The 55,693-nt window shown below is 70.5% G+C and carries 56 protein-coding genes and 1 other RNA gene (2 of these 57 running past the window's edge); 23 read left to right on the forward strand and 34 right to left on the reverse strand.

Features of this window, described 5'->3' with window-relative positions; all coding sequences use genetic code 11:
* Window positions 1-194, forward strand: the 3' portion of a protein-coding gene (locus G8346_RS13910) for a DciA family protein (protein ID WP_166052344.1). It extends 79 nt beyond the left edge of the window; only the last 194 of its 273 coding nucleotides appear in the window; the start codon falls outside the window, past its left edge; it ends in the stop codon at window positions 192-194.
* A 120-nt stretch (window positions 195-314) separates the two neighbouring features.
* On the opposite strand, the gene G8346_RS13915 is transcribed toward G8346_RS13910, so the two are convergent.
* A complete protein-coding gene (locus tag G8346_RS13915; RefSeq protein ID WP_166052346.1) occupies window positions 315-671 on the reverse strand; it encodes a type II toxin-antitoxin system HicB family antitoxin in 357 nt (118 codons plus the stop codon).
* On the reverse strand, window positions 671-910 hold the full coding sequence (locus G8346_RS13920; RefSeq protein ID WP_166052348.1) for a type II toxin-antitoxin system HicA family toxin: 240 nt from the start codon (window positions 908-910) through the stop codon (window positions 671-673). Before G8346_RS13920 ends, G8346_RS13915 begins: the two co-directional genes overlap by 1 nt.
* A gap of 264 nt (window positions 911-1,174) precedes the next feature.
* Between G8346_RS13920 and G8346_RS13925 the strand changes: the two genes are divergently transcribed.
* Window positions 1,175-2,599 carry a Fic family protein gene (locus G8346_RS13925; protein WP_166052351.1) on the forward strand — a complete coding sequence of 475 codons (1,425 nt, stop codon included), beginning with the start codon at window positions 1,175-1,177 and terminating at the stop codon, window positions 2,597-2,599.
* A gap of 186 nt (window positions 2,600-2,785) precedes the next feature.
* Here the strand turns inward: G8346_RS13925 and lpxC are convergent, their stop codons facing one another.
* The 19 genes from lpxC to rsmI form a co-directional block, all read right to left on the reverse strand.
* Window positions 2,786-3,691 carry a UDP-3-O-acyl-N-acetylglucosamine deacetylase gene (gene lpxC, locus G8346_RS13930; RefSeq protein WP_166052354.1) on the reverse strand — a complete coding sequence of 302 codons (906 nt, stop codon included), beginning with the start codon at window positions 3,689-3,691 and terminating at the stop codon, window positions 2,786-2,788.
* A gap of 141 nt (window positions 3,692-3,832) precedes the next feature.
* Window positions 3,833-5,050 carry a cell division protein FtsZ gene (gene ftsZ / locus G8346_RS13935; RefSeq protein WP_166052356.1) on the reverse strand — a complete coding sequence of 406 codons (1,218 nt, stop codon included), beginning with the start codon at window positions 5,048-5,050 and terminating at the stop codon, window positions 3,833-3,835.
* Window positions 5,051-5,087: 37 nt separating this feature from the next.
* Entirely contained in the window at window positions 5,088-6,323 is a 1,236-nt protein-coding gene (gene ftsA, locus G8346_RS13940) for a cell division protein FtsA (protein ID WP_166052358.1), read from the reverse strand.
* Entirely contained in the window at window positions 6,310-7,167 is an 858-nt protein-coding gene (locus G8346_RS13945) for a cell division protein FtsQ/DivIB (protein ID WP_166052360.1), read from the reverse strand. Before G8346_RS13945 ends, ftsA begins: the two co-directional genes overlap by 14 nt.
* On the reverse strand, window positions 7,151-8,149 hold the full coding sequence (locus G8346_RS13950) for a D-alanine--D-alanine ligase (RefSeq protein ID WP_166052362.1): 999 nt from the start codon (window positions 8,147-8,149) through the stop codon (window positions 7,151-7,153). Before G8346_RS13950 ends, G8346_RS13945 begins: the two co-directional genes overlap by 17 nt.
* Window positions 8,146-9,087, reverse strand: a complete 942-nt coding sequence (gene murB / locus G8346_RS13955) for a UDP-N-acetylmuramate dehydrogenase (protein ID WP_166052641.1) — start codon at window positions 9,085-9,087, stop codon at window positions 8,146-8,148. The genes G8346_RS13950 and murB overlap by 4 nt, the downstream gene beginning before the upstream one ends.
* On the reverse strand, window positions 9,087-10,508 hold the full coding sequence (gene murC / locus G8346_RS13960; RefSeq protein ID WP_166052364.1) for a UDP-N-acetylmuramate--L-alanine ligase: 1,422 nt from the start codon (window positions 10,506-10,508) through the stop codon (window positions 9,087-9,089). The genes murB and murC overlap by 1 nt, the downstream gene beginning before the upstream one ends.
* Entirely contained in the window at window positions 10,505-11,602 is a 1,098-nt protein-coding gene (gene murG, locus G8346_RS13965) for an undecaprenyldiphospho-muramoylpentapeptide beta-N-acetylglucosaminyltransferase (protein WP_166052366.1), read from the reverse strand. The genes murC and murG overlap by 4 nt, the downstream gene beginning before the upstream one ends.
* Window positions 11,599-12,792: a putative lipid II flippase FtsW gene (gene ftsW, locus G8346_RS13970; protein ID WP_166052368.1), complete on the reverse strand. Its 1,194-nt coding sequence runs from the start codon at window positions 12,790-12,792 to the stop codon at window positions 11,599-11,601. The genes murG and ftsW overlap by 4 nt, the downstream gene beginning before the upstream one ends.
* On the reverse strand, window positions 12,789-14,153 hold the full coding sequence (gene murD / locus G8346_RS13975; protein ID WP_166052370.1) for a UDP-N-acetylmuramoyl-L-alanine--D-glutamate ligase: 1,365 nt from the start codon (window positions 14,151-14,153) through the stop codon (window positions 12,789-12,791). Before murD ends, ftsW begins: the two co-directional genes overlap by 4 nt.
* Window positions 14,150-15,238, reverse strand: a complete 1,089-nt coding sequence (gene mraY, locus G8346_RS13980; RefSeq protein WP_166052372.1) for a phospho-N-acetylmuramoyl-pentapeptide-transferase — start codon at window positions 15,236-15,238, stop codon at window positions 14,150-14,152. Before mraY ends, murD begins: the two co-directional genes overlap by 4 nt.
* Before the next feature lies 1 nt (window position 15,239).
* Complete coding sequence (gene murF / locus G8346_RS13985) at window positions 15,240-16,601, reverse strand: UDP-N-acetylmuramoyl-tripeptide--D-alanyl-D-alanine ligase (protein WP_166052375.1); 1,362 nt, start codon at window positions 16,599-16,601, stop codon at window positions 15,240-15,242.
* Window positions 16,598-18,112 (reverse strand): UDP-N-acetylmuramoyl-L-alanyl-D-glutamate--2,6-diaminopimelate ligase, encoded by a 1,515-nt coding sequence (locus tag G8346_RS13990; RefSeq protein ID WP_166052378.1) that lies wholly within the window; start codon window positions 18,110-18,112, stop codon window positions 16,598-16,600. Before G8346_RS13990 ends, murF begins: the two co-directional genes overlap by 4 nt.
* The gene (locus G8346_RS13995) at window positions 18,109-19,839 is read right to left on the reverse strand and encodes a penicillin-binding protein 2 (RefSeq protein ID WP_166052380.1); all 1,731 of its coding nucleotides are present in this window, start codon (window positions 19,837-19,839) and stop codon (window positions 18,109-18,111) included. Before G8346_RS13995 ends, G8346_RS13990 begins: the two co-directional genes overlap by 4 nt.
* Window positions 19,836-20,114, reverse strand: a complete 279-nt coding sequence (gene ftsL / locus G8346_RS14000) for a cell division protein FtsL (protein ID WP_370520663.1) — start codon at window positions 20,112-20,114, stop codon at window positions 19,836-19,838. Before ftsL ends, G8346_RS13995 begins: the two co-directional genes overlap by 4 nt.
* A complete protein-coding gene (gene rsmH / locus G8346_RS14005; RefSeq protein ID WP_370520664.1) occupies window positions 20,111-21,055 on the reverse strand; it encodes a 16S rRNA (cytosine(1402)-N(4))-methyltransferase RsmH in 945 nt (314 codons plus the stop codon). Before rsmH ends, ftsL begins: the two co-directional genes overlap by 4 nt.
* Entirely contained in the window at window positions 21,055-21,510 is a 456-nt protein-coding gene (gene mraZ, locus G8346_RS14010) for a division/cell wall cluster transcriptional repressor MraZ (RefSeq protein WP_166052382.1), read from the reverse strand. The genes rsmH and mraZ overlap by 1 nt, the downstream gene beginning before the upstream one ends.
* Window positions 21,511-21,751: 241 nt before the next feature.
* An RNA gene (rnpB, locus tag G8346_RS14015) (RNase P RNA component class A) lies at window positions 21,752-22,114 on the reverse strand.
* Window positions 22,115-22,123: 9 nt separating this feature from the next.
* The gene (gene rsmI / locus G8346_RS14020) at window positions 22,124-22,984 is read right to left on the reverse strand and encodes a 16S rRNA (cytidine(1402)-2'-O)-methyltransferase (RefSeq protein ID WP_370520665.1); all 861 of its coding nucleotides are present in this window, start codon (window positions 22,982-22,984) and stop codon (window positions 22,124-22,126) included.
* Between the two features lie 46 nt (window positions 22,985-23,030).
* Between rsmI and G8346_RS14025 the strand changes: the two genes are divergently transcribed.
* From G8346_RS14025 to G8346_RS14035, 3 genes are read left to right on the forward strand one after another with little or no spacing between them, the layout of a single operon-like run.
* Window positions 23,031-24,776, forward strand: a complete 1,746-nt coding sequence (locus G8346_RS14025) for a penicillin-binding protein activator (RefSeq protein WP_166052386.1) — start codon at window positions 23,031-23,033, stop codon at window positions 24,774-24,776.
* Window positions 24,773-25,135: a YraN family protein gene (locus G8346_RS14030; RefSeq protein WP_166052388.1), complete on the forward strand. Its 363-nt coding sequence runs from the start codon at window positions 24,773-24,775 to the stop codon at window positions 25,133-25,135. Before G8346_RS14025 ends, G8346_RS14030 begins: the two co-directional genes overlap by 4 nt.
* A gap of 9 nt (window positions 25,136-25,144) precedes the next feature.
* A complete protein-coding gene (locus tag G8346_RS14035; protein ID WP_166052390.1) occupies window positions 25,145-26,530 on the forward strand; it encodes an FAD-binding oxidoreductase in 1,386 nt (461 codons plus the stop codon).
* A gap of 403 nt (window positions 26,531-26,933) precedes the next feature.
* Here G8346_RS14035 and G8346_RS14040 read toward each other — a convergent pair whose 3' ends face one another.
* Genes G8346_RS14040 through petA form a run of 5 tightly spaced genes read right to left on the reverse strand, consistent with a single transcriptional unit; the run spans window position 26,934 to window position 30,575 of the window.
* Window positions 26,934-27,353: a ClpXP protease specificity-enhancing factor gene (locus tag G8346_RS14040; RefSeq protein ID WP_255454034.1), complete on the reverse strand. Its 420-nt coding sequence runs from the start codon at window positions 27,351-27,353 to the stop codon at window positions 26,934-26,936.
* Window positions 27,350-27,949: a glutathione S-transferase N-terminal domain-containing protein gene (locus G8346_RS14045; RefSeq protein WP_166052394.1), complete on the reverse strand. Its 600-nt coding sequence runs from the start codon at window positions 27,947-27,949 to the stop codon at window positions 27,350-27,352. Before G8346_RS14045 ends, G8346_RS14040 begins: the two co-directional genes overlap by 4 nt.
* Window positions 27,950-27,986: 37 nt before the next feature.
* A complete protein-coding gene (locus G8346_RS14050) occupies window positions 27,987-28,742 on the reverse strand; it encodes a cytochrome c1 (RefSeq protein WP_240901516.1) in 756 nt (251 codons plus the stop codon).
* Window positions 28,735-29,985, reverse strand: a complete 1,251-nt coding sequence (locus G8346_RS14055) for a cytochrome bc complex cytochrome b subunit (RefSeq protein ID WP_166052396.1) — start codon at window positions 29,983-29,985, stop codon at window positions 28,735-28,737. The genes G8346_RS14050 and G8346_RS14055 overlap by 8 nt, the downstream gene beginning before the upstream one ends.
* Window positions 29,985-30,575, reverse strand: coding sequence for a ubiquinol-cytochrome c reductase iron-sulfur subunit (gene petA, locus G8346_RS14060; RefSeq protein ID WP_166052398.1), 591 nt, complete (start codon window positions 30,573-30,575; stop codon window positions 29,985-29,987). Before petA ends, G8346_RS14055 begins: the two co-directional genes overlap by 1 nt.
* 218 nt (window positions 30,576-30,793) lie before the next feature.
* On the opposite strand from petA, the gene G8346_RS14065 reads away from it, so the two are divergent.
* Entirely contained in the window at window positions 30,794-31,858 is a 1,065-nt protein-coding gene (locus G8346_RS14065) for a S1C family serine protease (RefSeq protein WP_166052400.1), read from the forward strand.
* Between the two features lie 404 nt (window positions 31,859-32,262).
* Here the strand turns inward: G8346_RS14065 and murA are convergent, their stop codons facing one another.
* Window positions 32,263-33,531, reverse strand: coding sequence for a UDP-N-acetylglucosamine 1-carboxyvinyltransferase (gene murA / locus G8346_RS14070; RefSeq protein ID WP_166052403.1), 1,269 nt, complete (start codon window positions 33,529-33,531; stop codon window positions 32,263-32,265).
* A 10-nt stretch (window positions 33,532-33,541) separates the two neighbouring features.
* Window positions 33,542-33,781, reverse strand: coding sequence for a BolA family protein (locus G8346_RS14075; RefSeq protein ID WP_166052405.1), 240 nt, complete (start codon window positions 33,779-33,781; stop codon window positions 33,542-33,544).
* A 179-nt stretch (window positions 33,782-33,960) separates the two neighbouring features.
* Here G8346_RS14075 and G8346_RS14080 point away from each other — a divergent pair, with 179 nt between their 5' ends.
* The 12 genes from G8346_RS14080 to G8346_RS14135 all read left to right on the forward strand — a co-directional run bounded on the left by G8346_RS14080 (window position 33,961) and on the right by G8346_RS14135 (window position 44,043).
* Window positions 33,961-34,920 carry a calcium/sodium antiporter gene (locus tag G8346_RS14080; RefSeq protein WP_166052407.1) on the forward strand — a complete coding sequence of 320 codons (960 nt, stop codon included), beginning with the start codon at window positions 33,961-33,963 and terminating at the stop codon, window positions 34,918-34,920.
* 3 nt (window positions 34,921-34,923) lie between these two features.
* Entirely contained in the window at window positions 34,924-35,913 is a 990-nt protein-coding gene (locus G8346_RS14085) for a KpsF/GutQ family sugar-phosphate isomerase (RefSeq protein ID WP_166052409.1), read from the forward strand.
* Window positions 35,913-36,401, forward strand: coding sequence for an HAD family hydrolase (locus tag G8346_RS14090; RefSeq protein ID WP_166052650.1), 489 nt, complete (start codon window positions 35,913-35,915; stop codon window positions 36,399-36,401). The genes G8346_RS14085 and G8346_RS14090 overlap by 1 nt, the downstream gene beginning before the upstream one ends.
* Window positions 36,402-36,953, forward strand: a complete 552-nt coding sequence (lptC, locus tag G8346_RS14095; protein ID WP_166052411.1) for an LPS export ABC transporter periplasmic protein LptC — start codon at window positions 36,402-36,404, stop codon at window positions 36,951-36,953.
* Window positions 36,934-37,617 (forward strand): lipopolysaccharide transport periplasmic protein LptA, encoded by a 684-nt coding sequence (gene lptA, locus G8346_RS14100; protein ID WP_166052413.1) that lies wholly within the window; start codon window positions 36,934-36,936, stop codon window positions 37,615-37,617. Before lptC ends, lptA begins: the two co-directional genes overlap by 20 nt.
* Complete coding sequence (gene lptB, locus G8346_RS14105) at window positions 37,614-38,339, forward strand: LPS export ABC transporter ATP-binding protein (RefSeq protein WP_166052415.1); 726 nt, start codon at window positions 37,614-37,616, stop codon at window positions 38,337-38,339. Before lptA ends, lptB begins: the two co-directional genes overlap by 4 nt.
* A gap of 9 nt (window positions 38,340-38,348) precedes the next feature.
* Window positions 38,349-39,794, forward strand: a complete 1,446-nt coding sequence (locus tag G8346_RS14110) for an RNA polymerase factor sigma-54 (protein WP_166052417.1) — start codon at window positions 38,349-38,351, stop codon at window positions 39,792-39,794.
* A gap of 123 nt (window positions 39,795-39,917) precedes the next feature.
* A complete protein-coding gene (hpf, locus tag G8346_RS14115; protein WP_166052419.1) occupies window positions 39,918-40,235 on the forward strand; it encodes a ribosome hibernation-promoting factor, HPF/YfiA family in 318 nt (105 codons plus the stop codon).
* A 29-nt stretch (window positions 40,236-40,264) separates the two neighbouring features.
* A complete protein-coding gene (locus G8346_RS14120) occupies window positions 40,265-40,741 on the forward strand; it encodes a PTS sugar transporter subunit IIA (protein WP_166052421.1) in 477 nt (158 codons plus the stop codon).
* A 19-nt stretch (window positions 40,742-40,760) separates the two neighbouring features.
* On the forward strand, window positions 40,761-41,645 hold the full coding sequence (gene rapZ / locus G8346_RS14125) for an RNase adapter RapZ (protein ID WP_166052423.1): 885 nt from the start codon (window positions 40,761-40,763) through the stop codon (window positions 41,643-41,645).
* A gap of 74 nt (window positions 41,646-41,719) precedes the next feature.
* Complete coding sequence (locus G8346_RS14130) at window positions 41,720-42,256, forward strand: peroxiredoxin (RefSeq protein WP_166052425.1); 537 nt, start codon at window positions 41,720-41,722, stop codon at window positions 42,254-42,256.
* Window positions 42,257-42,324: 68 nt separating this feature from the next.
* Window positions 42,325-44,043, forward strand: a complete 1,719-nt coding sequence (locus G8346_RS14135; protein WP_166052427.1) for a sulfate permease — start codon at window positions 42,325-42,327, stop codon at window positions 44,041-44,043.
* 14 nt (window positions 44,044-44,057) lie between these two features.
* Here the strand turns inward: G8346_RS14135 and pyk are convergent, their stop codons facing one another.
* The 5 genes from pyk to G8346_RS14160 all read right to left on the reverse strand — a co-directional run bounded on the left by pyk (window position 44,058) and on the right by G8346_RS14160 (window position 50,432).
* On the reverse strand, window positions 44,058-45,479 hold the full coding sequence (gene pyk, locus G8346_RS14140) for a pyruvate kinase (protein ID WP_166052652.1): 1,422 nt from the start codon (window positions 45,477-45,479) through the stop codon (window positions 44,058-44,060).
* Window positions 45,480-45,492: 13 nt separating this feature from the next.
* Complete coding sequence (locus G8346_RS14145) at window positions 45,493-46,671, reverse strand: phosphoglycerate kinase (RefSeq protein ID WP_166052429.1); 1,179 nt, start codon at window positions 46,669-46,671, stop codon at window positions 45,493-45,495.
* A 7-nt stretch (window positions 46,672-46,678) separates the two neighbouring features.
* Window positions 46,679-47,692, reverse strand: a complete 1,014-nt coding sequence (gene gap, locus G8346_RS14150) for a type I glyceraldehyde-3-phosphate dehydrogenase (protein WP_166052431.1) — start codon at window positions 47,690-47,692, stop codon at window positions 46,679-46,681.
* A gap of 71 nt (window positions 47,693-47,763) precedes the next feature.
* The gene (gene tkt, locus G8346_RS14155; protein ID WP_166052434.1) at window positions 47,764-49,758 is read right to left on the reverse strand and encodes a transketolase; all 1,995 of its coding nucleotides are present in this window, start codon (window positions 49,756-49,758) and stop codon (window positions 47,764-47,766) included.
* Between the two features lie 119 nt (window positions 49,759-49,877).
* Window positions 49,878-50,432 (reverse strand): thioredoxin family protein, encoded by a 555-nt coding sequence (locus G8346_RS14160; protein ID WP_166052436.1) that lies wholly within the window; start codon window positions 50,430-50,432, stop codon window positions 49,878-49,880.
* A 101-nt stretch (window positions 50,433-50,533) separates the two neighbouring features.
* On the opposite strand from G8346_RS14160, the gene metK reads away from it, so the two are divergent.
* Entirely contained in the window at window positions 50,534-51,688 is a 1,155-nt protein-coding gene (metK, locus tag G8346_RS14165) for a methionine adenosyltransferase (protein WP_166052438.1), read from the forward strand.
* Between the two features lie 97 nt (window positions 51,689-51,785).
* Window positions 51,786-53,198 (forward strand): adenosylhomocysteinase, encoded by a 1,413-nt coding sequence (ahcY, locus tag G8346_RS14170; RefSeq protein ID WP_240901517.1) that lies wholly within the window; start codon window positions 51,786-51,788, stop codon window positions 53,196-53,198.
* 222 nt (window positions 53,199-53,420) lie between these two features.
* Here ahcY and G8346_RS14175 read toward each other — a convergent pair whose 3' ends face one another.
* Window positions 53,421-54,083: a class I SAM-dependent methyltransferase gene (locus G8346_RS14175; protein WP_166052442.1), complete on the reverse strand. Its 663-nt coding sequence runs from the start codon at window positions 54,081-54,083 to the stop codon at window positions 53,421-53,423.
* Window positions 54,084-54,155: 72 nt separating this feature from the next.
* On the opposite strand from G8346_RS14175, the gene G8346_RS14180 reads away from it, so the two are divergent.
* The 3 genes in view from G8346_RS14180 to G8346_RS14190 are tightly spaced (at most 5 nt apart) and all read left to right on the forward strand, a layout consistent with a single transcriptional unit that may run on beyond the window.
* Window positions 54,156-54,938 carry a metallophosphoesterase gene (locus tag G8346_RS14180; protein WP_166052444.1) on the forward strand — a complete coding sequence of 261 codons (783 nt, stop codon included), beginning with the start codon at window positions 54,156-54,158 and terminating at the stop codon, window positions 54,936-54,938.
* Entirely contained in the window at window positions 54,935-55,510 is a 576-nt protein-coding gene (locus tag G8346_RS14185) for a class II aldolase/adducin family protein (protein ID WP_206202780.1), read from the forward strand. The genes G8346_RS14180 and G8346_RS14185 overlap by 4 nt, the downstream gene beginning before the upstream one ends.
* 5 nt (window positions 55,511-55,515) lie before the next feature.
* Window positions 55,516-55,693, forward strand: the beginning of a protein-coding gene (locus G8346_RS14190; protein ID WP_166052446.1) for a TraB/GumN family protein. 695 nt of this gene lie beyond the right edge of the window; the window shows 178 of its 873 coding nt (coding positions 1-178); the start codon lies at window positions 55,516-55,518; the stop codon falls past the right edge of the window.

Consider the following 55,693-nt stretch of genomic DNA (forward strand, 5'->3'; position numbering starts at 1 on the left):
TGCTCCCCGAAGGCCTCGGCGCCCACGTCACCGGGGCCGCTTTTCACCAGGCCGACGGCGAGGTCGTGGTGCTGGTCGACAGCGCCGCCTGGGCCAGCCGCATCCGCTTCCACGCCCCCGAGCTGGTGGCGCAGCTGGCGCCGAGATACGACGGGGCGGTGACGCGGGTGCGGGTCAAGGTGCGGCCGGCCTGAGCTTCCCGGCGGGCTGAACCGTCACATGCCCGTCCCGCTCGGGAAATCTTTATCTCGCGTGCCGGGCATGTGACGTTCCAGCCTGGCCAACAAGCCGCGCACGCGTCGATTTTCGGGGTATCACCGCTTCATGCCCTCGCGGCGGCCGAGGCTCTCAGCCAGGAATGAAGACACAAGCGCATTCATGCTGACTCCCTCCTGCCTGGCGCGCGCGCTCAGCCGGGCATGCAGGCTGCGGGGAACCCTCGCGATAAATTTTCCACTCGGCAGATCGCCAGGGCTTGGAATATCCCGCCCGGCCTCTGCCGCGGCCTTGAGCCAGGCATCAAGTGCATCCTTGCCGTTGGCCATGGCCTCTTCGGGCGTTTCCCCATCGGACATGCATCCGGGCAGATCCGGATAGGTCACCAGCCAGCCACCCCCTTCTTTATCTGAAAGTGGACGCAATTCAAGGGGATAGTCGATGTGCTTTTTCATCAATCAGCTCCAATCTCATCCAGCAGCGCAAGGAACTGGATTACGTACACGGGCTTGATCGGGCGTTTGAACGGAATCGTCACGGCAATCTCTGCCTCGGCGTGAAGGAATACGAAATGACTGCCACCTGTCTTCCGCACTTCGATGCCGTATCTCTTCGCTACCGCTTCGCGCTCTTCGATGCGCCAATCTCGCGGGTTGACCCGCATCTTTGCGAGTAGCTTGTCAGCCTTGCCCATAAGGCATGACGATACTTCATGCGATATCACTCGACAACACCTCCCTTAACAAACCCGAAATTAGACGCGTTGCCAGCTGACGTGCAGCGGAGGGACTCGTCATGGGCGAATTCTGCTTTTCCAGGGAAGCCAGGAGCGAAAGCGACGCTTACCAGCCACAGTTTTGCGACATATAAGACAAATTAACGTCATAAAAACAGATCTAGCGACATTTAAACTGTTTTGATGTCGCATAAATGCTTTTCGCGACATATAATCCACGGCATGCCGAAGAGAATCCCTGCCCACCAGCTCGACGACCTCGTCGCCATCGTGACGACCCGCCCGGAGGGCGCGTCGGTCGGGCTCATCCGCGAGGCGCTGCCTTACGAGCTGCCGCCGCGGACGTTGCAGCGTCGTCTGGCCCTGCTGACCGCACAGGGACGGCTGGTTGCGGAAGGGCATGGCAGAGGCCTGCGCTATCGGGCGCCGGTCGAAGGTCCGAGCGCACCCGCCATGCAGGACATCCGGGGCGCCGGGGACCTGGCAGCGGGCCCAGGCACGCTCGAAGGGCGCGGCGAGCCTTACATTCCGGTCTCGGCTGAAGGGGAAGCCATCAGGCGCGCTGTCCGCGCACCGCTGCATCATCGACGGCCCGTCGGCTACCAACGCAGCTTTCTTGACGCTTACCGGCCCAACGTCACCTTTTACCTGCCCGCAGACACGCGGCGACGGCTGCTCGAGGCGGGACGCCCGCCCGACGGCGCCCGTCCGGCAGGCACCTATGCCCGCACGATTTACCGCCGCCTGCTGATCGACCTCTCATGGAACTCCAGCCGCCTGGAAGGCAACACCTACTCGCTGCTGGAAACTGAGCGCCTGCTGGAACTGGGCGAAGCGGCCGAGGGCAAGGACGCGCTGGAAGCGCAGATGATCCTGAACCACAAGGCCGCCATCGACCTGCTCGTCGAGCAGGCCGACGAGATCGGCTTTGATCGCTACACCATCCTCAACCTGCATGGCTTGCTGGCGGACAACCTGCTGGCCGATCCTCAGGCGGCTGGTCGGCTGCGGCGCATCCCCGTTGGGATCGCAGGCACCACCTACCATCCGCTGGAGGTGCCGCAGCTGATCGAGGAATGTTTCCAGCAAGTATTGGATACCGCTTCCGCCATTTCCGACCCCTTCGAACAGGCCTTCTTTGCGCTCGTGCACCTCGCCTACCTGCAGGGCTTCGAAGACGTCAACAAGCGCGTTGCCCGGCTCGCGGCAAACATCCCGCTGATCCGCAACAATCTCTGCCCCGTGTCGTTCGTGGACGTTCCGGAACGCACGTACATCGAGGGCGTGCTAGGGGTCTACGAGCTTAATCGCATCGAGTTGCTGCGCGATGTCTTCGTCTGGGCCTGTCAGAGATCGAGCGCGCGCTACTCGACCGTGCGCCAGTCACTGGGCGAGCCGGACCCCTTCCGCTTGCGTTACCGCGCCCTGATCGCCGCGGCCGTCGCAGCCGTGGTGCGCGGACGGTTGGACAAGCAAGCCGCCACCGCACTCGCCCGGCAATACGCGGCGGACCAGGTCCCGCTCGTGGACCGCACACGCTTCATCGAGGTCGTGGAAACCGAGCTGATGAGCCTCCACGAGGGCAACATCGCGCGCTACCGCCTGCGCCCTGCCGACTACGAGACCTGGCGCCAAAGCTGGCGCTGATCGGCCACGCCAACCCAGCCAAGGAGCAGCGGCCCCGAACCGTCATGGGTCCGCGGAGCGGCGATCGAACCCCAAGAGCAGCGGCCCCGGGACGTCATGGGTCCGCGGAGCGGCATAAGAATTCCAAGCGCAGCGGACCCATGACGGTCCGGGGCCGCGGTCAAGAGAAAGGGGTTGGAGCTGCGGTCAGGCCGCCGCGGGCACGAACGTCAGCGGCGCGTCCCGCTCGTCCTCGAAGGTCACCTCTTCCCACGCCGACTCGTTGCGCACCAGCTCGCGCAGCAGCTGGTTGTTCAGGCCGTGGCCCGACTTGTAGCCGCTGAAGGCGCCGATGACGGAGTGGCCGAGCAGGTAGAGGTCGCCGATGGCGTCGAGGATCTTGTGGCGCACGAACTCGTTCTCGTAGCGCAGGCCGTCCTCGTTGAGGATGCGGTATTCGTCCAGCACGATGGCGTTGTCGAGGCTGCCGCCGCGGCCCAGGTTCATGGAGCGCAGGAATTCCATGTCGCGCATGAAACCGAAGGTGCGGGCGCGGCTGATCTCGCGCAGGAAGGAGGTGGTGGCGAAATCGATCACGGCACGCTGGTGGTGGCGCTTGAACACCGGGTGGTCGAACTCGATCTCGAAGTCGATCTTGAAGCCGTCGTAGGGCTCGAAGCGCGCCCACTTGTCGCCGTCGCGCACTTCCACCGGGCGGCGGATGCGGATGAAGCGCTTGGCCGCGGACTGCTCGGCGATGCCGGCCGACTGCATGAGGAACACGAAGGGGCCCGCGCTGCCGTCCATGATCGGCACCTCGGTGGCGGACAGCTCGACCACGGCGTTGTCGATGCCGAGGCCGGCGAAGGCCGACATCAGGTGCTCCACGGTGGCGACGCGCACGTCGTCCTGCATCAGGGTGGTGCCGAGCGTGGTCTCGCGCACCAGCATGCCGTCGGCACGCACCTCGGGTGCGCCTGCCAGGTCGGTGCGACGGAACACGATGCCGCTGTTCACGGGCGCCGGGCCGAGGGTCATGAGGACCTTCTCGCCGGTGTGCAGGCCGACGCCGGTGGCGCGGATGGTGTTCTTCAGTGTGCGCTGTCTGAACATGTAGGTTTCACGCAGCCGAAATAAATTTGTCAAACAGTCGGGCAAATTAACACATTTTGCACCTGCAACAAAAGGCGAGCGCTCCCCGGGGAGGAAGAGCGGGGCTCCCCCGGAAGCGCTCGCCCATGCCCGCCGGGCCGGTCAGTCGGCCTGGCGCCGCAGGAAGGCCGGGATGTCCAGCATCTCGGTGTCCGCGGGATAGTCGAAGCTCTGGCCCACGGCCCGTTTCGGCGCCTCGAGGTGCTCGTCCTCGCTGGCGCGGCGGCGCGCCACCGGCGGCGACTCGAGGTCGTTGTAGTTCACGGGCCTGGCCGGATCCGCCACGACGCGCACGCGCGGGGCGCGGGCGTGCGGCTCGGACTCCTGGCGTGCCGCCTGTCGCGTCGGCTTGCGCTGGTGAATGGCGCCGCCGAGGCCGGTGGCCACCACGGTGACGCGCACCTCGCCTTCCATCGCCGGGTCAATCACCGTGCCGATGACCACCGTGGCGTCGTCGGAGGCGCGGTCCTTGACCACCATGCCGACGTCGTCGAACTCGCCGATGGCGAGATCCATGCCGGCGGTGATGTTGACGAGGATGCCGTTGGCGCCCTCGAGGTTGATGTCCTCCAGCAGCGGGCTGGAGATGGCGGCCTCGGCGGCGTCGCGCGCGCGGTCTTCGCCGGTGCCGCGACCGGTGCCCATCATGGCCATGCCCATCTCGGACATCACGGTGCGCACGTCGGCGAAGTCGACGTTGATCAGGCCCGGACGGGTGATCAGCTCGGCGATGCCCTGCACCGCGCCCTGCAGCACCTCGTTGGCGGAGCGGAAGGCGTCCAGCAGCGTGGTGGTCTTGCCGAGCACGGTCAGCAGCTTCTGGTTGGGAATGGTGATCAGCGAGTCGACGTGCTTGGCCAGCTCGGTGATGCCCTGGTCGGCGATGTCGGCGCGCTTGCGGCCTTCCATGCCGAAGGGCTTGGTCACCACGGCGACCGTGAGGATGCCGAGCTCCTTGGCCACCTGCGCCACGATCGGCGCCGCGCCGGTGCCGGTGCCGCCGCCCATGCCGGCGGTGATGAACAGCATGTCGCTGCCCTCGATGGCCTCGCGCAGCCGGTCGCGGTCTTCCATCGCCGCCTGCCGGCCGAGATCCGGGTTGGCGCCCGCGCCCAGGCCCTTGGTGATGTTGCAGCCGATCTGGATCGCAGTCTTCACGCGCGAGTTCTTCAGCGCCTGCGAGTCCGTGTTGGCGCAGATGAACTCCACGCCGTCGATGCCGCAATCCATCATGTGAGACACGGCGTTGCCGCCGCCCCCGCCCACGCCGATCACCTTGATGACCGCGTTTGAGTTGTATCCGTCTACCAGTTCGAACATTTTCGCTCTCCTCGGGATTGCCCCGCCCCTTGTGTGTCTAGAAATTGCCCTGGAACCACGCCTTCATGCGGGCCCAGACGTCCTTGATGCCGCCGCCCATGGGCGACTCGCCTTGCCGCTGCTGCATCTCGTGCAATGCGTACAGCAGCAGGCCCACCCCCGTTGCATGGATCGGGTTGCGCACGACGTCGGCCAGGCCGGTGACGCCGTGCGGCACCCCGAGCCGCACCGGGAGGTGGAAAACTTCTTCCGCCAGCTCGATGGCGCCCTCCATCTTCGAGCTGCCGCCGGTGAGCACCACGCCGGCCGCGATCATGTCGTCGAAGCCGGAACGCGCGACCTCGTTGCGGATCAGCGTGAACAGCTCCTCGTAGCGCGGCTCGACGATCTCGGCCAGGGTCTGGCGCGCCAGGCGCCGCGATGGGCGATCGCCCACGCTCGGCACCTCGATGGTCTCGTCCGGGTTGGCGAGCTGCGACAGCGCGCAGGCGTAGCGGATCTTGATCTCTTCCGCGTACTGCGTCGGCGTGCGCATGGACACCGCGATGTCGTTGGTGACCTGGTCGCCGGCGATGGGAATCACCGCGGTGTGGCGGATGGCGCCGCCGGAGAACACGGCGATGTCGGTGGTGCCGCCGCCGATGTCCACCAGGCACACGCCCAGGTCCTTCTCGTCGTCCGACAGCACCGCATGGCTGGAGGCGATCTGCTCCAGCACGATGTCCTCGACCGTGAGCCCGCAGCGCTGCACGCACTTGATGATGTTCTGCGCCGCGCTCTCGGCGCCGGTGACCATGTGCACCTTGGCCTCGAGGCGCACGCCCGACATGCCGATAGGCTCGCGGATGCCTTCCTGGTAATCGATCAGGAACTCCTGCGGGATGATGTGCAGGATCTTCTGGTCGGCCGGGATGGCCACCGCGCGCGCCGCGTCGATGACGCGCTCGACGTCGCCCGGCGTCACCTCGCGCTCGCGGATGGCGACGATGCCGTGCGAGTTCAGGCTGCGCACGTGACTGCCGGCGATGCCGGCGTAGACGTTGGAGATCTCGCAGCCGGCCATCAGCTCGGCTTCCTCCACCGCGCGCTGGATGGAGGCCACCGTGGACTCGATGTTCACCACCACGCCCTTCTTCAGCCCGCGCGAGGGATGGCTGCCGATGCCGATGACCTCGATGCCGCCCTCGCCGGTGAGTTCGCCGACGATGGCGACCACCTTGGAGGTGCCGATGTCCAGCCCGACGATGGTGTCCCTGGCGTTACGCTTGACCATGAATCCTGTCCCTCTGCGCCTGCGCGCCTCCTGTCGTCTGGGTGTCCTTCGCGCCCGCCGGCTCCGTCGCGTCCTTTTCCTTGCGCCATCCCACCGCGAAGCCGCGGCTGTAGCGCAGGTCCACGTACTCCACCGTGGCCGCCTGCGGCGTCAGCAGCGGCGCCGCTATGCGCGCGAAGCGCTCCAGCCGCCGCTCGAAAGACTCGCGCCCGAGGCGCACCTCGAAGCCGTTGCTCAGCTCCATGCGCCAGGCGCCGCGCGCGTCCAGCTCCAGCACCCTGACGCCCATGCCGACCGCGGCGAGCATGGAGCGGGCATCCAGGTAACGTCGCGCCACCAGCTGCTCGCTGCCCTCCGGGCCCGACAGCTGCGGCAGCTCGGGCGGGACGTGGCGCGTGTCGCGCACGAACAGCTCGCCGCGCGTGTTCAACAGGCCGCTCTCCCCCCAGCGCGCGGCCGGCACCTGCTCGATGACCGTGATCTCGATCTCCGCCGGCCAGCGGCGGCGCACCACCGCGTCGTCCACCCAGTCGACGGCGACGATGCGCGCGCGCACGCTGTCCAGCTGCACGCCGAGGAAGCCCTGCTCGCGCAGGTCGCCCAGCGCGGCCTCGACCTGCAGCACGCTGACGCGCTCGAACGGCCCGTGCACGATCACCTGGCGGATCGGCCGGTCCAGCGCCTGCGCGGCGCCCCAGCCGGCCGCGCCCAGCACGCCCAGCGCCAGCGCCGCCGCGCCGGCCTCCTTCCACGGCAGCGCCGGCAACTGCGGCAGCCGCCAGCGGAAACGCGGCTCGGGCTCGCGCCGCCCGCCGCGGCGGCGGGATTCAGCCGGACGCGCCATGGCGCACCCCCGCGTCGTCATACGCCTCGTCGTCCGCGTCACCCGAGCGCGGCGCAAGGCTGGTCTCCAGCACGCGCCAGGCGAGCTCGGGAAAATCGATGCCGGCCTGGCGCGCGCCCATGGGCACCAGGCTGTGGCTGGTCATGCCGGGGATGGTGTTCACCTCGAGGAAGCGCGGCATGCCGTCCTCCGGCAGCAGGAAATCCACCCGCCCCCAGCCGCTCGCCGCCACCGCGGCGAAGGCGGTGCGCACCAGCCGGGCGAAACCGGCCTCGACGGCGGGCTCCAGCCCGCAGGGGCAGTGGTAGCGCGTCTCGTCGGAGAAATACTTGGCCTCGTAGTCGTAGAAGGCACGCGGCGTCTCGATGCGCACCGCGGGCAGCACCTCGCCCTGCAGCACGCCCACCGAGTACTCGCCGCCCGTGACCCACTCCTCCGCCAGTACCGGCCCGGCCCAGCGCGCCGCCTCGGCGAAGGCCGCCGGCAGCTCGTCCGCGCGCGTCACCTTGCTCATGCCGACGCTGGACCCCTCGCCGGCCGGCTTCACGATCAGCGGCAGGCCGAGCTCGGCGACCACCGCCTCGGCCTCCGCGGCCAGGCGCATCACGCGCCAGCGCGGCGTGGCCAGCCCGTGGGCCACGAACAGCTGCTTGCTGCGCAGCTTGTCCATGGACAGCGCCGAGCCCAGCACCCCGCTGCCGGTGTAGGGGATGCCGAGCGTCTCCAGCGCGCCCTGCATGAGGCCGTCCTCGCCGCCGCGCCCGTGCAGCGCGATCCAGGCGCGGTCGAAACCCGGCCGCGCCAGCAGCGGCTCCAGGCCCTCCGCCGGGTCGACCCGGTGCGCGTCCACGCCGCGACTGCGCAAGGCCGCCAGCACCGCCTCGCCGGTGAGCAGCGAGATCTCGCGCTCGGCCGAATCGCCGCCCATCAGCACGGCCACGCGGCCGAACTCGGCCGGGTCTTTCACGTGCACGCGGCTCATGACCCCGCCTCCGGGGCGCCAGGCGCCGGGCGCCGGGTCGCCGGGTCGCCGACGATGCGCACCTCGGTCTCGAGGCGCACGCCGTGCACCCGCTCGACTTCTGCGGCGACATGGCGCAGCAGGGTCTCGATGTCGGCCGCGGTGGCGGCGCCGGTGTTGATGATGAAGTTGGCGTGCTTGGGCGAGACCTCGGCACCGCCGATGCGGCAACCCTTCAGGCCGGCGCTCTCGATGAGGCGCGCGGCATGGTCGCCCGGCGGGTTGGTGAACACCGAGCCGCAGCTCGGCAGCCCGATGGGCTGGGTCGCCTTGCGCTTCACCAGCAGCTCGCGGATGGAGGCCTGCGTGGTCGGGCGCCCGGCCGGGAACGCCAGCTCGGCGGCGACGAACCACTCGCCTTCCGGCCCGCGCACGCTGCGATAGCCGGTCTGGTACTCCGCCGCCGCGCGGCGGCGGCGCACCCCGGCGCGATCCAGCGTTTCCACCGCGCGCACGTAGTCCCAGGTCTCGCCGCCGAAGGCGCCGGCGTTCATCGCCAGCGCACCGCCCAGCGTGCCCGGGATGCCGGCGAAGAACTCGCCCGCGCCCAGGCCCCAGCGGGCGCAGCTGCGCGCGATCTTGGCGCAGGGCACGCCGGCCTCGGCGCGGATGCCCTGCGCGCCGAGCCGTTCCATGTGCGACAGGGCGTTGTGCGTGCTCACCACGGCGCCGCGCAGGCCGCCGTCGCGGACCAGCAGGTTGCTGCCCAGCCCGACCCAGTACACCGGCAGCTCCGGCGGCAGCGCGGCGAGGAAGCCCGCCAGGTCCTCGCGATCCGCGGGGCGGTACCAGGTGTCCACCGGGCCGCCCACGCGCCACGAGGTGTGCCGCGCCATCGGCTCGTCGCGGCGCAGCTCGCCGCGCGGCGTCCAGGCCGGGAAGTACTGCATCGCCGCCATCACGACGCGCCTCCCGCCTGGTTCGGGGGCAGCGCCGCCGGCAGGCCGGCCGCCACCGCGCCGATGCTGCCGGCGCCGAAAGTGACCACCAGGTCGCCCGGCTGCAGTACCGCGGCCAGCGCCTCGGGCAGCGTCTCGACCTGCTCCACGAACACCGGCTCCACCTTGCCGCGCGAGCGGATGGCCCGCGCCAGCGCACGGCCGTCGGCGCCCGGAATGGGCGCCTCGCCGGCGGCGTAGACCTCGCACAGCAGCAGCGCGTCGGCGCCGGACAGCACGCGCGCGAAATCGTCCATCAGGTCGCGCGTGCGGCTGTAGCGGTGCGGCTGGAACGCCACCACCACGCGCCGCTCAGGCCAGGCGCCGCGGATCGCTTCGATCGTGCGTTCCAGCTCGGTGGGGTGGTGGCCGTAGTCGTCCACCAGCAGCGCCCGGCCGTCGCCCGCCGCCAGCTCGCCGAGTTCCTGCATGCGACGGTCGATGCCGCCGAAACCCTGCAGCGCGCGCAGCAAGGCCGCGTCCGGCACCTCCAGCTCGAGGGCCACGGCGATGGCCGCCAGCGCGTTCTGCACGTTGTGCCGCCCGGCGAGGTTCAGCGCCACCTCGAGCGGCGCATGCCCGCCCGGGCGGGTCACGGTGAAGCGCGACACGCGACCGTCCTGCACGAAATCGGTGGCGCGCACGTCGGCGCGCGGGTCGAAGCCGTAGGTCAGCACCGAGCGCGCGATGCGCTCCAGCAGCCCGGCGGCGCCCGGGTCGTCGATGCACACGATGGCCAGGCCGTAGAACGGCAGGTTGTGCAGGAAGTCGACGAAGGCCTGCTTCAGCCGCTCGGTGTCGCCGCCGTAGGTGCCCATGTGGTCGGGCTCGACGTTGGTGACCACCGCCAGCATGGGCTGCAGGTGCATGAAGGAGGCGTCGCTCTCGTCGGCCTCGGCCACCAGGAAACGCCCGGTGCCGAGCCGCGCATGGGTGTTGGCGCTGTTCAGCCGCCCGCCGATGACGAAGGTGGGATCCATGCCCGCCTCGCCGAGCACGCTGGCGACCAGGCTGGTGGTGGTGGTCTTGCCGTGCGTGCCGGCCACCGCGATGCCGTAGCGGAAGCGCATCAGCTCGGCGAGCATTTCGGCGCGCTTCACCACGGGGATGCGCCGGCGTTGCGCCTCCATCACTTCCGGGTTGTCCGCCGGCACGGCGCTGGAAACCACCACCACGTCCGCGCCCGCGAGGTTGGCCGCGGCGTGGCCGAGCATGACGCGCGCGCCGAGCGACTCCAGCCGCTGCACCACGGCGCCGCTGCGCAAGTCCGAGCCCTGCACCTCGTAGCCCAGGTTGAGCAGCACCTCGGCGATGCCGCCCATGCCGGAGCCGCCGATGCCGACGAAGTGGATGCGATGGACGCGGCGCATGCGGTTCTTCATGCCGCGTCCTCCATGGGCAGGTGCCCTGCTTCCAGCAGCACGCGCTCGATCGCGGCCAGCGCTTGCGGCCGCGCCGCGCCGCGCGCACGGCGCGCCATGTCCTGCAGGCGGCCGCGGTCGGCGAGCAGGCCGGCGAGGACCCGGCCGAGGCGCTCGTGGCCGAGCTGCCGCTCGGGCACCAGCACCGCGGCGCCGGCGGCCACCAGGTAGCCGCCGTTGAGCGTCTGGTGGTTGTCCACGGCCGCCGGGAACGGCACCAGCACCGCGGGCAGGCCCGCCGCGGCGAGCTCGGACACGGTGAGCGCGCCGGCGCGGCAGATGGCGAGATCGGCCCAGCCGTAGGCCTCGGCCATGTCGTCGATGAACTCCGTGACCTCGGCCTCGACGCCGTGCTGGGCGTAGGTGGCGCGGGCAATGTCCAGGGTGTTGCGCCCGGCCTGGTGGCGCACTTCCGGGCGCAGCGGCTCCGGCAGGTGTGCCAGCGCCGCGGGCACGGCCTCGTTCAGCGCCAGCGCGCCCTGGCTGCCGCCCAGCACCAGCAACCGGATGCGGCCGCTGCGCTCCGCCAGGCGCCGGTCCGGGTGCGGCAGGGCGGCGATCGCAGGCCGCACCGGGTTACCGACCACCTCGGCGTCCACGCCGTCCGGGAAGGCGCCGGGGAAGGCCGCCAGCACGCGCCGCGCGAGGCGCGCGAGCAGGCGGTTGGTGGTGCCGGCGACGGCGTTCTGCTCGTGGATCACCAGCGGCCGGCGCGTGAGCCAGGCGGCCACGCCGCCGGGCCCGGCGGCGTAACCGCCCATGCCCAGCACCACCGCGGGACGCAGCCGCAACATGATGCGCAGCGCCTGCGCGATCGCCAGGCCGATCTTGAACGGGGCCGCCAGCCGGGTGGCCAGCGCCTTGCCGCGCAGGCCGCCGATGGTGATCCATTCGACCTCGATGCCGGCGGCCGGCACCACGCGCGCCTCCAGCCCCAGGCGCGTCCCCATCCACACCACTTCCAGGCCGCGCGCGCGCAGGGCTTCCGCCACCGCGAGGGCCGGGAAGACGTGGCCGCCGGTGCCGCCGGCCATGACCAGCACGCGCGCGCTCACGACCGCCTCCCGGCGCGCGCGGTGGATGTCGCACGCGCCGGGCGGGCCGGCCGCGCCAGGCCGTCCGCCATGAGCTCGTAATGGATGCGCAGCAACAGCCCGATGGCGGCGCCGGTGATGAGCAGGCTGCTGCCGCCGTAGCTCACCAGCGGCAGCGTCAGCCCCTTGGTGGGCAGCAGGCCCATGTTCACCGCCATGTTGATGAAGGCCTGCATGCCGATCCAGGTGCCGAGACCGAAAGCCAGGCAGGCCTGGAAGGGGCGCCGCGCGGCCGCCGCGGCCATGCTGATGGCGAAAGCACGCCACACCAGCAGGCCGAACAGGGCGATCATCACGAACACGCCGAGCAGCCCGAACTCCTCCGCGTAGACGGCGAAGATGAAGTCGGTGCGCGCCTCCGGGAGATAGAACAGCTTCTGCACGCTGCCGCCGAGGCCGACGCCCGACCAGCCGCCGCGCCCGATGGCGATCAGCGACTGGGTGAGCTGGAAACCGGAGCCGAACTGGTCGGCCCACGGATCGAGGAAGGCCGTGAGGCGGCGCATGCGGTACTCGGACGTGAGCACGAGCAGCGCCAGCGACGCCGCGCCCGCCACGGTCATCAGCAGCAGGTAACCGAGGCGCATGCCGCCGACGAACAGCACGCCGATGGCGGTGGCGAAGAGCACCGCCGTGGCGCCGAAGTCCGGCTGCAGCATGAGCAGCGAGCCGGCCGCGGTGACCACCAGCATCGGCAGCAACAGGCCGCGAAAGCCCGCTTCCAGCAGCTCGCCGCGCCGCGCCACGTAGCCGCACAGGTAGAGCAGTATGAGCAGGCGCGCCGGTTCCGAGGCCTGCAGGTTGAGCGGGCCGAGGCGCAGCCAGCGCGTGGCGCCGTTGACCTCGTAGCCGACGCCCGGCACCAGTACCAGCAGCAACAGCCCGAAGGCGCCGGTGAGCAGCAGCGGCCCGGCGCGCTCCAGTGCCGACATCGGCACGGCCATGCACAGGGCGGCAGCCAGGCCGGCGACGCCGAGGTAGACCAGCTGGCGCACGAAGAAGTAGAGCGGCTGCTCGTAGCTGCGCTCGGCGATGGTGATCGAGGCCGAGGCCACCATCACCGCCCCGAGCAGCGCCAGCGCCAGGGCGCTGACCAGCAGCCAGCCGTCCAGCGGGTACTGCATGCGCGTGCGCGGCGCCACGGCGCTCATGCCGGCAGCTCCCGCGCGGCGGCGGCGAAGCGCTGCCCGCGCTCGCGGTAGTCGCTGTACATGTCGGTGCTGGCGCAGGCCGGCGACAGCAGCACGCAGTCGCCCGGCTCGGCCAGCCGCGCCGCCTCGGCCACCGCCGCCTCGATGTCCGCCACCCGCAACGTGGCGCAGGCGCCGGACAGGGCCGCCTCGAGCAGCGGCGCATCGCGCCCCAGCAGCACCGCGGCGCGCACGCGCTCACGCGCGGCCGCGACCAGCGGGGTGAAATCGGCGCCCTTGCCGTCGCCGCCCGCGATCAGCACCACGGGGCGGTCCATGCCGCTGATGGCGGCCACCGCGGCGCCGACGTTGGTGCCCTTGGAGTCGTTGATGTACTGCACGCCGCGCCGTTCGGCGATCCACTCGGCGCGATGCGGCAGGCCGGCGAAGCTGGCCAGCGCCTCGAGGCAGTGGCGCGGCTCGAGCCCCAGCGCCTCGATCATCGCCAGCGCGGCCAGCGCGTTGGCGTGGTTGTGACCACCGCGCAGGCGCAGCCGGCTCACCGGCAGCAGCGCTTTCCTGCCGCGCGCCAGGGCAGGGCCCCCGGGCGTATCCAACAGGCCGTACTCGCCGGGGCCGGGCGCACCGAGGCCGAACAGGATGCGCGGCGTGCGCCCGTCCCACATCGCCATGACCACGCGGTCGTCGCGATTCAGCACCACGCGCTCGGCGCCGCGCAGGATGCGCGCCTTGGCGCCGGCATAGGCCTCCAGCGAGCCGTGGCGGTCGATGTGGTCGGCGCTGAGGTTGAGTACGCAGGCGGCGCGGGCATGCAGCGAGGTGGTGGTCTCGAGCTGGAAGCTGGACAGCTCCAGCACGTAGACGTCGGGCACCTCGCCCTCGAGCAGGTCGAGCGCCGGGGTGCCGAGGTTGCCGCCGGCGCGCACCGCCAGCCCGGCCGCGGCCGCCAGCTCGGCCACCAGCGTGGTGACGGTGCTCTTGCCGTTGGAGCCGGTGATTGCAGCCACCGGCGCCGGCGCCACGCGGGCGAACAGCTCGATGTCGCCCAAGAGTTCCAGGCCGCGCCGGCGCGCCTCTTCCAGCAGCGGTTCGCGCAGCGACACGCCGGGCGAGACCACGACCTCGGCCACGCCTTCCAGCGCGCCCTTGTCGAAACCGCCGAGCCTGAGATCGAGCGTGTCCCGCAGGGCGCCGAGCGCCGCCAGTCCCGGCGGCTCGGCGCGGCTGTCGACCACCCGCACCGCCTGGCCGAGGCGCGCCAGGTAGCGCGCACACGACGCCCCGGTGGCGCCGAGGCCGACCAGCAGCACGGGCTGGGCGGCGGCGCCGGGGCGGCGGTGTGTTTCGGGGTGCGCGATCATCGGACCTTCAGTGTGGCGAGGCCGAACAGGACCAGGATCACGGTGATGATCCAGAAGCGGACGATCACCTTCGGCTCGGCCCAGCCCTTGAGTTCGAAGTGGTGGTGGATGGGCGCCATGCGGAAGATGCGGCGCCCGGTGAGCTTGAAGGACGCGACCTGCAGCATCACCGAGACCGTCTCGAGCACGAACACGCCCGCCATGATGAAAAACACGATCTCCTGCCTCACCGCGATCGCGACCGCGCCGAGCGCGGCACCCAGCGCGAGCGCGCCGATGTCGCCCATGAAGACCTGCGCCGGGTAAGTGTTGAACCACAGGAAGCCGAGGCCGGCGCCGACCAGCGCGGCGCAGAACACCAGCATCTCGCCCACCCCGGCGACGTAGGGGATGCCGAGGTAATTGGCGAAGTTGACGTTGCCCGTGACCCAGGCGAACAGGCCGAGCGCGCCGCCGATCAGCACCGTGGGCATGATGGCCAGGCCGTCGAGGCCGTCGGTCAGGTTGACCGCGTTGCTGGAGCCGACGATGACGAAGTACACCAGCGCCATGAAGGCAACGGTGCCCAGCGGCAGCGCCACCTCCTTGAAGAAGGGCACGATCAGCCCCAGGTCCACCGCCGGGTCGGTGGCGGTGAGCACGAAGGCCGCGCCGGCCAGCAGCGCGCCCACCGACTGCCAGAAATACTTCCAGCGCGCCGCCAGGCCGCGACTGTCGCCGACCACCAGCTTCTTGTAGTCGTCGACGAAGCCGATGAGGCCGAAGCCCAGCATCACCGCCAGCACGATCCACACGAAACGATTGGCCAGGTCCGCCCACAGCAGGGTGGCGACGGTGATGGCGACCAGGATCAGCGCCCCGCCCATGGTCGGCGTGCCCGCCTTGGGCAGGTGCGACTCGGGCCCGTAGCTGCGCACCTGCTGGCCGATCTGGTGGAAGGTGAGCCGGCGGATCATCCACGGCCCGACCAGCAGCGAGAGCGCCAGCGCGGTGAGCGCACCGAGAATGGCGCGGAACGTCAGGTACTGGAAGACGTTGAAGCCGGACTCGAAGCGCGCCAGGTACTCGGCGAGGTACATCAGCATCTCAGGCGCCCTCCCCCGCGGCCAGCCGTTCCACCACCTGCTCGAGCCGCATCGAGCGCGAGCCCTTCACCAGCAGGTTGATGCCCGGCTGCAGGTCGGCCGCCAGCGCCTGCACCAGCGCGTCCAGGTCGTCGAAGCAGCGGCCGTCGCCGAACGCCTCGGCCGCGGCGCACGCTTCGCTGCCGAGGGCGTAGAGCCGCGTCACGCCGTGTGCCCGGGCCGACTCGCCGGCCGCGGCGTGCATGGCCGTCGACGCCGGGCCCAGTTCGCGCATGTCGCCCAGCACCAGCCAGGTCTCGCCGGGCAGTGCCGTGGCGTACTCAATCGCCGCCTGCAGCGCGGCGGGATTGGCGTTGTAGGTGTCGTCGATGAGCAGTGCCCCGCCGGGCGCCTTGCGCAGGCTCATGCGCCCGCGCACCCCCTGCACTGCGGCCAGGCCGGCGACGATCTCTTCCAGCGACCAGCCGGCAGCCCAGGTCGTGGCTGCCGCGGCCAGCGCGTTCATGGCGTTGTGCCGTCCCGGCAGCCGCACCCGTGCGTCGGCGCTGCCGTCCGGCGTCACCAGGCGGAATTCCAGCAGCGGGCCTGCGGCGTCGAGCGACTGGCGCACGTCCTCGGCGCGGAACTCGGCTGCCGCCGCCATGCCGAAACCGACGCTGCGACGCTGCCCGGCCAGCTCGCGCCACAGCGGGGCGAACTCGTCGTCGCAGTTGATCACCGCGGTGCCGTCCGCGGGCAGCCCGGAAAACATTTCGCCCTTGCCGCGCGCCACGCCCTCGAGGCTGCCGAAGCCCTCGAGGTGCACCGGGCCGGCCGCCGTCACCAGCCCCACCGAGGGCCGACAGATCGCCACCATGCGGGCGATCTCGCCGCCGTGGTTGGCGCCGAGCTCCAGCACCGCGGCGCGGTGGGACGCGTCGAGCCGGAACAGGGTCAGCGGCAGGCCGATCTCGTTGTTGTAGTTGCCGCGCGTCGCCAGGATGTCGCCACGCTGCGCGGCGATCGCGGCCATCATTTCCTTCACCGTGGTCTTGCCGAAACTGCCGGTGACGGCCAGCACCGGGATGTCGAAGCGACTGCGCCAGTCCGCGGCCATGCCGCCGAGCGCCTGCAGCGTGTCGGCCACCAGCAGCTGCGGCAGGTTCACCGGCACCGCGTGATCCACCACCGCCCCCGCGGCACCCGCCTCTGCCGCCGCCGCCACGAAGTCGTGGCCGTCGAAGCTGGGACCGCGCAGGGCGACGAACAGCTCGCCCGCCGCCAGCGCGCGGGTGTCGGTGGAGACGCCGCTGAACCCCGGGTCGGGCCCGAGCAGGGTGGCGGACAGGGCGCGTGCGAGGCCGGTCAGGCTGCCGTGGATCATGCTGCCGCTCCCGTCAGTTCCGCCACCAGCGCCCGGTCGCTGAAAGGCCGGTGTTCCGCGCCCACGATCTGGAACGTCTCGTGGCCCTTGCCGGCCACCAGCACGACGTCGCCCGACTGCGCCGCGCCGAGCGCCTGGCGGATGGCGGCGGCGCGGTCGCGCTCCACGCGCGCCCGGCCCGGGTCCTGCAGCCCGCCGAGAATGTCGGCGACGATGGCCACGCCGTCCTCGCTGCGGGGGTTGTCGTCGGTGATGACGATCTCGTCCGCGAGCTGCTCGGCGATGCGACCCATCTCCGGGCGCTTGCCGCGATCGCGGTCGCCGCCGCAGCCGAACACGCACCACAGCCGGCCGCGGCAGTGGCGGCGCAGCGCGGTGAGCGCCTTGGCCAGCGCGTCCGGCGTGTGCGCATAGTCGACCACCGCCAATACGTTCCGCGCCGCGTCGGGGAACGCCTCCATGCGCCCGGCGGGGGCCCGCAGCACGCCGAGCGCATCGGCCGCCTCGTCGGGCGCCAGGCCCAGGGCCAGCAGCACGCCGAAAGCGATCGCCAGGTTCTCGGCGTTGAAGGCGCCGAGCAGCGGTGAGCGCAGCGCCGCCTGGCCGAACTCACCGGCCAGCGCCACGGCGAGGCCGTCCGCCAGCGCCTCGACGCCCACCAGCCGCAGCCGCGTCTCGCCGGCCGCGCCCGGGCCTGTATCCGCCGTCAGCACCAGGCGACGGGCGTCGGCCGGCAGTTGCGCGGCGAGCTCGCGACCGAAAGCATCCAGGGTGTTGATGACGCTGACGCGCGGTGCATGCTCGAGGAACAGCCGCGCCTTGCAGGCGCCGTAGGCCTCCAGGCTCGGGTGGTAGTCGAGGTGGTCGCGGCTCAGGTTGGTGAAGGCGGCGACGGCGTAGCGCACGCCGTCCACGCGGCCCTGGTCGAGGGCGTGCGAAGACACTTCCATGGCCACGGCGCGCAGGCCCAGCCCGGCCAGGTCGGCCAGCGTGCGATGCACCTCCACCACGTCGGGGGTGGTCAGTGCCGAGGGCTGCAGCGCACCGACCGGGCCCGCACCGAGGGTGCCGACGAGCCCGGCGCGCCGGCCCGCGCGTTCCAGCGCGCCGGCCACGAGGTGGGCGCAGGTGGTCTTGCCGTTGGTGCCGGTGATGCCGACCACTTCGAGGCAACGCGAGGGCGCGCCGAAGAAGCGGTCCGCAATTTCGCCCAGGCGCGCCCGCAAGCCGGGCACCGGGAAGGCCACGCAGCCCTCCGGCAGGCGCGGCGCGCCGAGGCCGCTGGCGGGCTCCCAGGCGACGCAGGCCGCACCGGCGGCTGCGGCCGCCGCGGCGTGCTGCAAGCCGTGGCTGCGGGTCCCGGGCACGGCGAGGAACAGCGCGCCGGGCGTGATGCGGCGGCTGTCCAGGCTGATGTCGGTCACCCCCAGCGTCGCATGCGCCGCGGGCGCCGCCGCGCCCAGCAGCTCACCCAGCGTCATCACCGGCGGCGTGTCGGCTTGCGGCATCATGGCTGTCCCATCGCCTGCACCAGCGTGCCCACCGAGCGGGCGTCGGCGCCGTCGTCCGGCGGAATGCCGAGAATGCGCAGGGCGTCGCCGAGCACCCGCGAGAACACCGGCGCCGCCACCTCGCCGCCGTAGTAGACCCCGCCCGACGGCTCGTCGATCAGCACCACCGCGGCCAGCTGCGGGTCGGATACCGGCGCCACGCCCCCGAACACCGAGAGGTAGCGATCGTCGTGGTAGCCGCCGGCCATGAACTTGCGCGCCGTGCCCGTCTTGCCGGCCACGCGGTACCCGGCGATGGCGGCGCGCGCAGCCGTGCCCTCGGCGCTCACCACCGGCTCCATCATCTCCAGCACGGCGCGCGCCACCTCGGGCTCGATCACCTGGCGCAGCTGGGCCGGGCGGTTGAGCGCGAGCAGGGACACGGGCGCGGCGCGGCCGTCGGCGCCGAGCACGGCGTAGGCGTGCGCCAGCTGCAACGGCGTGACGGAGAGGCCGTAACCGTAGGCCAGCGTGGCCTGGCCGATGGGTCGCCACAGCTCGGGCTCGGTGAGCACGCCGGCCGACTCGCCGGGGAACCCGGTGGCGGAGACCTCGCCGAGGCCGAAGCGGCGCAACTCGCCCCACAGCTGGCGCGGGTCCAGCGCCAGCGCCACCTTCGAGGCGCCGACGTTGCTGGAACGCAGCAGCAGGGTGGGGAAATCGATGCGCCCGAGGTTGTTGCGATCCTCGATGGTCTTGGTGCCGACGGTGAGCCAGCCGGGCGAGGTGTCGATCTCGGAGTCGGCCGCAAAGCGTCCGCTGCTGAGCGCCGCGGCGACGATCAGCGGCTTGATGCTGCTGCCCGGCTCGAAGATGTCGTTGGTGGCGCGGTTGCGGTAGCGCTCCGCAGAGAGCTGGCTGCGGTCGTTCGGGTTGAAGCTGGGCTGGTTGACCATGGCCAGCACTTCACCGCTGCGCACGTCGAGCACCACCATGGAGCCCGACTTGGCCTGGTGCGCCTGCACCGCGCGCTTCAGCTCGCGGTAGGCCAGGTACTGGATGCGCAGGTCGATGCTCAGGCGCAGGTCGCGACCCGGCCGCGCCTCGCGGATGCTCTCCACGTCCTCGATGACATTGCCGAGGCGGTCGCGGCGCACGCGCTTCTGGCCCGGCTCGCCGGCGAGCCAGTGGTCGTAGGCCAGCTCCAGGCCCTCCTGGCCGACGTCGTCGATGTTGGTGAAGCCGAGCACGTGCCCGGTCACCTCGCCGCCGGGGTAGAAGCGACGGTACTCGCGCTGCAGGTGCACCCCGGGGATGCCGAGCGCCATGACCGCGGCGGCCTGTTCCGGCGGCAGGTGGCGGCGCAGGTAGAGAAATTCGCGCTCGGGCTGCGAGCTGATTGCGCGCAGCACCCAGTCCGGGTCGCGGCCCACCAGCTTCGCCAGCCGCGGGATCTCGGCGGGCGAGTTGCGCAGCTCGCGCGGGTTCACCCAGACGCTGTCGACGGGGCTGCTCACCGCCAGCGGTTCGCCGCGCCGGTCGGTGATGGTGCCGCGATGCGCCGCAACGTCGACCACGCGCATCTGGCGCGCATCGCCCTGGCGCTGGAAAAAGTCCTGGTCGACGAACTGCAGCTTCACCGCGCGCGCACCCAGCGCGACGCCCATGAGCATGAACGTCACCGCGACGAAGGCCATGCGCCGGCGGAAGCGGCGCTGGAACAGTTCGTGTTCGGCCTTGCGCTTCATGGCTTGACGATCTCGATCTCGGCGGGCGCGGGCACGCGCATGGCGAGCCGGTCGCGCGCCAGCTGCTCGACGCGGGCGTGGGCGGCCCAGGTGCTGCGCTCGATCTGCAGCTGGCGCCACTCGATGTTCAGCGCGTCGCGGTCGCGATGCAGGGCCTGCAACGCGATGAACGTCTGGCGCGCACTGTGGCGCGCGTCCACCACGGCCACCGCGGAGACGAGCACGGCAGCGGCGAGCAGGGCCGCGAGCACCACGGGGCGCAGCAGGCCTCTCACGCCGCCACCTTTTCGGCCACGCGCAGCACGGCGCTGCGGGCGCGCGGGTTGGCGGCCACCTCGGCGTCGCCGGCACGGATGGCCTTGCCGACGCGGTGCAGGCGCGGCCGGGCATGCACGGGAATCTCGGGCAACCCGCGCCACGGCTCGGCGACCTCGGAGTGGCGGCGGATGAAGCGCTTCACGCGCCGGTCCTCGAGGGAATGGAAGCTGATGACGCACAGCCGCCCGCCGGGGCGCAGCAGCTCCACCAGCTGCTCCAGCACCGCGTCCAGCGCCGCCAGCTCCTGGTTCACATGGATGCGGATGGCCTGGAAGCTGCGCGTGGCCGGGTGCTTGCCCGGCTCGGGACGGCCCGGCATCGCGGTCGCGATCAGCGCCGCCAGGCGCGCGGTGGTGTCGATGGGCGCCTCGGCCCGGGCGCGCACGATGGCGCGCGCGATGCGCCGGGCGTGGCGCTCCTCGCCGTAGTCGCGCAGCACGCGGGTGATGTCGTCCTCGCTCGCGCGCGCCAGCCAGTCCGCGGCGCTCTCACCCGAGTCGGGATCCATGCGCATGTCGAGCGGGCCGTCGCGCAGGAAGCTGAAGCCGCGGGTCGCGTCGTCCAGCTGGGGCGAGGAAACGCCGAGGTCGACCAGCGCCCCGTCGAAGCCGGCCCCAAAACCGGCCTCCCGGGCGATGTCCCCCACCGCGGCGAAATTCCCCCTGACGATCGACACTCTGTGGTCCCCGACGAAGCGCCGCTCACCCGCCCGGATGGCCTCCGGGTCCCGGTCCACGGCCAGCAGTTTTCCTTCTTCACCCAGCCGTTCGAGGATGGCTGCCGCATGCCCGCCGCGCCCGAGCGTGGCATCCAGGTAGCGCCCGTCCACGCGTACGGCGAGGGCTTCCAGCACCTCCCCGAGGAGCACCGGCGCATGTCCCGTCGCGCCCTGCTCCACTAGAAGTTGAACGATTCGAGTTCGGCCGCGAGCCCGCCTGACTCGGCGGACTCCTCGGTCAGCCACTGGTCGCGCCGCTCGTTCCAGCGCTGCTCGTCCCAGATCTCGAACTTGTTGCCCTGCCCGATGAACATCACCTGCCGGTCGATGGCGGCGAAGTCGCGCAACTCGCGCGGCAGCAGGATGCGGCCCTGGCCGTCGAGCTCGACCTCGGTGGCGTGGCCGACCATGAGGCGTTGCAGGCGGCGGGCCTGGCGATTCAGCGTGGGCAGGCGGGAGATGCGGCGCTCGATCTCTTCCCACTCGGGCAGCGGGTAGACGAGCAGGCAGTAGTCGCGGTCGACCGTGACGATCAGCTGGTTTTCACAGCGCTCCTCGATGCGCGCGCGATAGCGCGTCGGGATCGCCAGGCGACCCTTCGCATCGAGTGAAATCCGGTTGGCGCCGCGAAACATGATGGTGTCCCGGAGGCACGTGCCCCCATTTCTTCCCACTTATCCCCACTTGGCGCCACTATATGAACCGGCTCACCCCCAGTCAACCGCTTGTTGCAAAAAAATTTCTTTAGCTACCGATACTTAGCGAGCTTTCCGCAGGTGGAAAAACTGCCATGCGTATGGCGAAAAATCAACCAGTTATAGGACGTTCTTGCGGCAGTGGATTAGATTGGGTCCCATTGCCACGGCAGACCAGGTGCGCAGGAGCCGGCCTGTAAGCCGGGTTCTGTCGGGGACAGTCATTCATCTGGGGCGCACGTCGCCGTGCGTCTCGAGCGACCTACCCAGAAGCGCGCGCGGGCCGCGCGTCGCGGCCGTAGCCGCATGCTTCCCTATTTGGTCTTGCTCCAGGTGGGGTTTACCGTGCCGCGAACCGTTGCCGGACGCGCGGTGCGCTCTTACCGCACCTTTTCACCCTTGCCGGCGCCGCAGCGCTTAGGCGGTATGTTTTCTGTGGCACTTTCCGTCGGCTCGCGCCGCCCAGGCGTTACCTGGCACCCTGCCCTGTGGAGCCCGGACTTTCCTCCCCGGCCGAGGCCGGAGCGACTGTCCGGCCGGCTCCTGCGCCCGCCTATTGTACGCCCGACGCGCCCAGGCTGAGCGCCAGCTCGTACACTTCGCGCCGCGGCACCCCGGAGAGCCTGGCCGCAAGCTTCACGGCACGGCTCGGCGGCAGCTCCTCCAGCAGCGCCGGCAACAGCTGCTGCAACAGCGCCCGGTCGCCGTCGCCTGCCTGCGCATCCGCCCGTCCGGCCACCAGGACCACCATCTCCCCGCGCGACACGTCGGGGTCAGACCCCGCAAGCTCGACCAGCTGCGCCAGGCGGCCGCGATAGACCTGCTCGTGCAGCTTGGTCAGCTCGCGCGCCAGCACCCCCTCGCGGCCGGCGCCGAGGCATTCGACGGCGTCCTGCAGCAGCGCGCCGACACGGTTGCCGGCCTCGAAAAACACCAGCGTGCGCGACTCCTCCGCCAGCGCCTGCAGCCGGGCGCGCCGCGCGCCGGACTTCGCCGGCAGGAAGCCCTCGAAGGCGAAACGATCCGTCGCCAACCCGGCCACCGAGAGCGCCGCCAGCAGCGCCGAGGGCCCGGGCACGGGGCTGACCGTGACGCCGGCCTCGGCCGCCGCGCGCACCAGGCGATAGCCGGGGTCGCTCAACAGCGGCGTGCCGGCGTCGGAGACCAGGGCCATGCTCTCCCCGGCGGCGAGCCGCTCGACCAGCCCGGGCGCCACCCGCGCCTCGTTGTGCTCGTGCAGCGAGGCCAGGCGCTGCCTGATCCCGAACGCCGCCAGCAGGCGCCCGCTGTGGCGCGTGTCCTCGCAGATCACCAGTGCGACCTCGCCGAGAATGCGCTGCGCGCGCGGCGACAGGTCCTCGAGGTTGCCGATGGGCGTGGCCACGACCCACAGCGTTCCCGGTGTTTTTGCCACTATAATCGCCCTTCCCCGCGCACCAGCCTTCCCGGACACTCGACGCATGCTGCATCCCCGCCCCCGTATCGCGCAAACCCTGCTGCTGGCGACCGTCGTCGCCCTGCTGCTGGCCGCTTGCGCGCCGCTGCAGCGCGAGCCGGAACCGAGCGCCGGCGAGTCCACGCTGGCGGCGCTGGCGGAGGCGCGCCAGGCGCTGGCCGACGGACGCGCCGAGGCCGCGCTGCTGCGCCTGGCCGCGTTGCCCGCCGGCCGTACGGACCCGGAGGCGCTCGCCGTCCTCGAGTTGCGCGCGGAGGCCGCATTCGCAGCGCGGCAACCGGACGTCGGCGTCGCCGCGCTGGTGCAGCGCGAGCGCATGCTGGCGGATCCCGCGGCAAGGGCGGCGAACCAGCGCCGCATCTGGAACCGCATGCAGGAGGCGACTGCGGCAGGCATCGTGCTGGAGGCCCCGTCCGGCACCGACCCGGTGACGGCGGGCTGGCTGGCGCTGGGCCGCAGCGCTGCGGAAAGCGGCGGCAACCTGTTCCGGCTGCGCGCCGGCCTGGAAGCATGGCGCGCAGCGCATCCCGGGCATCCGGCCGCGACCGGCCTGGTCGAGACGCTGCTGGCGGACTACCGCGCCATGACGGAGTACCCGGCACAGGTGGCCCTGCTGCTGCCGCTCGGCGGGCGCCAGGGCGGCGCCGCTGCCGCCGTGCGCGACGGCTTCATCTCCGCCTACCTCAGCGACGCGAGCGAGGGAGAACGCCCGGCGCTGCTCGTGTACGACACCGTGGCGCTGGGCGCGGGCGCGGCCTACGAGATGGCGGTGCGCAACGGGGCCGAGTTCATCGTCGGCCCGCTGCTCAAGAGCGAACTCGAGGAGCTGGCGGCTACGGAGCTGCCCCCCGCGCCCGGGCTGGCGCTGAACTGGGCGGATGACGGCGTCGAACTGCCGGGCTACCTGGCGCAGTTCGCGCTCGCCCCCGAGCAGGAAGCCGCGGCGGCAGCAGAGCGCGCCCTGCTCGACGGGCATCGGCGCGCGCTGGTGCTGGGGCAGGACACGGACCAGGGACGCCGCATGGCGGAAAGCTTCATCGCGACCTTCCAGGCGGGGGGCGGTGAAGTGCTGGACTGGCAGGTCTACGACCCGCGCGAGAACGACTTCTCGGTCGAGATCCGCAGCCTTCTGCTGCTGGACGAGAGCCGTGCCCGGCACCAGCAGCTCCAGGGCCTGCTCGGCCGCGGGCTGGAGTACGAGCCGCGGCGGCGCCAGGACGCGGACCTGGTTTTCCTTGCGGCGCGTTCGGCCGAGGCCGTCCTGTTGCGGCCGCAGCTGCGCTTTCACTACGCCAGCGAGTTGCCGGTCTACGCGACTTCACTGGTCTACGATCCCACGCGCGATCGCAACGACGACCTCGAGGGCGTGCTGTTCCCGGACATGCCGTGGCGCGTCGGCGCGGTCTCGCCGGAAGTCATGGCGCCCTTCCGCGCCTTCGGCCCGGGCGCCGTCGAACACAGCGGCCGCCTGTACGCCTTCGGCGCCGATGCCTACCGGCTGCTGCCCCTGCTGTACCAGGGCGGCGCCACGCTCCCCGGCGGCATCCAGGGCCTCACCGGCGAACTGAGCCTCGATGCGGCGGGCCGCGTCGGGCGGGACCTGGCGTGGGGCCGCTTCATCGCCGGCGAGGTGCGCCACGACCCCCCGCCCTTCGCCCTCGAGCCCTTGCCCGGGCCGGACGGCGGCCCCGACACCGAGCCGGACGACATGGCCACGCGCCCGCCGCCTGAGCCGCCGAAGCAGCCATGAGGCAGGCGCGCGGCCGCGCTGCGGAAGACGCGGCGCTGGCCCACCTCCGGGACCGGGGACTGTCGCTGCTGGAGCGCAACTACCGCTGCCGCCTCGGCGAGATCGACCTGGTGATGCGCGAGGGGGACGAGCTCGTGTTCGTCGAGGTCCGGGCACGCGGCAGCGAGCGCCACGGTGGCGCGGCGGGCAGCGTCGACGCGCACAAGCAACGACGACTGCGTCTCGCCGCAAGGCACTACCTCATGACACATCCGCGCGCCGCAGCATGGCCCGCACGCTTCGACGTGGTGGCAATCTCGGGGCCCGACGGCGAGAATGAGCCGCACTGGATCCGCGCCGCCTTCGACGGCGCCAGCTGAGGCCCGCCCATGACGTCGCCAGCCGATCCGGCGCCCGCGGACGCGCTCGCCGCCGCCGTCGGCGCCGACAACCTGCTCACCGATCCCGCCGACTGCTGGACCTACGGCTATGACAACAGCCGCGGCCAGGCCCTGCCCGTGGCGGTCGTACTGCCCCGGGACACCGAGGCGGTGCGCCAGGTCGTGCTCGCCTGCCGGCGATTCCGGTTGCCCCTGACCGTGCGCGGCCGCGGCACCGGCACCACCGGCGCCGCGGTGCCCGAGGACGGCGGCGTCGTCATGTCCATGGAGCGCATGGAGCGCATCCTGCGCATCGACGCGGCCGACCGCGTCGCCGTGGTGCAGCCCGGCGTGACCAACGGCGCGCTGCAGGCCGCCGCCGCAGCCCAGGGGTTCTTCTGGCCGCCCGACCCGGGCTCCGCCGACTACTGCACCGTCGGCGGCAACCTGGCCTGCAACGCCGCCGGTCCGCGCGCGCTCAAGTACGGCACGCCGCGCGAGAACACCCTCGGCCTGGAAGCTGTCACGGGCGAGGGCCGGGTGATTCGTTGCGGCTGCTACACCACCAAGGGCGTGGTGGGCCTGGACCTGACACGCCTGCTGATCGGCTCCGAGGGCACGCTCGGGATCATCACCGAGGCCACGCTCAAGCTCACGCCGCTGGCCGAGAGCGTGGCCACGGTGCGCGCCGCGTACGCCGACATGCACGCGGCGGCGGCCGCGGTGAGCCGCATCATGGCGCAGCCCGTGGTGCCGCGCGTGCTGGAATTCCTCGACGGCCCGGCGCTGGCGCTGCTGCGCGCGCGTGACCCGGGCACAGTGCCCGACGGCGCCGGGGCGCTGCTCATGATCGAGGCCGACGGCCTGGCGGAGCAGCTGCCTGCCGCCCTGGCCGCGCTGCGCCACGCCGCGGCGGGCGACGGCCTGGTCGAATGGCGCACCGCCGCCGACGCTGCCGAGGCCAAGGCGTTGTGGGCCGCCCGCAAGGCGCTGTCGCCTGCGCTGCGCAGCCTGGCGCCGAACAAGATCAACGAGGACGTGGTGGTGCCGGTATCACGCATCGCCGAGCTCACCGACCGGCTCGAGCGGCTCGCGCACAAGCACGCCGTGCGCATCGTCAGCTTCGGCCACGCCGGCAACGGCAACCTGCACGTCAACGTGCTCGGCGAGGACAGCGACCTGGAGCGCATGCACGCCTGCGTCGACGAGGTCTTCCGCGCCGTCCTCGAACTGGGCGGCACGCTGTCCGGCGAGCACGGCGTGGGACGCAGCAAGCGCGACTTCGTCGGCCTGGAGATCGACGCGGAGACGCTGGCGCTGATGCGGGCGATCAAGGGCGTGTTCGACCCGGACGGCATCCTCAACCCGGGCAAGTCGTTGCCCGATCCGGCCTGACCCGGCACCCCGCTCTCCGCTCCCCGACCGCGCTTGCGCGCTGTCATCGCCTCCCCTCCCTCGGAAATCTTTATCTCGCTCGGTGAGGCGATGACATCCCGCAAGCACTGCTGGTGGGGCGAAGAGGCTGCGGCAGGTACGCTGCGCAGCGCTCGGCCGCTCGAGCCCGGGTTGCGGCACCGGCCGGGCAGCGTGCGACGAACAACCGGGTTCGCCGGGCATCGCCACGGGCACGGCCGCCAACCCGCACCTCCCGTCCCTGCCGAACCCGCAGCGCAGCGCCGCGGGCTGTCGTCGCCTCACCGAGCGAGATAAGACTTCCCGAGGGAGGGGAGGCGATGACAGTCCGCGAGCGCGGCCGGGCTCTAGGCTGCGGCAGGCACGCGGTTGCGGTCGGTCCGGGCTACTTGACGACGGAGAGCTTCGGCGGACCCTTCGGCTTGTCGCCGTCCGTCCCGCCGCCGGGCCCGTCGTTGCCGGGCGGGGGCTCGCCTTCGGAGTCGGTGAAGATCATGCCTTCACCCGACTCGCGCGCGTAGATGCCGAGCACGGCCCACACCGGGATGCTGATGGGAAACGGCACGCCGCCGAAACGGGCGCTGAACTCCACCACGTCGTCGCCCAGGTGCAGGCCCTGCGTGGCGCTGGCGCCGATGTTGAGCACCAGCTTGCCTTCCTTGACGTACTGCGGCGGCACGCGCACGCCGTCGACGGTGGCGTCGACCACGATGTGGGGCGTTTCGCCGTTGTCCGAGATCCAGTCGACCATGGCCCTGAGAAGGTAAGGCCGCCGCGGCTTGCGCCCCTGGCCGCCGCCGCTCAGGGGCGCATCTCCCTCTCCAGCTCGGTGAGGCTGGTGCGGAAGCAGGGCCGGGCGAAGATCGTCTCGGCGTACTTGATGATGTGACGGCCATGGCTCGGCGGCAGGTCCACCTCCCAGCGCGGCAGGCGCCACAGGATCGGCGCGATGCTGCAGTCCACCAGCGAGAACTCGTCGCTCATGAAGAAGGGCTTGAGGCCGAACAGCTCGGCGCTGGCGAGCAGGCTCTCGCGCAGGGTCTTGCGCGCCTTGTTCGCGGTGCGCTTGTCGCCACGCTCGAGGTCGTCGACCAGCGAGTACCAGTCGCGCTCGACGTGGTACAGGGCGAGGCGGAAGCGCGCGCGGCTGACCGGATCGACCGGCATCAGCGGCGGGTGCGGAAAGCGCTCGTCCAGGTACTCGGCGATGATGCGCGAGTCGTACAGCACGAGATCCCGGTCCACCAGCGTGGGTACGCTGTTGTAGGGATTCAGCTCGATCAGGTCCTCGGGGAGACTCGAGGTCTCCACGTCCACCACGTCCAGGCTGATGCCCTTCTCCGCGAGAACGATGCGGACGCGATGGCTGTGCGGACAGGTGGGATTCGAGAAAAGAGTCATGTTGCCTCGCCTGCGACGGAAGCCGCGTGACGTAAGATCACTTCACGTCCTTCCACAGCTCCTTGTAGTACAGCCACGAGAACGCGAGCAGTACCAGCAGGAACAGCAGCACCTTGATGCCGAGCCGCTGGCGCTCGAGCTGCATCGGCTCTGCCGCCCAGCTCAGGAACGCCGTGATGTCCTGGGCCGCCTGGCTGTACTCCTCGGGCGTCATCGACCCGGGCCGGGCCAGCTCGAAGCGGTCAAAGACCTTTTGCGGCTCGCCGTCCGGGCCGACTTCCTGCCGGTACACGGCCTCCTGCACGCCCTGCAGTTCCCACAGCACGTGCGGCATGGACGTGCCCGGCAGCACCTTGTTGTTCACGCCGGTCAGGCGCGAGCCCGGGTCGACGTAGAAGGACTTGAGGAAGGTGTAGATGTAGTCCGTGCCGCGCGCGCGCGCCATCAGCGACAGGTCGGGCGGCGCCTGGCCGAACCAGCCCGCAGCGTCTGCCTGCGGCATGGCGATGGTGATGGTGTCGTGCGGCGACTCGCCGGTGAAACGAAGGTTCTCCGCCACCTGCTCGTCCGTCAGCCCGAGGCCTTCCGCCAGCGTGTTGTAGCGCACGTACTGCAGGGAATGGCAGCCGAGGCAGTTGTTCATGAACAGCCGCGCACCGCGCTGCAACGAGGCCTGGTTGCTCACGTCCGCGCCCGAGGACTCGAGCGGGAAGCCGGGACCGGCAGCGGTGGCGAGACCGGGCGCCGCCGCCAGCAGCAGCGCCACGAGGAGCATCGGGACAGGCCTAGCCATGGTAGGTCACCCTCGCAGGAGGCGTCTTCGTCTTGTCGATCTTCGAGTAGATCGGCATCAGCAGGAAGAACGCGAAATACAGCACCGTGAAGAACCGCGCCAGCCAGGTGTAGACGTCGGTCGCCGGCTGCAGGCCGAGCCAGCCGAGCATGACGAAGCTGACGGTGAACAGGGTCAGGGCGATCTTGAACAGCGGGCCCTTGTAGCGGATCGAGCGCACCGGGCTGCGGTCGAGCCAGGGCAGCAGGAACAGCATGAACATCGCCGCGCCCATGGCCAGCACGCCGCCGAGCTTGTCCGGCACCGCGCGCAGGATGGCGTAGAAGGGCGTGAAGTACCACACCGGCGCGATGTGCTCCGGTGTCTTCAGCCGGTTGGCCGGCTCGAAGTTGGCATGCTCGAGGAAGTAGCCGCCCATCTCCGGCGCGAAGAACACGATGACCGCGAACACCATGGCGAAGATCACCCACGCCGGCACGTCCTTCGCGGTGTGATAGGGATGGAACGGGATGCCGTCCAGCGGCCTGCCGTCGGGGCCCTTGTGGTCCTTGATCTCGACGCCGTCGGGGTTGTTCGATCCCACCTCGTGCAGCGCCAGGATGTGCGCCACCACCAGGCCGAGCAGCACGATCGGCAACGCGATGACATGCAGGGCGAAGAAGCGGTTCAGGGTCACGTCCGAGATGAAGTAGTCGCCGCGGATGAACTCCACCAGCCCCTCGCCGATGACCGGGATGGCGCCGAACAGCGACACGATCACCTGTGCGCCCCAGTAGGACATCTGGCCCCAGGGCAGCAGGTAACCGAAGAAGGCCTCGGCCGACATCACCAGGTAGATGAGCATGCCGAAGATCCAGATCAGCTCGCGCGGCTTCTGGTAAGAGCCGTACAGGAGCGCGCGGAACATGTGGATGTAGACCACGACGAAGAACATCGAGGCGCCGGTGGAGTGCATGTAGCGCAGCAGCCAGCCCCACTCCACGTCGCGCATGATGTACTCGACCGAGCCGAACGCCTCTGCAGCCGAGGGCTTGTAGCTCATGGTCAGGAAGATGCCGGTCACGATCTGGATGATCAGCGCCAGCAGCGCCAGCGAGCCGAACACGTAGAACCAGTTGAAGTTCTTCGGCGCGTAGTAGCCGGTGACGTGCTCCTCCATCATCTGGTCCCACGGGAAGCGCTTCCGGAACCAGCCGGAGAGACCGCCGCCCGCGGCGCCCTTCTTGTCAGTCGCGGCGCTCATCAGGCCACCCCCTCGTCCACGCCGACCAGCACGGTCGTGTCGTCGATGTACTGGTGCGGCGGCACCACCAGGTTGAGCGGTGCCGGCACGCCCTTCCAGACCCGCCCGGCCAGGTCGAACTTGGAACCGTGGCAGGCGCAGAAGAAGCCGCCCGGCCAGTCGGCGCCGAGGTCTTCCGCGCCGAACTCGAAGCGCGGCGTGGGCGAGCAGCCCAGGTGCGTGCAGCTGCCGATGACCACCAGCACTTCGGGCTTGATGGAGCGCAGCCTGTTGGCGGCGTATTCCGGCTGCTGGGGCTCCTCGGATTGAGGGTCGCGCACCATGTCGTCGGCCTGGCTCAGGCGCTCGATCATCTCGGGCGTGCGCTTCAGCACCCAGACCGGCTTGCCGCGCCATTCCACGCGCAACAAGGCGCCGTCGTCCAGCTTGCTGATATCGACTTCGACCGGAGCGCCGAGCGCCTGGGCGCGGGCGCTGGGCTTCCAGGAAGCCAGGAACGGCACCGCGGCGAAGGCAATGCCGACGGCCGAAGTCACCCCCGTGGCCGCACCGAGAAAACGGCGGCGGCCAAGATCTACACCATCACTCATCCCGAGTTCACTCCTGGAACTATTCCTGGGGCAAAAAGCCGGCTCTTAGGGGCCCGAGGGGCGCCATTTGCGGCCAGTTTGGGCAATCCCGCGATTATACACATCGCCGTTTCGCGCTGCCTACCGCCCCGGGCCTGGCGACCCGGGGCAACCCCGCCCGACTCTGCATATAATGTCGCCCCCCGGGGTCCCGTCCCGAGCAGCCGGAAACGCTACGCATGGGCAGCGCCCGCCACACCCTGAGCTTCCTGCTCCAGTCCGCCGTCGCCGGGCTGGCGGTCGCTTTCGTGGCGGTGCTCCTGTTCCCCGACCTGCTGCCGGAGGGCCATCCCCTGCGCGGCGGGCAGTCGGCGCCGGCTTCCTACGCTTCCGCCGTCGCCGCGACGGCGCCGGCTGTCGTCACCCTCGTGGGTCGTCCCGCCGTCCCCGCGGGCTTCGCCGAGCGCCAGGCGCCGGGCAGCCTGGGATCGGGCGTGGTCATGAACGGCGAAGGCTTCGTCATCACCAACCACCACGTCATCGCCGGCACGGAAGACCTCGAGGTCGTGCTGGTGGACGGCCGCAGGGCCCCTGCCCGGCTCGTCGGCACCGACCCGGACACGGATGTCGCGCTGCTCAGGATCGAGCTGCCCGACCTGCCCAGCATCCGCGTCGGCCGCTCCGACCAGCTCGAAGTGGGCGACGTGGTGCTGGCCATCGGCAATCCCTTCAGCATCGGCCAGACGGTGACCCAGGGCATCGTCAGCGGCACCGGGCGCGGCCAGCTCGGCCTGTCCCAGTTCGAGAACTTCATCCAGACCGACGCGGCCATCAATGTCGGCAACTCCGGCGGCGCGCTGGTGAATGCGCGCGGCGAGCTGGTCGGCATCAACACCGCGTTTTTCTCGCGCCGGCTGGATTCCGAGGGCATCGGCTTCGCCATCCCCATCAACCTGGTGCGCGGCGTGATGGAGGACCTGCTGGAGTACGGGCGCGTGATCCGCGGCTGGCTGGGGGTGGGGACACAGACGCTGACGCCGGACCAGGCACGCGCCCTCGGGCTGGCCGAGCCTTACGGCATCATCCTCACCACCGTGCAGCCGGGCAGCCCGGCCGACCGCGCCGGACTGCGTCCCAACGACGTCATCACGCACGTCAACGACCAGCCCGTGGTGGTCTGGCAGGACGCCCTGCGCAGCATCGCGGCCATGCGGCCCGGCACGCGCGTCACGCTCAGCGGCAGCCGCCGCGGCCAGGGGTTCCGCGTCGAAGCCGAGGTCGCCGAGCGCCCGTCGCGCCTGTAGCCGCGTCCGGGCGCACCGAGCAGGGGCGCGCTGGGCCGCGCCGGACCGCGACGGCCCGCGGCGGGACCATGACAGGGTCCCCTCCCTCCGGAAGTCTTTATGTCGGTCGGTGACCCTGTCATGTCCCCGCCGCTCCTTCAGCTGCGGTCCTGACTGCGGCGCGGCGCGGCCCTGCATCGCGGCTCGCCGGTCATCCGCGCTAGCCTGCGGCTCCCCGAGCCGGAGCGGGCACGATCCCCGCAGCGCTCCGCGGACCCTGCACCCGCAATCATCGCAGCGCCGCGGGATGTCATCGCCTCACCGAGCGAGATAAGACTTCCCGAGCGAGGGGAGGCGATGACAGTCCGCGAGCGCGGTCGGGACGGAGGCGGGACCGGCGAGCGCGGCCGGGGCGGGCCAGCGGGTCAGCCGCGCGGCGAATGCACGCGCCGGATGGTGGCGCCGAGCTGCGACAGCTTCTCCTCGATGCACTCGTAGCCGCGATCGATGTGGTAGATGCGATCGATCAGGGTTTCGCCCTCCGCGGCCAGCGCCGCCAGCACCAGGCTGGCCGAGGCGCGCAGGTCGGTCGCCATGACGGGTGCGGCGCGCAGCCGCTCCACGCCGCGCACGATGGCGGTGTTGCCCTCGAGACGGATGTCGGCGCCCATGCGCTGCATTTCCTGCACGTGCATGAAGCGGTTCTCGAACACCGTCTCGACGATGGCGCCGGTGCCTTGCGCGATGGCGTTGAGGGCGACGAACTGTGCCTGCATGTCGGTGGGAAACGCCGGGTAAGGCGCCGTGCGCAGGTTCACCGCGCGCGGGCGGCGGCCCCCCATGTCCAGCTCGATCCAGTCGGGCCCGCTGCTGATCTCGGCGCCGGCCTCCTGCAACTTTGCCAGCACGGCGTCGAGGTGGCCTGGCCGCGCCTGGCGCAGTCGCACCCGGCCGCCGGTCATGGCGGCCGCCACCAGGTAGGTGCCGGTCTCGATGCGATCCGGCAGCACGGTGTAGTCGCACGCGCCAAGGCGCTCCACGCCCTGGATGCGGATGGTGTCGGTGCCGGCGCCGCTGATCTGCGCGCCCATGGCCTGCAGGAACTCGGCCAGGTCCACGACCTCTGGCTCGCGTGCGGCGTTCTCGATCACCGTTTCGCCCTGCGCCAGCGTGGCGGCCATGAGGAGGTTCTCGGTGCCGGTCACGGTGACGGTGTCGAGCACGATGCGCGCGCCCTTCAGCCGCCCGGCGCGAGCGCGGATGTAGCCGTCCTCGATCTCGACGCTGGCGCCCATGGCGCGCAGCCCGGCGATGTGCAGGTCGACGGGACGCGCGCCGATGGCGCAGCCGCCGGGCAGCGACACGTCGGCTTCGCCGTGGCGCGCCAGCAGCGGCCCCAGCACGAGGATCGAGGCGCGCATGGTGCGCACCAGTTCATAGGGCGCCACCAGGGCGGAAATGCTGCGCGGGTCCACTTCCACGCGCATGCGCTCGTCGATGGTGACGCCGACGCCCATGCGGCCGAGCAGCTCGATGGTGGTGGTGACGTCCTGCAGGTGCGGCACGTTGCCGACGCGCACGGGCGCATCCGCCAGCAGGGTGCCGGCCAGGATGGGCAGGGCCGCGTTCTTGGCGCCCGAGATGCGGATCTCGCCCTCGAGCCGGCAACCGCCGCCGACCAGCAGCTTGTCCACGACCCCGGGCTCAGCCGCCGGCCGCCAGCTCGCCCGGCGTCAGCGCGCGGATGGCCAGCGCGTGGATTTCCCCACCCATCTTGTCGCCCAGCGTGCGGTAGACGAGCTGGTGGCGCTGCAGCAGGCGCAGGCCCTCGAATTCTCCGGACACCACGAGGGCGCTGAAATGCACGTCGTCCTCGGACTGCACGTCGACCCGCGCGTCCGGCAGGCCGGCCTGGATCATGGCGGCTACTTGTTCTCTGTTCATGCTGGCTCCCGGAGCGGCGCCGGGCGATCCCCGGCTGGAAAGGCCCGGAGTTTAACGGATGGCGGCTGCAGGGGACATTGCCCGGGGTCGGCGCGGACCGGCCGCCCGGGGTGCGCCTGCGTGTATTATGGCCGGCCGATATCCGCTGCCAGGGCTGCCCACGGAGACCGCAACCCACCATGCTCACCTACATCCTCGCCACCCTGGCCGGTTTCGTGCTGCTGATGTGGGGCGCCGACCGTTTCGTCATCGGCGCCGCCGGCACAGCGCGCAACCTGGGCGTGCCGCCGCTGCTGATCGGCCTGACGCTGGTGGGCATGGCGACCAGCGGGCCGGAGATCTTCGTCTCCATCATGGCCTCGCTGGCGGGCGACCCGGCGCTGGCGGCCGGCAACGCGATCGGTTCGAACATCGCCAATATCGGCCTGGTGCTGGGCGCGACGGCCCTGATCACGCCCATCGCCGTGCGTTCCACCACGCTGCGACGTGAGCTCCCCGCGCTGCTGGTGGTGACGCTGGTCCTGACCATGATTTTCATCAACCTGCGCCTCGGCCGGATCGAGGGCCTGCTGCTGATCGGCACGCTGGTGCTGGTGCTGTACTGGCTGGTGGTGCTGGGCACGCGCAGCGACAAGGCCGACCCCATCAGCCTGGAGTACGCCGCCGAGATCCCCGAGGGCCTGCCCATGCGCAAGGCCGTGGGCTGGCTGGTGGTCGGGCTGGTGGTGCTGCTGACCGGCTCCAACCTGCTGGTCTGGGGCGCCCAGCAACTCGCCGTCGCCTTCGGCGTCTCGGACCTCATCATCGGCCTGACCGTGGTCGCCGTCGGCACCAGCCTGCCGGAGCTCGCCGTGTCCATCGTCAGCGCGCTCAAGGGCGAGCACGACATGGCGATCGGCAACATCATCGGCTCCAACATCTTCAACAGCCTGGCGGTGGTCGGCGTTGCGGGCCTGATACACCCCTCCACCTTCGAGTACGCGGTACTGGCGGTGCACCTGCCGGTGATGATCGGCCTGACGCTGGCGCTGTTCCTGATGACCTACAATTTCAGCGGCCAAAGCCGCATCCGCCGCTGGGAGGGCGGGATGCTGCTGGCCGCGTTTTTCAGCTATCACGGCTGGCTGATACTGGGATAGGACATGGACGGCAAGCACCGCATCGACGACGCAACCATCTGCAGCCTCGGGCGCGAGGTCCTCGACGTCGAGGCCGAGGCCGTGCTGGGGCTGCGCGAGCGCATCGACGCAGCGTTCGTGAAGGCCTGCCGCTACTGTCTCGACTGTGCCGGCCGCGTGGTCGTGACCGGGATGGGCAAGTCCGGCCATATCGGCGGCAAGATCGCCGCCACGCTGGCAAGCACCGGCACGCCGGCCTTTTTCGTGCATCCGGGCGAGGCCAGCCATGGCGACCTGGGCATGATCACCGCCACCGACGTCGTGCTCGCCATTTCCAACTCCGGCGAGACGCCCGAGATCCTGACCATCCTGCCGCTCATCAAGCGGCTCGGCGTGCCGCTGATCGCCATGACTGGCAAGCCCGGCTCGACGCTGGCCGCGGCCGCCGATGCGCACCTGGACATCGGCGTGGCCAGGGAAGCCTGTCCGCTCAACCTCGCGCCCACCGCCAGCACCACCGCCACGCTCGCCATGGGCGACGCCTTGGCGGTGGCGCTGCTGCACAGCCGCGGTTTCACGCGCGAGGATTTCGCCTTCTCCCATCCTGGCGGGCTGCTGGGGCGGCGCCTGCTGCTGCACGTGCGCGACATCATGCGAACCGGGGAGCGCGTACCGCGGGTCGTACCCGGGCTCGCCGTCTCCGAGGGCCTGTTCGAGATCTCGCGCAAGGGCCTGGGCATGACCGCGGTGGTCGACGCCGAGGACCGGGTGCTCGGCATCTTCACCGACGGCGACCTGCGGCGCACCCTTGACGCCCGGCACGACCTGACGGCCACGCCCATCGAGCAGGTCATGACGCGCAACGTCAAGACCGTGCGCGGCGACATGCTGGCGGCGGAGGCGGTGCGGCTCATGGAGACCTACGCCATCACGGCGCTGCTGGTGGTCGGCGCCGACGGCCGCCTCGAAGGCGCCTTCAACGTGCACGACCTGCTGCAGGCGGGGGTGATGTGATGCCCGGGTTGCGGGAGACAGCCGCGCGCATCCGCATGGCGGTGTTCGACGTCGACGGCGTGTTCACCGACGGCCGCATCTGGATCGGCAGCGACGGTGTCGAGTACAAGTCCTTCAGCGTGCGGGACGGCTTCGGCATCAAGGCCTTGCTCGCCGCCGGCGTGGAAGTGGCGATCATTTCCGGGCGCGACTCGCCCGCCGTCAACAAGCGCATGGACGAACTCGGCGTGACGCGCGTGGTGCAGGGCCGGGCAGACAAGGGCACCGCCCTCGCCCAGCTGTTGCGCGAGACCGGCATCCCGGCAGCCGAAGTGGCGTATCTCGGCGACGACACGCCCGACGTCGCGGCGATGCGCATGGTGGGCCTTCCCGCCACTGTCGCCGACGCCCATCCGGACGCACTCGCGGCGAGCGCGTGGGTATCCACTCAACCCGGCGGTCACGGCGCGGTGCGCGAATTCTGCGAGCTGCTGCTCGGGGCGCGCTGAGTGACTGCCGCGAATCGCCTCGCCCTCTTCTTCCTCGCGGTGCTCGCGGCCGGCGCCTGGTGGTTGAACAACCGGCTGCACCCGGAACAGCCGGTAGTCGAGCGCCCCGCTCCGGACGGGTTCTACATGACCGGCGCCGAGATCACCGCGCCGGATGCCGCGGGCATGCCGCAATACCGCCTTATCGCGGAGGAAATCCGGCAGGTGGCGCTGGGCGGCGACACGCTGCTGCGCGACGTGCGCGTGGAATACAACATGTACTCGCCCAGCCCCTGGCTGCTCACCGCGCCCCAGGGCCGCGTCACCGAAAACCAGTCCGAGCTGGAGCTCTGGGGCGGTGTCGAAGTCATCGGGGACTCCGGCGACCACGGACCCGCACGCGTGGTCACCGATCACCTTGCCGTGGACATCGAGACCAGCATCGCGCGCACCGATGCCCCGGTCGCCCTGACCCTCGGCCGGCACCAGTTGCACGGCACGGGCCTGGTGGCTCACTTGCTGGAAGAGCGCCTGCAGCTACAATCCCTGGTCAATGGCCGCTTCCTCCCCTGATTCCGCGCGGGCCCTGCCCGTGACGCCGTGGGCCCTGGCCGCGATAGTCCTGTTCGCCCTCGCGGCGGGCGCGCCGGCGCTCGCCCAGCAGCAGGAGATCCTGCTGGAGGCCGCCTCCTCGGACTTCGACCGTCGTGGCGAGAAACTCCTGTTTCGCGACGTCCGGATCCAGCAGGGCGACATCGTCATCACGGCGGCCGAGGCGGAGACCCGCGACCTCGAGTTCTCCAGCGGCCAGTGGGAGTTCCGCGGCAACGCGCGCATCGACGGCCCCATGGGGTCGATCCAGGCAGATCGCGCCACCATCGGCTTCAGCAACCACCAGCTCCAGTCCGCCGTCGCGGAAGGCGCCCCGGCCCGCTTCACGCGCACCATGCCGGGGCCCGAAGCGCGGCGCGTGGACGGCACCGCGAACCGCATCAGCTATGACCTGCGCGAGGGCGAACTCTCGCTGCAGGGCCAGGCCCGGTTGAGCGACGGGGTCCGGGAAGCCAGCGGGGCGCGGCTCGTCTACCGCATCGCGGAGGACCGCCTCATCGCCAGCGCGGACGAGGAAGGCACGGAGCGCGTGCGCATCATCATCACGCCGCCGGAAGACGGCAACCAGGACGGCCAGGACGGCCAGGACGACGAGGCACCGCGCGAGCCGGAGCCGACACCGTGAAGACCCTCCGTGCCGAGGGCATCGCCAAGAGCTATCGCTCGCGCACCGTGGTGCGCTCCCTGACCCTGTCCATTTCCAGCGGGGAAGTGGTGGGACTGCTCGGCCCCAACGGCGCCGGCAAGACCACCGCCTTCTACATGATCGTCGGCCTGGTGCCCTGCGACAGCGGCCGCATCCTGCTGGACGACAAGGACCTGACCTCCCTGCCCATGCACCGGCGCGCCCGGCTCGGCGTCGGCTACCTGCCGCAGGAAGCCTCGGTGTTCCGCGGCCTCAGCGTGGAACAGAACATCCTCGCCGTGCTCGAGACCCGCAAGGACCTCGACCAGGTCGGCCGGCGCAACCTGCTCGAGGAGCTGCTGGAGGAACTCAGCATCGGCCACATCCGCGACAGCAAGGGCCTCAGCCTCTCCGGCGGCGAGCGCCGCCGCGTGGAGATCGCCCGCGCCCTGGCGGCCGAACCGGCCTTCATCCTCCTCGACGAGCCCTTTGCCGGCGTCGACCCGATCTCGGTGCTGGACATCCAGCGCATCATCGGGCACCTGCGCGACCGCGGCATCGGCGTGCTCATCACCGACCACAACGTGCGCGAGACGCTGGGCATCTGCGGCCGGGCTTTCATCCTCAACGCCGGCGAGGTCATCGCCTCCGGGTCCGCGGATGAGATACTTGCGAACAGGCAAGTACGAGAGGTCTACCTCGGCGAGCACTTCCGCCTCTAGACGCCACCCATGATCAAGCAGTCGCTGCAACTCAAGCTCAGTCAGCAGCTCACGCTGACGCCCCAGCTACAGATGGCCATCCGCCTGCTGCAGCTGCCGGTGCTCGACCTGCAGGCCGAGCTGCGCGAGGCACTCGAGAAGAACCTCATGCTCGAGATGGACGACGGGCTCGAGCTGGCGCCGCCGAAAGGCGAGCAGCAGCGGTCCACGGAGAACGCGCGGGAGGGCCAGGAAGCCGCCCCGGAACAGGCCTCGGGCGACGATTTCCGCGAGGACCTGCCCTACGCCGACGTACCGGATTACACCACGGGCTACAGCAGCGGCAGCCGCGACGACGGCGACGAACAGCGCGATTACGCCGACGCCAGCGGCACCTCGTTGCGCGAGCATCTCATGGCCCAGCTGGACGTCGCCCTGCCGGAGGGCGACCGCAAGGCGATCGCCACCATGATCGTCGACGCGATCGACGACGACGGCTACCTGCAGGAGAGCCTGGAGGAGATCTGCGCCAACCTCGAACCGGAATTGCATACGGATATCGACGAGGTGGAGCGGGTGCTGGCCTGCGTGCAGCGCTTCGACCCCCTCGGCATCGGCGCCCGCGACCTGTGCGAGTGCCTGCTGCTGCAGCTGTCACCCTTCGCCCCGGACACCCCGGGGCTCGACCTGGCGCGCCGTCTCGCCGCCGAATGCCTGGTGGAGCTCGGTGAGCAGGATTACGCCGCCATCCGCCGCCGCCTCGGTTGCGACCCGGAAGAGCTGGAGACCGCCGTCGCCCTGTTGCGTTCCCTGAGCCCGCGCCCCGGCAGCGCCGCCGACTCGCGCCCGCCCGAGTACATCGTCCCGGACGTGTTCATACGCCGCGTCGAGGAGACCTGGCAGGTGGAGATTAACCCCGCCATTGCGCCACGGCTGCGGGTCAACGCCGCCTACGCCGGCTCTCTCGGCCGCAGCGGCGAATATTCGACCCTGCGCAGCCAGCTGCAGGAGGCGCGCTGGCTGGTGAAGAGCCTGGAGATCCGGAACGAGACCCTGTTGCGCGTGGCTCGTGCCATCGTCGCTCATCAGCAGGACTTCCTGGAGCGCGGCGAGCAGGGCATGCGCCCGCTGGTGCTGCGCGAGATCGCCGAGGCGCTCGAACTGCACGAGTCGACCGTCTCCCGTGCCACGACCGGAAAGTACATGCACACGCCGCGGGGCGTGTTCGAGTTCCGCTATTTCTTTTCCAGCCAGGTATCGGGCAGCGACGGCGAGAGCGTCTCCTCCACCGCCATTCGCGCGCGCATCCGCAAGCTGATCGCCGACGAGGACCCGGCCAAGCCGCTCTCGGACAGCGCGCTGACCCGTATACTCGTCGGCGAGGGCATCGAGGTGGCGCGCCGCACTGTGGCCAAATACCGGGAATCCATGGGGTTTCCGTCCTCCAACGAGCGTCGCCGCGTGGCCATCCGCTGACCGCGGGCGCGGCGCGCGGAGCGCTCAATCCGCCCTAGCCAGCAGGCGAAAGCTGCTACTAGAATACAAGTGAACCGCGGGCCGCCCGACGGGCCGGCTCCACCACTCCCAAGGGGTAAGCAAATGCAGATCAACATGACCGGTCACCACGTCGACATCACCGACCCGCTGCGCGACTACGTGTACAGCAAGATGGACAAGGTCATCCGGCATTTTGACAACCTGATCGATGTCCATTGCATCCTCACCGTCGAGAAACTGCAGCACAAGGCCGAGGCCACGCTGCGCCTGGCAGGCGACACCCTGCATGCGGCGGCGGTCGAGGAAGACATGTATGCTGCGATCGACGCCATGACGGACCGTCTCGATCGCCAGGTCCGGCGGCACAAGGACAAGCTGACCGACCATCACAACGGCGTGGGACGCCCGCGCAACGCCTGACCACCGCGGGCCCGCCCCGGAGCATCCAGATGACTTTCGAATCCCTGCTGCAACCAGGCCGCGTGCTCGGCAATGTCGAAGCGCGCAGCAAGAAACACGCCCTGGACATCCTGAGCGAGATGCTCTCGTCCGCGGCGGACCTGGACCAGGGCGAGGTGTTCCAGAGCCTGATAACGCGCGAGAAGCTGGGCTGCACCGCCATCGAGAACGGCATCGCCATCCCGCACGGGCGCCTGTCCGAGATTGAAGCGCCGGTCGGCGCCTTCCTCAAGCTGTCCAGGCCGATCGACTTCGACATGCCGGACCGGGAGCCGGTCGACCTCATTTTCGGGCTGCTGGTGCCCGTCCCCGAGGACGACGTGGGCTGCCATCACGAGGAGGTCTCCAATATCGCCACCGGGCTGGGCGACCACGTGCTGGCCGCGGCGCTGCGGCGGGCGAGCTCCAGCCGCGCGCTGTACGACCTGCTCGTGAACCACGACAAGTCACACGCCGCCTCGGCATGACAGCCATGCCGCGCCGACGATGGAACTCGTAGTCGTCAGCGGCTTGTCCGGCTCGGGCAAGAGCGTGGCGCTCGCCATGCTCGAGGACCTGCAGTGGTACACCCTCGACAATGTCCCGGCGCGCCTGCTGTCGCTGGTGGTGGGCGAGCTCGTCGGCAGCGAGGATGCCAAGTTCGAGCGCCTGGCCATCGGGCTGGATGCGCGCCCGCGAGCGGAGGACCTGCCGGTCATCCGCAGCCTGATGGATGAGCTGCGCGGACGGGGGCTGCGCTGCCAACTCATCTACCTGCACGCCAGCGAGAACGTGCTGGTGCAACGCTACCTGGATACGCGCCGGCGCCACCCCCATACACCGGCGCAGGCCGGCGACCGCACGCTCGCCTCCGCCATCCAGTACGAGCAGGAACTGCTGGCGCCGCTGGCCGAAGCCGCGGACCTGGTGCTCGACACCAGCGCCACGAGCGTGCACGAGCTGCGCGACATCATCCGCAACAAGGTGGCCGACCAGCCGCGCAACCAGCTCTCGCTGCAGTTCGAGTCCTTCGGCTTCCGCGAGGGCGTGCCCAAGGACGCCGATTTCGTCTTCGACGCCCGCTTCCTGCCCAACCCCTACTGGGAACCGGATCTACGCCCGCTCACGGGGCGCGATGCTGCGGTGGCCGAATTCCTCGCCGCAAGCCCGACCGTGGAAGCCTATATCGGCGACATGACGCGTTTCCTCGACAGATGGATCGGCGACATCGAGTCCGCCAACCGCAGTTACCTGACAGTTGCGGTCGGCTGCACCGGGGGGCGCCACCGCTCCGTGTATATCGTGGAGCGCCTCGCTGAACACTTTCGCGAGGCTTTCCCCGGCGTCACCGTGCGACATGCCTCGCTGGAGCGGCTGGAAAACGAGCAGTGACCGTCCCCGCGGGCGCCGAATCCGTGCCCCCGGCCCGGGCGAAAGCGCCTCACAACACCCATGCAGGACCTGCCATGACCGCCATACTCCGTACCCTGCTGCTCGCACTCGTGGCCCCGGCGCTGCTGCTGGCCGGCCCCGCCCAGGCATCCCCGGCGGCCGGCTCCCCCGCGCCGTCTTTCGAACTCAGGGACCAGGCCGGCGAGACGCATCGCCTCGAGGACTACCGCGGCAAGTGGCTGGTGCTCTATTTCTACCCCAAGGACGACACGCCGGGCTGCACCACCCAGGCCTGCGAGTTCCGCGACAACATTTTTGCCTTCCGCCGCCTCGGCGCCGAGATCGTCGGCATCAGCCTGGACGACGTGGAGAGCCACCGGGCCTTCGCCGAGAAGCACGGCCTGCCATTCACCCTGCTGGCGGACGAGGACGGGGCCGTGGCGCGCGAGTACGGCGTGTTGAAGAACTTCGGCGTGGTCAAGCTGGCCAGCCGCCAGACCTTTCTCATTGCGCCGGATGGCGCCGTGGCGCGGCACTACGAGAAAGTCGACGTGGACGCTCACTCCGCCGAAGTGCTCGCCGACATCGAGGCGCTGGCGGCGGGGAGCTAGCGTCCCCGGCTTGCCCGGGCGCGACACCTTGACTATCGTGCAGGCTCTTGCCTGACAGGCTGCGAGCCGTGCCCTCCCGAGCATTGAAGTTCTTCCCGATCGTCCACTGGGTCCGCCTCACCACCCGGCAGGACCTCGCGGGAGACCTCTCGGCCGCGGCCATCACCACCATCCTGCTGGTGCCACAGGGCCTGGCCTACGCCATGGTCGCCGGCCTGCCGCCGGTGGTGGGCCTGTACGCTTCGATCCTGCCCGCGATCCTCTACGCCATCCTCGGCACCAGCCGTGACCTGTCGGTGGGACCGACCTCGGTGGCCGCGATCATGGTCGCCAGCGCGACGGCGAGCGCGGGCGCCGGCATCGACCCGGTCGCGGCGGCGTTGATCCTGGCCGCGTTGTCGGGCCTGATCCTGCTGGTCATGGGCCTGCTGCGCATGGGCGTGTTCGCCAACCTGCTCAGCCAGCCCGTGCTGACCGGGTTCTCCAGCGGCGCGGCGGTCGTGATCATGGCGGACCAGCTGCGTCATTTCGCCGGCATCGAGTTGCCCACGGGCCTGCAGCCACACGAGATGGTCGCCTACCTGGGCGCGCGCGCCAGCATCCTGAACGTGCAGACGCTGGCGGTCGGCGGCGTGGCGCTGGTCCTGCTGCTGGCGGCGACCGGCACCACGCGGACCGGCCGCAGGATACAGGCCGTCACCGGACGGCTGATGCCGGTGCTGGTGCTCGCACTGGGGGCGGCCGCGGTGATGGTCTTCGGTCTCGAACGCGTGCCGCTGGTCGGCGCCATCAGCTCGCGGCCGCCGATGTTCGACATCACCATGCCCGGCGTCGGCGCCTGGGTGACCCTGCTGCCCTCGGCGGCGCTGATCAGCATCATCGTCTTCGTCGAAAGCGTGAGCATCGCCAAGTTCCTCGGCGCCCGGCGGCGAGAGGCGATCGACGCGGACCAGGAGCTGGTGGCGCTGGGCGCAGCCAACCTTGGCTCGGCGCTGTCCGGCGCCCTTCCGGTCGCCGGCAGCTTCAGCCGCAGCATGGTGAATTACACCGCGGGCGCCCGCAGCCAGCTGGCGTCGATCTTCCTCGCGCTGTTCACCGCCGCCACGCTGCTGCTGTTCGCGCCGCTGTTCAGCGGCCTGCCCAAGGCCGCGCTGGCCGCCATCATCATCGTCGCCGTGGCCGGGCTGGTGGACCTGCGTTCCATCCCCGAGACCTGGCGCTACAGCAAGGCGGACGGCGCTTCCAACCTGGTCACCTTCCTCGGCGTGCTCGCCTACGGCGTGGAGGCCGGCCTGGTGATGGGCGTGCTGCTGTCCGTGCTGCTGTACGTCTGGCGCACCGGCCATCCGAACATCGCCGTGGTCGGCCGCCTGCCGCATTCGACCGAGTTTCGCAGCATCGCGCGCCACAAGGTCGAGACCTGGCCCGACATCCTGCTGGTGCGCGTGGACGAGAACCTTTACTTCGCCAACGTCGGCCACGTGCAGGACATGATCACGCGCGAGTTCCAGAAGCGCCCGGGCATCCGGCACCTGGTGCTGGTCATGAGCGGCGTCGGTTTCGTCGACTCCAGCGCGCTGCACTCGCTGCAGGTGGCGGCCGAGAACCTGCGCGCCTCCGGCGTGACCATCCACCTCGCGGACGTGAAGGGGCCGGTGATGGACCGCCTGCGGCGCACCAAGATCTTCGAGCAGCTGGCTCCCGGGCAGGTGTTTCCCACGCCCCAGGTGGCGGTGACCGCGCTGAGCCGGGCGGCCGAGCGGGAGAAGGAACTGATCCCGATCTAGGCTCGTTGCCGGCCTCAGCCGACCGACAGGATACGCATGCTGTTGGTGCCGCCGGCGATCCCTGCGGCGTGCCCCTCGGTGAGCAGCACGCGGTCGCCCGAGCGCACCAGGCCGCGCTCCAGCAACACGCGCGAAATGGCGTCGAACTCGCCCTCGCCCTGCTCTGCCAGCACGTCGAAGGGCACCGGGTAGACGCCTCGGTACAGGGCCACCCGGCGGCGCGTGCTCTCGTTGCGACTGAAGGCGTAGATCGGGATGCCGGAGCGGATGCGCGACATCCACAGCGCGGTGTTGCCGGACTCGGTGAGCGCCACGATGGCGCGCACGTCCATGTGGTTGGCGGTGTACATGGTGGCCATGGCGATGGCCTCGTCGGTGCGCGCGAAGACCTCGTCCATGCGGTGGTGCGAGGTCGAGGTGGCCCGCTGCCGCTCCGCGGACCGGCAGGCGCTGGCCATGGCCTCCACGGCCTTGACCGGGTAGCGCCCCACCGCCGTCTCGCCCGACAGCATCACCGCGTCGCTGCCGTCGAGCACGGCGTTCGCCACGTCGGAGACCTCGGCGCGCGTGGGAATGGGCTCGTGGATCATCGACTCCATCATCTGGGTCGCCGTGATCACCACCCGGTTCAGGGCGCGCGCAGTGCGGATGATCTGCTTCTGCACCCCGGGGACCTCGGCGAAGCCGATCTCGACCCCCAGGTCGCCGCGCGCCACCATCACCACCTCGCTGGCGCGCGCGATCTCCTCGATGTGCGTCACGGCCTCGGCGCGCTCGATCTTGGCCACCAGCAGCGCTTCCCCGCCGGCGGCGCGCAGCAGGCTGCGCGCCTCCTCCATGTCGGCAGCCGAGCGCGGGAAGGACACCGCCAGGTAGTCGAGCTCCAGCCGCGCGGCGAGTTCGATGTCCGCGCGGTCCTTGTCCGTCAGGGCGCCCGCCGACAAGCCGCCACCCTGGCGGTTGATGCCCTTGCCGCCGCTCAGCACGCCGCCGACCCGCACCACGCACTCCACCCGGCTGCCCGCGACGTCCTGCACCTCGAGCGTGATGGCGCCGTCGTTCAACAACAGGATGTCGCCCGCACGCACGTCGCGCGGCAGGTCCCGGTAAGTGACGCCGACCGCGCCCTGGTCACCGGCATCCGCGGGCAGGGCTGCATCGAGGACGAACGAGGCGCCGTCGACCAGCTCGACCTGCCCGCAGGCGAACTGCTCGACGCGGATCTTGGGTCCCTGCAGGTCGCCGAGAATGGCCACGTCGCGCCCCATCGCTGCAGCCGTCTCGCGCACCGCGCGCACGCGGCGCTCGCGGTCTGCAGCGCCGCCGTGCGAGAAGTTCAGCCGGACCACGTCGACCCCGGCCTGCAGCAGCCGCTCCAGCACGCCCGGCCGGTCCGTCGCCGGGCCGAGGGTGGCAACGATCTTGGTGCGCTTCAACACCGGGCGCCGCTCAGCCCCGCGCCCGGGTTTCGAGCATGGCCACCGCCGGCAGCGTCCGCCCCTCGAGGAACTCGAGGAAGGCGCCGCCTCCGGTGGACACGTAGGAGACCTTGTCCGTGAGCCCGAACGCATCCAGCGCCGCGAGCGTGTCGCCGCCGCCGGCGATGGAGAACGCGTCGCTGGCCGCCACGGCCGCCGCGAGGGCGCGCGTGCCCGCGGCGAACCGCGCGTCCTCGAACACGCCCACCGGGCCGTTCCAGACGATGGTGCCGGCGCGGGCGAGGATCTCGCCGTAGGCCCCGGCCGTCTCCGGCCCGACGTCGAGGATCATCTCGTCGGCCCCGACCTCCGCCACCGGCCGCAGCACGGCCTCGTGGCCGGGCTCCAACCCCGGCGCGACCACCACGTCGCTCGGCAGCGGGATGGCGGCGCCGCGCCCCTGCGCTTTCTCCACCAGCCTGCGGGTCTCGTCCAGCAAGTCCGGCTCGTACAGCGACTTGCCCACCGCGTGCCCGGCAGCGGCGATGAAGTTGTTGGCGATGCCGCCGCCGACAATCAGCTGGTCGACCCGGTCCAGCAGCGTGTCGAGGACCGAGAGCTTGGTCGACACCTTGGAGCCGCCGACGATCGCCACCAGCGGCCGCGCCGGCTCATGCAGCGCCTTGCCCAGCGCTTCCAGCTCGGCGGCCAGCAGCGGCCCGGCGCAGGCCACGGGCGCGAAGCGCGCCACGCCGTGCGTGCTGGCCTGGGCGCGGTGCGCGGTGCCGAAGGCATCCATCACGAACACGTCGCACAGCGCCGCCATGCGCCGCGCCAGCGCCTCGTCGTCCTTCTTCTCGCCCGGGTTGAAGCGCACGTTCTCGCACAACACGACCTCGCCGGGCTCGACCGTGACGCCGTCGAGCCAGTCGCGCTCCAGCCGCACCGGCTGCCCGAGCAGCCCGGAAAGATGCTCCGCCACGGGCGCCAGCGAGTACTTCGGGTCGAACTCGCCTTCCGTCGGCCGGCCGAGATGCGACAGCAGCATCAGCGCGGCGCCCTTTTCCAGGGCGAGACGGATGGTCGGCAGCGACGCCCGGATGCGGGCGTCGCTGGTGACCTTGCCGCCGTCCACGGGGACGTTCAGGTCTTCGCGCACCAGGACCCGCTTGCCGGCCAGGTCCAGGTCCGCCATGCGCAACACGTTCATGGACGCTCTACTTGGCGTTCATCAGGGCGATGGTGGTGTCGAGCATGCGGTTGGAGAAGCCCCACTCGTTGTCGTACCAGGAGCAGATCTTCACCAGGCGCTTGTCGACCACGCGCGTCAGCGAGGACTCGTACACCGAGGAGCGCGGGTCATGGTTGAAGTCGATCGACACCAGCGGCTCGCGATTGAAGCCGAGGATGCCCTTGAGCCGGCCCTGCGAGGCCTCCTCCAGCACCTTGTCGATCTCTTCCTTGCTGGTGTCGCGTGCCGCGGTGAAGGTCAGGTCGACCATGGACACGTTGATGGTCGGCACGCGGATGGCGAAGCCGTCCAGCTTGCCGGCGAGTTCCGGCAGCACCAGGCCCACGGCTGCGGCGGCGCCGGTCTTGGTCGGGATCATCGACATGGTGGCGGAACGCGCGCGGCGCAGGTCGGAGTGGTAGACGTCCGTCAGCACCTGGTCGTTGGTGTAAGCATGGATGGTGGTCATGAGGCCGTGCACCACGCCGATGGCCTGGTGCAGCGGCTGGACCAGCGGCGCCAGGCAGTTGGTGGTGCAGGATGCGTTCGAGATCACCTCGTCGCTGGCCTTGAGCGTGTCGTGGTTGACGCCGAACACCACGGTGGCGTCGACGTCCTTGCCGCCCGGCGCCGAGATGATGACCTTCTTCGCCCCGCCCTGCAGGTGGGCCGCGGCCTTCTCCTTGCTGGTGAACAGGCCGGTGCACTCCAGCACCACGTCGACGCCCAGTTCCTTCCACGGCAGGTTGGCCGGGTTGCGCTCGGCGAGCACGCGGATGCGGTCGCCGTTCACCACCAGGTGATCGCCGTCGACGCGGACCTCGCCGGAGAACTTGCCGTGCGCCGTGTCGTAGCGCGTCAGGTGGGCATTGGTGTTCGCATCGCCCAGGTCGTTGATCGCGACGATGCTGATCTCGTCATTGCGCCCCGACTCGTAGAGCGCGCGCAGGATGTTGCGGCCGATGCGGCCGTAGCCGTTGATGCCAACCTTGATCGCCATAACCCTTCTCCTTGACTGCCGCGCTCCCCCGGGGAGCGCATTTGCACGATTTGAAACCTGGAACCCGAGAACTAGAGCAACGCTTTCAGCTTCGCCGCCACATGCGCTGCCGTAAAACCGAAATGCTCGAACAGCGCGCCGGCCGGTGCCGAGGCGCCGAAACCCTCCATGCCGACCACGTCGCCGGCATCGCCCACGAAGGGATACCAGCTGTCCGGCACGCCGGCTTCCACCGCCAGCCGCGCCTTGATCGCCGCCGGCAGCACCTCTTGCCGCCAGGCCGCATCCTGGGCGCGGAAGGCTTCGATGCAGGGCATCGAGACCACGCGCACCCCGATGCCCTCGTCCGCCAGGGCCGTGGCCGCAGCGACCGCGAGGGCCACTTCCGAGCCGCTGGCGATGATGATGCCATGTTCCTCGCCCGCAGGGCGGTGCAGCACGTAGCCGCCACGGCGGATCGCGGCCAGCTGTTGGGCACTGCGCGCCTGGGGCGGCAGGTTCTGGCGCGACAGCGCCAGCACCGTCGGCGTGCTGCGGCTCTCGATGGCGTCCCGCCAGGCGACGGCGGTCTCCGCCAGGTCGCAGGGCCGCCACACGCGCAGGTTGGGGATCAGCCGCAGGCTGGCGAGGTGCTCGATGGGCTGGTGGGTGGGTCCGTCCTCGCCGAGGCCGATGGAATCGTGCGTGTAGACCAGCGTCACCGGCTGGCGCATCAACGCCGCCATGCGCACCGCGTTGCGGGCGTAGTCGGAGAACACCAGGAAGGTGCCGCCGTAGGGCTTGAAGCCGCCATGCAGGGCAAGACCGTTCATGATCGCCGTCATGCCGAACTCGCGCACGCCGTAGTGCAGGTAATTGCCGGCGAAATCACCGGCGGCGATGCGACGGCTGCCCTTGAAGAAGGTGTTGTTGGAGCCGCTCAGGTCGGCCGAGCCGCCGATCAGTTCCGGCAACATCGGGCCGAACGCGTCCAGCGACATCTCAGAGGCCTTGCGCGTGGCCACGGCCTTGTCGCTTGTGGCGAGCGCGGCAACGGCCTCGTCCGCCGCCGTGTCCCAGCCGGCGGGCAGTTCACCCGCCAGGCGGCGCTGCAGTTCGGCGTGCTGTTGCGGGTACTCCCTGGCATACGCGGCCATGCGCTCGGCCCACGCGGCTTCCGCCGCGGCCCCGCGCTCGCGCCCGTCCCATGCGGCGCGGATGTCCTCGGGGATGACGAAAGGATCGTGCGGCCAGCCGATATTCTTGCGCGTGGCCGCCACCTCGTCGGCGCCCAGCGCGGCGCCGTGGGTCGCTTCCGTGCCCTCCTTGTTGGGCGCGCCCCAGCCGATGACGGTGCGGCAGCAGATCAGCGTCGGGCGGCCGGTCTCGGCCTTGGCCGCCTCGATCGCCGCCTTCACCGCCTCCGGGTCGTGCCCGTCGACGCCCGGCACCACGTGCCAGCCGTAGGCCTCGAAGCGCGCCGGGGTGTCGTCGGTGAACCAGCCTTCCACCTCGCCGTCGATGGAGATGCCGTTGTCGTCGTAGAACACGATGAGCTTGCCCAGCCCGAGCGTGCCGGCGAGCGAGCAGGCCTCGTGCGACACGCCCTCCATCAGGCAGCCGTCGCCGGTGAACACCCAGGTGTGATGGTCGATCAGCTCGAAGCCGGGCCGGTTGTAATGCGCCGCGAGCACGCGCTCCGCGATGGCCATGCCGACGGCGTTGGCGAGGCCTTGCCCCAGCGGCCCGGTGGTGGTCTCGACGCCCATCTCCGGCTCGTATTCAGGGTGTCCCGCGGTGCGAGAGCCGAACTGCCGGAAATTGCGGATCTCGTCCATTTCCAGCGGGTAGCCCGAGAGATGCAGCAACGAGTACAGCAGCATGGAGCCGTGCCCGTTCGAGACCACGAAGCGGTCGCGGTTCGGCCAGTGCGGATTGCCGGGGTTGTGGCGCAGGAAGTCGTTCCACAGCACCTCCGCGATGTCGGCCATGCCCATGGGCATGCCGGGGTGGCCGGAATTGGCCTGCTGGACGGCGTCCATGCTCAACGCGCGGATGGCGTTGGCAAGATCTCTACGCGACGGCATCGGGGCTCCCGGAAAACAGCTGGCGGGTAAACTCCGCATGTTCGCCCAATCGGGCCGCAGCGGCAAGTGCACGGACCGGGGCCGTCAGGCGCATATCCTTTTCTTTCAGGCGGTTGCGCTCAGTCACGCCACTTGATGGAACAGCCCACCGAGGACAGCTGCCGCTCGGGCCCGAGGCCGGTCTCCGCGACCTGGCGCATGGCCTCGAACAGCTCCCGCGGCGCATCCTGTGCCGCGCGGCCCGGCGTGGAGCCGTCGAGCCGGCCGCGGTAACGCAGCTTCAGGTCCGCGTCGTAGCCGAAGAAATCGGGCGTGCAGACGGCGCCGTACGCTCGCGCCACGGCCTGGGTCTCGTCGAGCAGGTACGGGAAAGTGAAGCCTGCCTCGCGCGCCAGCCGCGCCATCGCCTCCGGACCGTCCTGCGGATAGGCAGTGATGTCGTTGGGCATGATCGCGACGCTTTTCACGCCCAGCGGCTCGAGCTCGCGGCAGTCGCGCACGATGCGTTCCAGCGCGGCCTGCACGAAGGGGCAGTGGTTGCAGATGAACATCACCAGCGTGCCGCGCGCGCCGCGACAGTGCGCCAGCGTCCACTCGCGCCCGCCCGGGCCAGGCAGGCGGAAATCCGGCGCTGTGGCGCCGAGCGCGGCTGCGGGGGTCTCGGTCCTGGCCATGGGCTCCTCCTCGGTGGCGTGCCGCTGGGCGCATGCGGGCCGCCCGGCCCGGCCGGCGCTATACTATCCGACTTTGTGCACCTCTTGATGGAACCCGACGCATGGCCAACGATTACCTTTTCACCTCGGAATCAGTCTCCGAGGGCCACCCGGACAAGATCGCCGACCAGGTCTCCGATGCCGTGCTCGACGCCATCCTCAAGGAGGATCCGCGGGCGCGTGTCGCCGTCGAGACCATGGTCAAGACCGGCATGGCCATCATTGCCGGGGAGGTCACGACCTCCGCCTGGGTGGACCTGGAGGACCTGACGCGCCAGACCATCCTGGACATCGGCTACAACAGCTCGGAGCTCGGCTTCGACGGCGCCACCTGCGCCGTGCTCAATGCCATCGGCAAGCAGTCCCCCAACATCGCCCAGGGCGTGGACCGCACCGACCCCCGTTCCCAGGGCGCCGGCGACCAGGGGCTGATGTTCGGCTACGCCACCAGCGAGACCGACTCGCTCATGCCGGCGCCGATCTACTACGCCCACAAGCTGGTCGAGCGCCAGGCCATCGAGCGCAAGAACGGCACCCTGCCGTGGCTGCGCCCGGACGCCAAGAGCCAGATCACTTTCCGCTACCACGACAACCGCCCGGTCGGGATCGAGGCCATCGTGGTGTCGACCCAGCACGCCCCCGACATCGGCGCGAAGGAACTCGAGGAAGCGGTGATGGAAGTCATCATCCAGCCGGTGATCCCGGAAGAGTGGCTGGCCTCCTGCAAGCGCTTCCACATCAACCCGACCGGGGCCTTCGTCATCGGCGGCCCGTTGGGCGACTGCGGGCTGACCGGGCGCAAGATCATCGTCGACACCTACGGCGGCATGGCGCGCCACGGCGGCGGCGCCTTCTCCGGCAAGGACCCGTCCAAGGTGGACCGCTCGGCCGCCTACGCGGCGCGCTGGGTGGCGAAGAACATCGTCGCTGCGGGGCTGGCCGAGCGCTGCGAGATCCAGATCTCCTACGCCATCGGCGTGGCCGAGCCGACCTCGATCACGGTCGAGACCTTCGGCACCGGCAAGGTGTCCAACCAGAAGCTCACGGAGCTGGTGCGCCGCCACTTCGACCTCACGCCCTACGGCATCATCCAGGAGCTCGACCTGATCCGGCCGATCTACAAGTCGACCGCCGCCTACGGTCACTTCGGCCGCGACAACCCCGAGTTCACCTGGGAAAACACCGACCGGGCCGAGCTGCTGCGAAACGAGGTGTGAGTTTCGCGCGAACACCGTTCGCACAGACACGATTCAATTCACGCGTGCCCGCAAGGATACGGAGTTGCGGAAGCGCGTAGCAGAGGAAGACATGACCATGCAGACTGCCGCAAAGATCAAGCCTGATTACCACGTCGCCGACATCGGCCTGGCCGCCTGGGGCCGGCGCGAGATCGCCATCGCCGAGACCGAGATGCCCGGCCTGATGGCCCTGCGCGCCAAGCACGGCAAGGACAAGCCGCTCAAGGGCGCACGCATCGCCGGCAGCCTGCACATGACCATCCAGACCGCCGTGCTGATCGAGACGCTGGTGGAGCTGGGCGCCGACGTGCGCTGGGCCAGCTGCAACATCTATTCGACGCAGGACCATGCCGCGGCCGCCATCGCCGCTGCCGGCGTGCCGGTGTTCGCCTTCAAGGGCGAGACGCTGGACGAGTACTGGGAGTTCACCCACCGCATCCTCGAGTGGGGCGACGGCGCGCTGCCCAACATGATCCTGGACGACGGCGGCGACGCCACGCTGGCCGTGACCCTCGGCGCGCGGGCGGAGCAGGACCCGTCCCTGCTGGATAACCCCTCCAGCGAGGAAGAGGTGGCGCTGTTCAAGGCGCTGAAGCGTCGCATCGAGGCCCGTCCGGGCTGGTATGCCAAGGCGCAGGCCGCCATCCGCGGCGTGACCGAGGAGACCACCACAGGCGTCCACCGCCTGTACCAGATGGAGAAGGACGGCCGCCTGCCCTTCCCCGCCATCAACGTCAATGACTCGGTCACCAAGAGCAAGTTCGACAACCTCTACGGCTGCCGCGAGTCTCTGGTGGACGGCATCAAGCGCGCCACCGACGTGATGATCGCCGGCAAGATCGCCCTCGTGGCCGGCTACGGCGACGTCGGCAAGGGCTGCGCGCAGTCCCTGCGCGGGCTCGGCGCCACCGTGTGGGTGACCGAGATCGATCCCATCTGCGCCCTGCAGGCGAGCATGGAAGGCTACCGCGTGGTGACCATGGAAGATGCCGCCGACAAGGCCGACATCTTCGTCACCGCCACCGGCAACTACCACGTCATCACGCGCGAGCACATGGCGCGCATGAAGAACCAGGCCATCGTCTGCAACATCGGCCACTTCGACAACGAGATCGATGTCGCCGGCCTGAAGCAGTACGAGTGGGAGAACATCAAGCCGCAGGTCGACCACGTCATCTTCCCGGATGGCAAGCGCATCATCCTGCTGGCCGAAGGCCGGCTGGTGAACCTGGGCTGCGCCCACGGCCATCCCAGCTTCGTGATGTCGGCGAGCTTCACCAACCAGGTGCTGGCGCAGATCGAGCTGCACAACAACGACGGCCAGTACGAGAACAAGGTGTACGTGCTGCCCAAGCACCTCGACGAGGAAGTGGCGCGGCTCCACCTGGAGCGCATCGGCGCCAGGCTGACGAAGCTGCGCCCGGACCAGGCGCAGTACATCGGCGTCGAAGCGGACGGCCCCTACAAGCCGGATCACTACCGCTACTGAGACCCTGCACCGCGCGGCTTCGGGCCGGCGATTGTCGGCCCGGGCCGCGGTGGCGCGCCAGCACAAGCCCGGCTCGCTCCGAAATCTTTATGTCGCTCGCCGGGCCTGTGCTGTCCCGCCAGCGCTACGCTCGGGGCAGGCGCAGCGCCGTCTGCCGCGATGCCAGGGGCATGGCAACCCCGTCCGCCGCGCTCGGGGGTCGCGGTGCCACCCCGGATCCGGTCAGCGCTTGCGCGCGAGCGTGAGGCCGTCACCGATCGGCACCAGGGACAGGTCGATGCGCTCGTCGCCGTGCAGGCGCGCGTTGAAGGCGCGGATGGCGACGGTGTCGGGCGCCTGGTTCGCCGGGTCGGCGACGGCGCCGTCCCAGAGGGTGTTGTCGACGGCGATGAGCCCGCCGGGACGCAGCAGCTGCAGCAACCGCTCGTAGTAATCCGGGTAGGCTTCCTTGTCGGCGTCGATGAAGGCGAAGTCGCAGGTGCCGGCCTCGCCCTCCGCCAGCAGCGTGTCCAGTGTCTCGAGCGCCGGCGCCAGGCGCAGGTCGATCCTGTCGCTCACGCCTGCCTCGGCCCAGTAACGACGCGCCATGGCGGTGTACTCGTCGCTCACGTCGCAAGCGACGATGCGTCCCCCAGGCGGCAGCGCCAGCGCCACCGCCAGGCTGCTGTAGCCGGTGAAGACGCCGACCTCGATGCACCGGCTCGCACCCATGAGGCGCACCAGCAGCGCCATGAACTGGCCCTGCTCGGGCGCGATCTGCATGTTCACCTGCGGGTGCGTCGCCGTCTCGGCGCGCAGCCGCGCCAGCGCCGGATGCTCCCGCAGCGAGGCGCCCAGCAGGTAGTGGTAGAGCGCGTCATCGAGCGAAACTGTACGGTTAGACATGAACTGCTTCCCAATTTTGTGCGCGCGGCTTGGTTAGACTAGCCTTGGGCTGGATTCTATCGGGGAAGGGGAATGGGCGCAGAACGTCCCGTGCGTCTGCTGCAACTGACGGACAGCCATGTACGGGCCGCCGCCGACGGCGAGCTCAAGGGCTGGCGTACGCTCGAGTCGCTCGAGGCGACGCTGGCGGCTGCGCTGGACGGCCAGGACCCGCCGGACGCCATCCTGGCCACCGGGGACCTGTCGCAGGACGGTTCGCGCGAATCTTACCGCCACATCCGGCGCGTACTCGCCGGGGCCGGCGTCCCGGTCTATTGCATCCCGGGCAACCACGACCACCCGCCGACCATGATGGCGGAGCTGTCCTCAGCCCCGTTCCACTACTGCGGCGATGTTGGGCTGGGCGCATGGCGGCTGGTGATGCTCTCGACCTGGGACGGCGACCGCGGCGGCGGGCGCCTGTCGCCGCAGGAGCTGCAACGCCTGGCAGGGGTGCTCGATCGCTCCCGCGAGCCGCACCTGCTGATGGTGCTGCATCACCATCCTGTGCCCGTCGGCTCCTGGCTCGACAAGGTCGGCCTCGACAATGCAGACGAGTTCATGCGCCTGGCCGACGGCGACGGCCGCATCCGCGGCATCGTCTGGGGCCACGTCCACCAGGTTTTCGAACGCCAGCGCCGCGGCATGCAGCTGCTCGCCGCCCCCTCGACCTGCTTCCAGTTCAAGCGCGGCGCGCCGACCTCGGACGTCGACGCCACGCGCGGACCCGGCTTCCGCTGGCTGGAGCTCCTGCCGGACGGGCGCATCTCGACCCGGGTCGGCTGGGTGCCGGTACCGGTCGAGGCCGTGTCTTGAGCCTGCCCGGCGGCGATGCGCGCGCGGAGCTGGTGCGCTGCTATCGCTGGCTGCGGCAGCACGGGCTCAACGACTCCCACAGCGGCAACGCGTCGGTGCGCGACGGTGACTGCGCCTGGGTCACCCCGACCGGCTGTTGCGGCGACACACTGCAGCCCGAGCAGCTGCTGCGCTGCCCACTGGACGCCGCCCCGCCCGCCGGCGCCTCGCTGGACGCACCGCTGCACCTGGCCGTCTATGCCGCCAGTCCCGCAGCGCGAGCCGTGCTCCACAGCCACGGGCCGCACAGCATCGCCATGACGCTGGGCGGCGGCGACTTCCGCCCCCAGGATTTCGAGGGCCGCTACTACTTTCCCGAGGTGCCCGTGCTCGACATCCCGCACGAGGCTTACGTCGCCCGCTCGCCGGCGGCCGTCGCCGCAGCGCTGGCGAGCCATCGCGTCTGCATCGTGCGCGGCCACGGTGTCTACGCCGCGGCAGAGACCCTCGACCTGGCTTACAAGTGGACCTGTTCCCTGGAATCCTCGGCCCGCATCGCCTGGCTGGCGCGGGTCGCGCGGCTCGGCGGCTGAGCGGCGTGGGCGCGCGCCTTGCCCTGCTGTTGTTGCTCGGCTTCGCCGCCGGGCCACTGGCCGCAGTCCCCGCCTGGCGGGTCACCGCACCCGGTGCGCCCGGCGAGGTGCTGCTGCTCGGTTCGGTGCACCTGTTGCGCCCCGCGGACCAGCCGCTGCCCGAGGCGATCGAGCAGTCGTATG

Source organism: Thioalkalivibrio sp. XN279, assembly GCF_011089885.1.
GTDB lineage: Bacteria > Pseudomonadota > Gammaproteobacteria > Steroidobacterales > XN24 > XN24.

Coding starts and splice junctions, on each gene's coding strand:
- G8346_RS13915 (WP_166052346.1), bottom strand. CDS start 671: ATGAAAAAGCACATCGACTATCCCCTTGAATTGCGTCCACTTTCAGAT.
- G8346_RS13920 (WP_166052348.1), bottom strand. CDS start 910: ATGGGCAAGGCTGACAAGCTACTCGCAAAGATGCGGGTCAACCCGCGA.
- G8346_RS13925 (WP_166052351.1), top strand. CDS start 1,175: ATGCCGAAGAGAATCCCTGCCCACCAGCTCGACGACCTCGTCGCCATC.
- lpxC (WP_166052354.1), bottom strand. CDS start 3,691: ATGTTCAGACAGCGCACACTGAAGAACACCATCCGCGCCACCGGCGTC.
- ftsZ (WP_166052356.1), bottom strand. CDS start 5,050: ATGTTCGAACTGGTAGACGGATACAACTCAAACGCGGTCATCAAGGTG.
- ftsA (WP_166052358.1), bottom strand. CDS start 6,323: ATGGTCAAGCGTAACGCCAGGGACACCATCGTCGGGCTGGACATCGGC.
- G8346_RS13945 (WP_166052360.1), bottom strand. CDS start 7,167: ATGGCGCGTCCGGCTGAATCCCGCCGCCGCGGCGGGCGGCGCGAGCCC.
- G8346_RS13950 (WP_166052362.1), bottom strand. CDS start 8,149: ATGAGCCGCGTGCACGTGAAAGACCCGGCCGAGTTCGGCCGCGTGGCC.
- murB (WP_166052641.1), bottom strand. CDS start 9,087: ATGGCGGCGATGCAGTACTTCCCGGCCTGGACGCCGCGCGGCGAGCTG.
- murC (WP_166052364.1), bottom strand. CDS start 10,508: ATGAAGAACCGCATGCGCCGCGTCCATCGCATCCACTTCGTCGGCATC.
- ftsW (WP_166052368.1), bottom strand. CDS start 12,792: ATGAGCGCCGTGGCGCCGCGCACGCGCATGCAGTACCCGCTGGACGGC.
- murD (WP_166052370.1), bottom strand. CDS start 14,153: ATGATCGCGCACCCCGAAACACACCGCCGCCCCGGCGCCGCCGCCCAG.
- mraY (WP_166052372.1), bottom strand. CDS start 15,238: ATGCTGATGTACCTCGCCGAGTACCTGGCGCGCTTCGAGTCCGGCTTC.
- murF (WP_166052375.1), bottom strand. CDS start 16,601: ATGATCCACGGCAGCCTGACCGGCCTCGCACGCGCCCTGTCCGCCACC.
- G8346_RS13990 (WP_166052378.1), bottom strand. CDS start 18,112: ATGATGCCGCAAGCCGACACGCCGCCGGTGATGACGCTGGGTGAGCTG.
- G8346_RS13995 (WP_166052380.1), bottom strand. CDS start 19,839: ATGAAGCGCAAGGCCGAACACGAACTGTTCCAGCGCCGCTTCCGCCGG.
- mraZ (WP_166052382.1), bottom strand. CDS start 21,510: ATGTTTCGCGGCGCCAACCGGATTTCACTCGATGCGAAGGGTCGCCTG.
- G8346_RS14025 (WP_166052386.1), top strand. CDS start 23,031: ATGCTGCATCCCCGCCCCCGTATCGCGCAAACCCTGCTGCTGGCGACC.
- G8346_RS14030 (WP_166052388.1), top strand. CDS start 24,773: ATGAGGCAGGCGCGCGGCCGCGCTGCGGAAGACGCGGCGCTGGCCCAC.
- G8346_RS14035 (WP_166052390.1), top strand. CDS start 25,145: ATGACGTCGCCAGCCGATCCGGCGCCCGCGGACGCGCTCGCCGCCGCC.
- G8346_RS14045 (WP_166052394.1), bottom strand. CDS start 27,949: ATGACTCTTTTCTCGAATCCCACCTGTCCGCACAGCCATCGCGTCCGC.
- G8346_RS14050 (WP_240901516.1), bottom strand. CDS start 28,742: ATGGCTAGGCCTGTCCCGATGCTCCTCGTGGCGCTGCTGCTGGCGGCG.
- G8346_RS14055 (WP_166052396.1), bottom strand. CDS start 29,985: ATGAGCGCCGCGACTGACAAGAAGGGCGCCGCGGGCGGCGGTCTCTCC.
- petA (WP_166052398.1), bottom strand. CDS start 30,575: ATGAGTGATGGTGTAGATCTTGGCCGCCGCCGTTTTCTCGGTGCGGCC.
- G8346_RS14065 (WP_166052400.1), top strand. CDS start 30,794: ATGGGCAGCGCCCGCCACACCCTGAGCTTCCTGCTCCAGTCCGCCGTC.
- G8346_RS14075 (WP_166052405.1), bottom strand. CDS start 33,781: ATGAACAGAGAACAAGTAGCCGCCATGATCCAGGCCGGCCTGCCGGAC.
- G8346_RS14080 (WP_166052407.1), top strand. CDS start 33,961: ATGCTCACCTACATCCTCGCCACCCTGGCCGGTTTCGTGCTGCTGATG.
- G8346_RS14085 (WP_166052409.1), top strand. CDS start 34,924: ATGGACGGCAAGCACCGCATCGACGACGCAACCATCTGCAGCCTCGGG.
- G8346_RS14090 (WP_166052650.1), top strand. CDS start 35,913: ATGCCCGGGTTGCGGGAGACAGCCGCGCGCATCCGCATGGCGGTGTTC.
- lptA (WP_166052413.1), top strand. CDS start 36,934: ATGGCCGCTTCCTCCCCTGATTCCGCGCGGGCCCTGCCCGTGACGCCG.
- G8346_RS14110 (WP_166052417.1), top strand. CDS start 38,349: ATGATCAAGCAGTCGCTGCAACTCAAGCTCAGTCAGCAGCTCACGCTG.
- hpf (WP_166052419.1), top strand. CDS start 39,918: ATGCAGATCAACATGACCGGTCACCACGTCGACATCACCGACCCGCTG.
- G8346_RS14120 (WP_166052421.1), top strand. CDS start 40,265: ATGACTTTCGAATCCCTGCTGCAACCAGGCCGCGTGCTCGGCAATGTC.
- rapZ (WP_166052423.1), top strand. CDS start 40,761: ATGGAACTCGTAGTCGTCAGCGGCTTGTCCGGCTCGGGCAAGAGCGTG.
- G8346_RS14130 (WP_166052425.1), top strand. CDS start 41,720: ATGACCGCCATACTCCGTACCCTGCTGCTCGCACTCGTGGCCCCGGCG.
- G8346_RS14145 (WP_166052429.1), bottom strand. CDS start 46,671: ATGAACGTGTTGCGCATGGCGGACCTGGACCTGGCCGGCAAGCGGGTC.
- gap (WP_166052431.1), bottom strand. CDS start 47,692: ATGGCGATCAAGGTTGGCATCAACGGCTACGGCCGCATCGGCCGCAAC.
- tkt (WP_166052434.1), bottom strand. CDS start 49,758: ATGCCGTCGCGTAGAGATCTTGCCAACGCCATCCGCGCGTTGAGCATG.
- G8346_RS14160 (WP_166052436.1), bottom strand. CDS start 50,432: ATGGCCAGGACCGAGACCCCCGCAGCCGCGCTCGGCGCCACAGCGCCG.
- metK (WP_166052438.1), top strand. CDS start 50,534: ATGGCCAACGATTACCTTTTCACCTCGGAATCAGTCTCCGAGGGCCAC.
- ahcY (WP_240901517.1), top strand. CDS start 51,786: ATGCAGACTGCCGCAAAGATCAAGCCTGATTACCACGTCGCCGACATC.
- G8346_RS14175 (WP_166052442.1), bottom strand. CDS start 54,083: ATGTCTAACCGTACAGTTTCGCTCGATGACGCGCTCTACCACTACCTG.
- G8346_RS14180 (WP_166052444.1), top strand. CDS start 54,156: ATGGGCGCAGAACGTCCCGTGCGTCTGCTGCAACTGACGGACAGCCAT.